Source organism: Enterococcus raffinosus, from assembly GCF_018917525.1.
Taxonomy (GTDB): domain Bacteria; phylum Bacillota; class Bacilli; order Lactobacillales; family Enterococcaceae; genus Enterococcus_A; species Enterococcus_A raffinosus_A.
Map to the genome: position 1 here is coordinate 115343 of NZ_JAHLOS010000004.1, position 57671 is coordinate 173013.

The following is a 57671-nucleotide window of genomic DNA, read 5'->3' on the forward strand; positions in this document are numbered from 1 at the left end:
GGCTAATCAGGAGTTAGTGAAAACTCAAAAAGATGAATTGGCGAAAGTCGATCAAACTTTGAAGGATAAAGAGAAAAAGGCTGCTGAAGAGAAGGCGGCAGCAGAAAAAGCTGCTCAGGAAAAAGCCGAGCAAGAAAAAGCGGCTCAAGAAGCTCAGAATAAAACTTCTTCTGACACTAGTCAGGCTGGAGATACAAGCAGTGATGCCTACGCATGGGCACCTGGAGTTAAGGAAAAGGTTATTCAAACCTGTATTTCGCGAGGCTACATCGTGGAAGGCGGATATAGCTTAGAGCCTGTGAAAGTTGAGAATGGCGAAGGATATTACAATTTGTACGCTACGTCCAATCGTGCTTCCTTAACAAAAGGTTACACAGACAGTGACCTACCAATGTATTTAGTAACAATTAACTGTAAAACAGGTTGGTTTAAAGGTAATGGTCCAAATTAAAAGAAAATAAAGGCTGGAAAGAAAGTTTTCTTTCCAGCCTTTATCATGAGCTGTGGTAAAATGTCAGAGATAGCCATAAAGCTTTTCAATAGCATGAGTGAAAAAAATAGACATTGTGAAATTAAAAGGAGCAACAATTATGAATGAATTATTAGGTCAAGTTTTTACAGGATTGATCATTGATGAAAACGATACGATGTATTTAGTGCAAAAAAATGGCGTGACTTTTCATCTGTTAAAAGATGAAGCGGAAGTGCACAAAATCGGTGAGTCAGTTGAAGGTTTTGGGTATGTGAATCAAAAGAAAGAGGCTATTTTTACTACAGCGATCCCTCAGGTCCGAATCGGACATTATGCTTTCGGAGAAGTGACGGATGTTCGTAGAGACTTAGGGGTTTTTGTGAACATCGGTTTACCAGACAAAGACATGGTGGTTTCTCTAGATGAAATGCCCAGTATGAAGGAATTATGGCCTAAAAAGGGCGACCGCCTGATGATCAGTATGCATGTCGATGAAAAAGATCGGATGTGGGGTGTTTTGGCTGACGAGGCGATTTTCCACTCGTTAAGTCGCGCTGGCAATGCAGACATGCAGAATGAAAACAAAAAGGGCACAATCTATCGTTTGAAGGTTGCTGGATCATATTTAATTACGGAAGATTTTTATATCGGCTTTATCCACCCTTCTGAACGCTATCAAGAACCACGTTTAGGCGAAGTTGTTGAAGCTCGTGTCATTGGCGCACGTCCAGACGGGGTGTTGAATATGTCCTTAAAACCACGCAGTTATGAAATGATCAACGATGATGCGGCAATGATTTTAACGTTGTTACAAAGAAATTCTGAACATTCTTTGCCTTATTGGGATAAATCGGCGCCCGAAGAGATCAAAGAAGCTTTTGGGATCAGTAAAGGTCAATTTAAACGGGCAATTGGTCACTTGCTAAAAGAGAAATTGATTGAACAAAGTGAAGGTCAAATCCGATTAAAAAGCTAATTGAGAATGTCCTTGCATAAATATAGGTGATAAACTATAATAATTCTAAGAAAAGCAGCAGTTGTACAGCTAGTTGTTTAGAATTATTCTAAATTAGATGAAGGAGGGTTCTCTTGAACGCAATCCTAGCCTTACAAAAAACCAAAAAGCAGCTCCACGATTCGGGATTCAAGTTGACACCTCAGCGGGAAGCAACTGTTCTTGTGTTATTGGAAAATGAAAAGGATCATTTATCAGCCGAGGAGATTTATTTTCTAGTAAAGAAAAAAAGTCCTGAAATCGGCTTAGCAACTGTCTATCGGACCTTAGAAATTTTGACTGAATTGCAGATCGTCAATAAAATCAGTTTTGACGATGGCTTAGCACGCTATGATCTTCGTAAAGAAGGGGCAGAGCATTTTCACCATCATTTACTATGTCTTGAATGTGGAAATATTGAAGAGATTGAAGAAGACCTTTTAGGCGAAGTAGAACGTGTGGTAGAATCTCGGTATCACTTTTTGGTGAAGGATCATCGTTTAACTTTTCACGGTATTTGTCAAAGCTGTCAAGCAAAAAAAGAAGCATAAAGCTTCTTGAAAAAATGGATTAAGTTATAATTAATTTATATAGTCCCTTGCAAAGATACGTGCTATCATTTCAAGGGACTTTTTGTTATGATAAAGCGAAAGTGGTGAGAACATGGATGAACAAATAACGGAATATTTGCATTTTTTAACGATTGAACGGGGCCTCTCAGAGAATACTCGCGTCAGTTATCAAAGGGATATTCATCAGTATTTGTCCTTTCTGACGGAGCAGGGTGTCAGCGAATGGCAGGCTGTCGATCGTTATATAGTCGTGGCTTTTTTGACGAATTTGACAGAAGCTGGGAAAGCATCAACTACGATCACGCGAATGATTTCCAGCTTACGTCGGTTTCATCAGTTTTTACGTCAGGAGCGTTACACGGATCATGATCCAATGCAGCATATAGATAGTCCGAAAAAAGCTCAAAAATTACCGCAGACCCTTTCATTAGCAGAAGTGGAACGTTTGATTGCTGCCCCGGATACGACGACAGACTTAGGCATTCGTGATCGTGCAATCCTAGAAGTAATGTACGCGACGGGGTTACGTGTTAGTGAACTGATTGGTTTGAAGCTTGGAGATATCCATTTAGAAATGGGACTATTGCAAACTGTCGGAAAAGGAGATAAAGAACGAATTGTTCCCCTTGGCGACTACGCGATCCATTGGCTGGAACGCTATTTAACTGAGGTTCGTCCTTTATTAACTAAGAAATCGCCAAACGAAACGTTTCTATTCGTGAACAACCATGGACACGGGATGAGCCGACAAGGGATATGGAAAAATCTAAAACAATATGTGATCAAAGCCGAAATTATGAAGGACGTTACTCCTCATACGCTGCGTCATAGTTTTGCGACGCATTTGCTAGAAAATGGCGCCGATTTGCGGACAGTACAGGAGCTTTTGGGGCATGCTGATATTTCTACGACTCAGATTTATACCCATATTACTAAACGAAGAATGACCGAAGTCTATAAAGAATTTTTTCCGCGGGCTTGACAGGAGGAGAAAGAATGCTTAGTCACTATCGAAAAAATCAACGAAAAATTGCAATGGGTCTTTTAAGTTTTCATGAAAGTTTGAAGGACCATCAGCACTTGCTAAAAGAAATTGATACCTATGAGGATGATGATCGCTATCAGCTTTACTGCTATTACGATGAAAAATCAGATAATGTCCAAGGCGTCGTTGGAGTCAGCCAACTAGAGGATCAAGAAATTGTTTTGCATGACATCAGCTTAAACCCTTCTTATCGAGGAGAAGGTGTGAGCCTAAAAATGATGGAAGAATTGCAGGCGATATATCCAGATCAAACAATAATTGGGACACCAGCAACATCTGCTTTCTTAGCAAAATGGCAAAAACATAAGCGAGGATAAAATGGAAACAATCAGTTTAAAATTAGATGTTTTTGAAGGGCCGTTGGATTTATTGCTGCACTTGATTCAGCAATTGGAAATCGATATTTATGATATTCCCATCGCGGAAGTGACGGAGCAATATATGAATTTTATTCATGCGATGAAAAAATTGGAGTTGGAAGTAGCTGGAGAATATTTGGTGATGGCAGCAACCTTAATGTCGATCAAAAGTCAAATGCTTTTGCCTAAACCCGAAGTAGAGTTTGAGTATGACGACGAAGAGGGAGAAGATCCACGAGACGCTCTAGTTCAGCAACTTTTAGAGTACCGGAAATATAAGTACGCAGCATCGGTATTATCTGAAAAGGAACAGGAACGCAGCTTGTTTTACACGAAGGCTCCCATGGATCTTTCTGAATATGAAGAAGAAATTTTACCTCTGCCTAAAAATCAATTGAATACCATTGATCTTTTTTTGGCTTTACATGATGTTCTGCAACGTAAGAAAAGAAATCAGCCTATGGAGACGACTGTGACCGCTGAGACGATCACGGTTGATCAAAAAGTGAATGAGATTGGTCGGCGGTTAGATAAACTATCTGAGAACGAAGGCTTGCCATTGGAGTCTTTTTTTGTGCAATATACTAAAGACGAGATGATCACAACTTTCATGGCGTTATTGGAATTGATGAAAAAAGGCGAGGCTACTGCCACTCAGGAGGAAACATACGCACCAATCTTAATTTTTAAAGGAGTCATTGTATGAATCAATTAAGCCAGATCGAAGCGATGCTTTTTGTGGTAGGTGAAGAAGGAATTAGTTTAGAAGAACTGGCCTTTACTTTGAAAAGACCAACCCCCGAAATCTATCAAAACATTATAGATCTGAAGGAATCATATGAAACGAATGCCGCTTCCGCGTTAACCCTGCTAGAGGTCGGTAATCATTTTGTTTTAAGTACAAAGAAGGAATTTGCTCCTTTGTTAAAAGAATTTGCACGTTCACCAATGGCCAATCGTTTAAGTCAGGCAGCTCTTGAAACGTTGTCTATCATTGCTTACAAACAGCCGGTGACCCGATCAGAAATTGATGAACTTCGGGGAGTACAATCAAGTGGGGCGGTTCAAACATTGGTAGCACGTCAACTCATTGAGGAAAAAGGTCGTGTCGATGGTCCGGGTCGTGCAATTCTATATGGAACCAGCGCTTATTTTATGGATTATTTTGGATTGAAAGATATGGAAGAATTACCGGATGTACAAAAGATGGAAGCAGATCTAGCCGACGATGATGAACCATTGGATTTGTTTTATGATCGTTTTAAAGAAGAGGATGGACAATAAATGGAGAGATTACAAAAAGTTATCGCCCACGCGGGGATTGCCTCGCGCCGTAAAGCCGAGGAGTATATTACTGGCGGACGGGTCAAAGTAAATGGCGAAGTGGTGAAGGAATTAGGAACAAAAGTAGGCAAGAAGGATATCGTCGAAGTCGATGGTGTGCCAATCTATCAAGAGGAACCTGTTTATTATTTATTTTACAAACCTCGTGGTGTGATCTCAGCTGTCAGTGATGACAAAAATCGAAAAGTCGTGACGGATTATTTTGCGGGTGTTCCGGAAAGAATTTATCCTGTGGGACGTTTGGATTATGATACTTCGGGTATTTTACTTTTGACGAATGATGGTGACTTTTCACAAAGATTAGCCCACCCGAAGCATCAAATTGACAAGGTTTATGTGGCTAAGGTGAAAGGGTTCGCGGAGAAAAGAACACTTATGCCATTGACCAAAGGGGTGCGCATTGAGGGGAAAAAAACAGCACCGGCTCGTTTTGAAATCCTTTCAGCCGATAAAAAGGCAGAAACAAGTATCGTCGAACTGACAATTCATGAAGGTCGTAATCATCAGGTCAAAAATATGTTAGCCGCAGTCGGTCTGCCTGTTCAGAAATTGAAACGAGAACGCTATGGCGACTTAACTTTGCAGGGATTACGACCAGGAGAATACCGTCGTTTGAATACAAGGGAAATCAATACTTTGCTGAACCAATCTAAATAGAAAATTATTTACTTGTTTTTTGATAGTAAACTTGTTATAGTTAATTCACAACAAAAAATAATTTAAGGTTCGTCTTCAGGGGCAGGGTGAAAATCCCGACCGGCGGTAATAGTCCGCGAACTGCGCAAGCAGCCGATTCGGTGTAATTCCGATACCGACAGTACAGTCTGGATAAAGAAGATAGAGCTTATTTGAGTGAGATCATATTCAAGTAACTCTATGCTTTTTTCTGAAGCATAGAGTTTTTTTGTGTCGAGGTCTGGCTCAAATGGTTCGATGAAGATGATTCCGAAACGGAGGATTTCACATGAAGAACTTACGGTTACAAAAAATGACAGCAGTAGCAGTGGCAGCAGCAATGGGATTGATTTTACAATTTATCGCTTTTCCTATTCTCCCGATGTTTCCTTTTCTAAAGTTAGACTTTAGCGATATTCCAGTTTTGATCAATATGTTTATTTTTGGACCATTGACGGGCGTTGCGACAGCTTTTATTCGTTCATTGCTGCATTTGACGATGACCGGTTTTTCGATCGACAATTTGATTGGAGACTTTGCCAGCTTTTTCGCATCAACCTTGTATACCTTACCGATCTTTTTAATGTTTAGAAAAAAAACAACCTCAAAACGCGTTATAGGTTTAGGCTTAGGTATTCTGGCGATGACGATCTTTATGAGTATCGCAAACTACTTTGTGATTACACCACTTTACTTGAAGGCATTTGGCCTTTCAGCTGGACAGATGCTGGGAATGGGCTTAGGTCGCTATATTTTAGTAGGGATTGTTCCATTCAATATTCTTAAGGGGGTATTCGTCAGCGTTGTTTTCCTAGCCTTACATGCTAAGCTACTTCCTTGGTTATCGAAAAAGACGATGACTTCGCAACATCATTCAGTATAAATAATAAAATCTCAGACGTTTTTAGTCTGAGAATTTTTTTTGCGAAAATTCGCTCGTATTCGTGAACTTTTTTTAAATATGTTATTATGAATTTTGATATAAGATAGCATGAGACGGGCAACGTTTAGCTGACTGAACGACTGCTGCTTGTTTGTCTTCAGGGATAAATTCATGGGTGGCTTCAGGCTCCCCAACAAAAAGAACGAGTCCGTCGTCGGTATAATCAAATATTTCTGGAGCGATCGTCTGGCATAAACCACAGGCGATACAGCGCTCAGGAATGATTTCGCATTTCATTTTTTCACCTTCCACAGGAGATTTTACTATGACTTTTTTTATTTTAACGTTATTTCAATCTGGCTACAAGATAAGGACCTCGACTTTGTATCATTTATTAGTTGGCAAAAGAACGAGTTCTGTTTTGCTGCACGGTTTTTTTTATCATAATTTAATTTATTTAGGAGCACTACCAAATTTAAAAGAGGTTGACTTTCAAAAAGAACTTCAGGAATTACTAGCTACTGGCTGGATTACTATTGATGAAGGTTTTGGAAAACTGACCTCTCGAGGCAAGGATCGATTGTCTGAGGAGAGTTTTGATCTTAATGGATTGGATAATTTACGCTATGGTCGAACACGTGAGAATTCTTGGCAACTGCTTCTATTTGCGGTGCAGGTCATTAGTCATTTATCTTATGGTGAAAAAGAATATATGCCAATTGAAAATCGTCCTTTCTATTTACAGCAGATCAAAAAATGGTTGGCAGGTTCTGGGCCGAATTTAGTCAAACACTTCCAGCAAGAATTACTGACGATTTTTCAACAATTGCCTTCTAAAGAAGCTGATTTTTTAGCTAATCAATTTTCTGGTTATGATTTTCAAGGGAGGACAGCTTTTCAATTATTACCTGAAAAATACCAAGTTGCGCCGTGGGATCAACTTTTTCGACAGCATGCAATTGATCTTTTTTTGGCTCAGGTTAAAAAGGGAGAGCTGGCTAGATTATTATCAGCGTTGGATCAGCAGAATCTTAATAAAAGTATGTTGAAAACCAGAGAATACTTTCTAGCTGGTAAAACAGAAGCCGAAATTTTACAACTTCGTCATTTAAAGCAAGGAACAATTAATGATCATTTTATTGAATGGGCTTTGTTAGAGAAAGCATTTCCCTTTAAACGTTTCGAGCTGATCGACTTTAACCAGTTAAGCAGTGAAGACGTACTAGATCAACGTTACCAAGAGTATGATGTACCGTATTTAAATTTTCGTTTGTCACAAATTTATTATTTGAGGGAAAAACAATGGATTTAACACAAGTATTAAGAGAAAAATTTCATCATGATCAGTTCAGACCTGGTCAGCAGGAAATTATTGAGACGATCCTAAATGGAGAATCAGTGTTAGGGATGTTGCCGACAGGAACTGGCAAATCATTGTGTTATCAATTGCCTGGTTATTTCATAGATGGGACAGTGATCATTATTTCACCACTGATTTCTTTAATGGAAGATCAGGTGGCTCAGTTGCAGCGGCTTGGAGAAAAAAGAGCTATGGCCCTCAATAGTCTGCTTTCCTCTTGGGAAAAACAGTGGATTCTAAATGAAATCCATCATTATAAATTTATTTTCATGAGTCCGGAAATGTTTTTGAGTGCGGATGTCCAAAAGGCTCTAAAAGCAGCAAGATTAGCATTTATCGTGGTGGATGAGGCTCATTGTATTTCTCAGTGGGGGATTGATTTTCGTCCGGAATATCTGAAGCTGGCCGATGGTATCAAATTCATCGGTGTCTCCTTAGTTTTGGCATTGACGGCGACGGCGACACCAGCAGTTCGAATGGATATCCAAAGGCTGCTGTTTCGAGAAAAATCGGCACAGGAATTTATTTTTTCTGTTGACCGTCCTAATATCAGTTACTTTGTCTACCAAGAGAACAAATTGGAAAAATTGCGTGAGTTAATAACGACCTTAGAAGGTTCGGGAATTATTTATTGTGCCACCCGAAAAAAAGTTGAAGAACTGTATCAAACGTTTAAACACCAGCACGCGATTGCCTACTATCATGGCGGACTCAGCGGTCAAGAACGACGAATGCTGCAACAACAATTTTTAGCGGATGATTTACGGATTTTGATAGCTACGAATGCATTCGGCATGGGGATCAATAAGGAAAATATTCGCTTTGTTATTCATTATGATTTACCAGATTCACCAGAGAATTATTTACAAGAGGTTGGTCGTGCTGGTAGAGATGGTCAACTAAGTCAAGCAATTTTGTTATATGAAGCAGGTGATGAGTATATTCATCATTTTCTTCAGGAGCAAACCGATCAATCAAAAAAATTATTTGAAATCAAGCAACGAATGACTGATTTGGTCTTTGAGGATCCGTTAATAAAAAAATGGGAACAATTTTTCCCTAACGAAAGCTCTCGCTTGATGGAGCTTTTAAGCCAGCGAGGTAAGACTAAAAAGGTTCAACTACAAAAAATGTTGGATTACATTTCTACTAAAGAGTGCCGCCGGGCATTTTTGATTGCCTATTTTGGGGAAACATTAACTGAGAATAATCAAAAATGCTGCGATAACGATGATGCTTTATTAAAGGTGAAAGCAGTAGAACAGATGAACAACGAGGTCCAGCTTTCTTGGGGAAAAATTATTCAAAAAATTTTTAAAAATGATGAGAAAGATTGAAAATTGGCGCCACATTTTCAAGAGCTATGGTATAATACATGGCGATAGCATTTAGGAGGTTAGAGAAATTGAGTAGAAAAGATCGCTATAACGATACGAACAACGAACCGTGGGATCAACATATTTACGAATCTGATAGTGAAGAAGAAACCTATTCACGCAGCCAGTCTCGTCGTAGTGGTGGTGGAAACAAAGGTGGCGGAAATACGAAATTCTTGACGATTCTAGTCGCATTATTATTAGCCCTTATTTTGATTCCAGCTGGTGCCTTTTTCTGGATTACTCGTGATAACGACAAACCAGCAGCCTCTCCTGAGAGTACAACTCAGGTATCTAAGGTTTCTTCAACAGAAAAGTCAAGCACGGAAGAAAGCAGCACCGAAGAAAGCACATCTTCAACAGATTCAGAAGCAAATCAACAAGAGCAACAACAAGCCGCTGATCAGCAAGCACAGCAACAAGCTGCAGCTGAATCTCAGGCAGCCGCAGAGGCACAAGCGCAAGCAGAAGCATCACGTTCTGCAGCAGCTGCGCAACAAACAACACCATCTTCAAGTACAACGAATGATGCAAACGCCCAATATGGTACAGTTCAATCAGGTGAAGGTCCACAACAAATTGCTGGACGCTATGGCTTGAGTGTCGATGAATTCTTAAGACTGAATGGGATGGATAGAAGCAATTTCTATTTTGATCCAGGTCAACAAGTGCGTATTAAATAATTTGAATACTTTGCCGTAATCGCTAGCGATTACGGCTTATTTATTGAAAAGAGGCAGAACATGGAAAAAATTTCAATTGCAATCGACGGTCCCGCATCGTCTGGTAAAAGCACCGTAGCGAAAATTTTGGCAAGTGACTTTCATTTTGTTTATGTTGACACGGGTGCGATGTATCGAGCTATAACATTTTTAGCAATCAAACACAATATCGCGTTTTCAGATGAAGATGGATTGGCTGAATTAACAAAAAAATACCCGATCAGCTTTAAGCAATCGGCTCATGGTCAGCTTGTTTTTGCTGATGATGAAGAGATTACACAAGCAATTCGACAACCAGATGTAACGGGGGCCGTTTCTGAGGTTTCCGCCCATGGAAAGGTTCGAGAAGAATTAGTCGAATCGCAAAGACAGCTAGCTCAAGCTGGCGGGATTGTCATGGATGGCCGTGATATTGGTACAACCGTACTGCCGCAAGCAGAAGTAAAAATCTTTCTAGTCGCAAGCGTTGAAGAACGAGCACAACGCCGCTATAAAGAAAATCAGGAAAAAGGAATCGAGATGGATTTTGAGGCGATTAAAGAAGCAATTGCCAAGCGAGATTATTTGGATTCGCATCGGGAAGTTTCACCTCTGGTTCAGGCAGCAGATGCTGAATTGGTCGATACGACTGGAATGTCAATTGAACAGGTAGTAACGAAGATTAAAGAGGTAATCCAGTCAAAAGGTTTCTAAATTTTGGATAAAAACGATAAATAAAGCGAATTTCTTTCAATTTTTTAGAAAAAAAGAAGAAATCGCTTTATTTTTCATGTGGATTCATCTAAAATAGGACATGTAGTGTATTTTACGCAGAATTGTTGGTAAGGAGGACAAACGACATGACAGATTTAGAACAAAATTCGATGGACAACGAGAATGTTTCCATGGAAGCAGCAATGGAAAGTGTGAATGAAGTTCAAGTTGGCGATATTGTTAAAGGCGAGGTGCTTGCCTTAGAAGATAAACAAGTTATCGTTGGTATTGAAGGTGCGGGAGTAGAAGGTGTTGTTCCTGCAAAAGAGCTTTCAACTTTACCTGTTGAAGATATCAATGAAGAAGTCAAGGTTGGCGATATTCTTGATTTAGTCGTTATCTCTTCTATCGGAAAAGACAAAGAAAATGGAAGTTATCTCCTTTCTAAACGCCGCTTAGACGCGAAGAAAGTTTGGGAAGATATTGAGAAAGAATTCCAAGATGGAAAAATTATCGAAGCACCAGTAACCAGCAGCGTTAAAGGTGGATTGGTTGTTGATGTAGGTGTGCGCGGCTTTGTGCCAGCGTCAATGATCGATGATCATTTCGTTGATGATTTTTCAGCGTATACTGGAAAAACTTTGAAATTCAAAATCATTGAAATCGAACCTTCTGAAAATCGTTTGATTTTATCTCATAAAGCAGTAGTTGAAGCAGAAAAAGCTGAGAAGAAAAAAGAAATCTTGGCAGAATTGTACGAAGGTCAAGTCATCAAAGGTCAAGTGGCTCGTTTGACAGACTTTGGAGCCTTTATCGATCTTGGCGGCATCGACGGATTGGTTCACGTGTCAGAGATTTCTCACAGTCATGTGGCTAAACCAGCTGATGTATTAAGTGTCGGTGATGAAGTAGAAGTTCAAGTGCTTTCTGTTGATCCAGAAAAAGAACGGATTTCATTATCTATCAAAGCGAATTTACCTGGACCTTGGACAGATATTGAAGAAAAAGCGGCTCCAGGTTCTGTACTTGAAGGAACGGTGAAACGTTTGACAAGCTTTGGAGCATTTGTTGAAATCTTCCCAGGTGTGGAAGGCTTAGTGCACATTTCTCAAATCTCTCACAAACATATTGCAACCCCTCATGAAGTATTACATGAAGGCGACCAAGTCCAAGTGAAGGTTTTAGAAGTACATCCTGAAGATCATCGTGTAGCTCTTTCAATCAAAGCGTTAGAAGAAAAGCCTGAAGAAGCAAAACCAGAGCCAGCTGAAGAAGAGACATACGAGATGCCAGAAGAAAATACTGGTTTCACTATGGGTGATATCTTAGGCGATGCTTTAAATGAAAGTTCAGAAGACCAAGAATAGAATTCATTGAAGGCGTGCTTTAGCACGTCTTTTTTGTCCGATTTGATTTCCATGATAAGCGAACAGCTGATATTTTAATGAAAATGGCTCCTTCTCTTGCAAGAAGGAGTTTTCTTAGTTAAACTAAGGAGAATTTGGAAAAAGTACCACTACTTTTAAAGTAGCTGGTATCTGCTGTCTATCAGACAGATTTTTTCTAGTAGAAAAGTATTTAATAGGAACGAGGAGTTAAATTATGTCAAATCCTACAATTGCTATTGTTGGTCGTCCGAACGTCGGAAAATCAACATTGTTTAATCGGATCGCTGGAGAGCGCATTTCAATCGTTGAAGATACCCCAGGTGTTACCCGTGACCGTATCTATGCAAAAGGCGAGTGGTTAGACCACGAATTTTCAATCATTGATACTGGTGGAATTGATATTGGCGATGAACCTTTTATGGAACAAATTAAACAACAAGCACAAATCGCCATTGATGAAGCAGATGTCATTTTACTTGTGGCAAGCGGTAAAGAAGGCGTTACTGATGCCGACGAAGCGGTCGCTAAAATTTTGTATCGCAGTAAAAAACCAATTATCTTAATGGTTAATAAGGTCGATAATCCTGAAATGCGAAACGATATCTACGAATTTTATTCATTAGGTCTAGGCGAACCGTATCCTGTATCAGGAAGTCACGGGCTAGGTTTAGGGGATGTATTAGATGAAGCAGTTAAGCATTTCCCGACAGACAATGAAGAGGATGAAGACGAGTCAATCAAGTTTAGTTTGATCGGTCGTCCCAATGTCGGTAAATCTTCTTTAATTAATGCTATTTTAGGCGAAGATCGTGTCATTGTTTCTGATATTGAAGGAACGACTCGTGACGCAATCGATACAAAGTTTGTCGGTGAAAATGGCCAAGAGTTTACGATGATTGATACCGCTGGAATGCGGAAACGCGGGAAAGTTTACGAAAATACAGAAAAATATTCTGTTATGCGGGCGATGCGCGCAATCGATCGTTCAGATGTTGTTCTGGTCGTTTTAAATGGGGAAGAAGGCATTCGGGAACAAGATAAGCGAATTGCAGGATATGCTCATGAAGCGGGTCGCGGAGTGATCATTGTGGTTAATAAATGGGATCTGGTGAAAAAAGATACCAATACCATGAAAGAGTTTGAAGAAGAGATTCGTGATGAATTTGCGTATTTAGATTATGCACCGATCGTTTTCGTTTCTGCTATGACGAAGCAACGGTTGAACAAGATTCCAACGATGATTGAAGAAGTCAGCATGAATCAAAACTTGCGGATTCCTTCATCAGTTTTAAATGATATCATCATGGATGCAGTAGCAATTAACCCGACACCAACAGATAAGGGCAAACGTTTGAAGATTTTTTATGCTACACAGGTGGCGGTAAAACCACCAACCTTTGTCGTATTTGTGAATGAAGAAGAGTTGATGCATTTCTCATATGCGCGCTTTTTAGAGAATCAAATTCGAAAAGCTTTCGAATTTGAAGGAACGCCGATAAAAATAATCGCTCGCAGAAGAAAATAAGGTATTTTATCATACTTTTATTTTGCTGACAACAGATTTCTCCGAATGATAAAACAACCATGAATTTTGTGCCATTAATCGCTAAAAACCTTGCTAACATAAGGTTCTTATGCTATCGTTATAACAGAATATTGACCAAATCAATATTTCTTTGCTGATGACTGGACCACTCAGTTCATCAGATGATGTTTTTAACATCAATACTCATTTCTCAGGAGGTGAATTCATTCATGGCAAACAAAGCAGAATTGATCGAAAAAGTTGCAGCAGCTACTGACTTAACTAAGAAAGACGCTACAGCTGCTGTCGATGCTGTATTTTCAACTATCCAAGACGCATTAGCTGAAGGTGAAAAAGTTCAGTTGATCGGCTTCGGTAACTTTGAAGTACGTGAACGTGCGGCCCGCAAAGGACGTAACCCACAAACTGGTGAAGAAATCGAAATTCCAGCAAGCAAAGTACCTGCATTTAAACCAGGTAAAGCGCTAAAAGATGCAGTTAAATAATTTTTGCTGCTAAAACCGTTGTGACTTTTGAGTCACAACGGTTTTTTTCTCTAAAAATAGAACCAAGATTATTTGAGACTTATTTCTACGAGGTGTCGTTATTTCACTCAATTTGTAACTTATTTTTTATTTTACGAAAGGCTTGGCTTAGGATAGAATAATAAAGAGGATTTAATGAAAAAGGAGAAGGTGGGTGAAGCGATGTCGAAGGAGAAATTGTATTATGTTCCAAAAAATGATTCTTGGCATTCATATGAATTTCTTGCACAAAGGCAAAATGATCCTAAGTGGCGACAAGCCTTTTTGGAAGCGGAAGCACAAATAGAAAGAGAAGATAGGAAAAGGAAGCGTCGCAACTTTATTATATTAATCGTATCTGTTCCGCTTTTGCTTATAGGTGTGATGGTTGGACTTTATTTCTATGGCTCATCTGAAGAAGAGGTAATTCCGAAACGGGAGATAAGTTTAAACGATTCCACAGGTGCATCAACAGAAGCAACTATCGAATCCTCAACGATCGACACATCAAGTATCGGACAAGTATTGATCACACCATGGGGAGAACAGGTAACAGTGCTTCGTATCTTGCCAAATGGTGAGCGGGTAATCAAAGAGGGTTATTCGCCATCGGATTTAAATAATGATGGTGTGTTAACCTTTGAAGAATTGTCTGAGGTGGAGGAGCGGGCAAATCAGCAACCGTATCAACAGACGCCGCAACAAGGGCAGAATTATCAGCAACAGACACCGCAGCAGGGTCAAAACAATCAGCAACAGCAGAACCCGCAACAGGAACAAAATCAACAGCAAACGCCGCAAGGAAATCAAGGCGTTCAATCAAATCAGTCAAACGGGGAACAAACCCCTTCTAGTCAAGAAACACCAGTTCAAAACCAACAGCAAACACCGTAAAATCAATAAGCTATTTGATTTGTGTGTAATAATTTTTCATTTTCTTCAAAAAGATAGAAACTTGAAAGATTTTTGAGGATTATTGTGGAAATGACTAACAGCCTTTCGCAGATTTGTTGCGGGAGGTTTTTTTGTAGTATAAAATGAAGTAAACGGGGTGAACGTGATGGAAGTAACATATCGAAATAAGCTTCATGAAACGCGAATCACGTATGGTGAAACTGTCGCTTCAATGATGCGCGAAAAGGATTTGGAAAATAAACAGATTCTATTTTGCGGCAACCAGCGCTACTATGATTTATATGCGGAAAAGCTAAGAAAATTTATTCCAAAATCAAGTACACATAATTGGTTCATTACGCCGAACAATCGTTATTGCAATACAATGAATAATTTTCAAGATCTGATTCACTTTTTGGATCGGTTTAGTCGGCAAAAAGAAACGATTTTTCTTGGTATTGGCAATGAAGGTGTGATTGAGTTGCTGGGCTTTACTCATCATGTTGCAAACTTTAAAGCCGAGCTGTGCTTCTTACCAGTTTCACTACGTTCCTTTGCTCAAAGTCTGTCTTTTGTTGATCAAATTCTTTCCGAAAAAAATTTGATGACAGTTATGGAGATTGAGGAGGTACCTCAAAGCATCTTGTTTGATCATACTTTGGCGGATCAGCAAACAACTGGGAAGATGGTGGATCTCTTGACATTGATTCGCTGTGGGCTTGTTTGTGATTATCCTTTTTTACAAAGTCTGTATGTAAATTTTCCTACCCGCGAGGCGCTTTTGCAGCAGTCATTCTCGGCATTCAGCGAAAGGCTGATCAATTATTATCAAACCAACAGCCAACAGCTCAATGATTTCGGTAAAACCTTTGAGAAAGCTTTTTTTCAAACGGAAAACGGTTCGCTGCTGTCAAATAGTATGAAAACAATGTTTGGATTATTGTTTGAACTAGCGTGGAATGTTTCTGCAAGTAATCTTCATTTCAATTTCAAAAATTTTATGATATGGTTGGTGCGATTAGGTTTTCCAATCATTGTACCAGAGGGAATCTCGTTGGCTGATTACGGTCAGCAGGTGATTGCACTAGCAAAAGAAAAACCACTGGCTGGATTAATTCAAGTCGGTGAAGTCGGAATGAAAAAAGTTCCGACACAAAAAGAATTACTTCAAACATTTGAAGTGTATCAAAAAATCGTTACAGAGATCAGGGGAGAATAGATGTCAAGTTATAGTAAAAAAATGCTCGCAGCACTAAAAGATGAAGATTTAGGCGAGGCCAATCTACTGTTCGAAGAGGCCCTAAAAAATGACGAACCAGAAATACTGGCAAGTTTAGCGGAAGAACTACAAGCATTGGGATTTCTTGAGGAAGCTAAACGTATTTTGGAGAATTTGTTAAAGGAGTTTCCAGAAGAGGATGTTTTTTATCTTTCATTAGCAGAGATTGCCATCGAAAATGATGACATTGATGGTGCCTTTGAATATTTAGAAAAAATTGAACCAGAAAGCGATAATTATTTAGAAAGCCTATTAGTAACAGCTGATTTGTATCAGGTCTTAGGCATTCCAGAAGTGAGTGAAGCAAAATTATTACAGGCAAAAACGATTGCGCCAGAGGAACCGTTGATTACCTTTGCTTTAGCTGAACTTCACTTTACAACCAATCAATTAGGAGAAGCCATCAATGAATATGGACAGCTTCAGAAACAGGGAGTAGACGAAATTGCCAACATCTCGATTGATGAGCGAATCGGTACAGCCTATAGTATGATGGGGGGCTTTGAAGAAGCCATTCCGTTTTTGGAAAGTGCTTTAGAGCAGGAGCATACCTCTGATCGTTTATTTCAATTAGGTTTTACTTACTATCAAATCCACGATCATCAAAAAGCGATCAACTATTTGCAGGAGCTGATTACGCTTGACCCACAATATCAAAGCGGCTATTACTATCTTGCTGACAGCTTGAAAGAAGAGGAACTGCTAGAAGAAGCGTTACTTGCCGCAGAGGAAGGAATCAAGGAAAACCCTTATCAGGTTGAACTTTTGCATTTGGCTTCAGAAATTGCTTATCGTTTACGTGACAGCAAGAAAGCTGAAGAGTTATTGCTGCAGGCGCTTGAAACGGGGGATAAAACGGATGAGACGCTGCTAACTTTAAGTAATCTTTATTTAAATGAAGAGCAGCCAGATAAAGCGATCGAAATGATCAGTAAAATGGATGAAGAGGGCAACCCTTATGCCGAATGGAATTTGGCTCAGGCCTATAACGAACTAGAGGACTTTGCCGCTGCTGGCACCTATTATAAGCAGGCTTATGAGGATTTGGCGCACGAACCGGATTTCTTAAAAGCTTACGGAATATTTTTACGCGAAGATGGACAATTAGAAACAGCCCGCGCTGTATTAACCAACTATTTAGAAATGGAACCAGGTGATTTAGAAGTACAATCATTACTTGAAGAGTAGAGAGGTGAGGAAAAATGATCGATGTAGGTGAAAAACGTGAATTTCTTGTCTGGTTGATCAATAATGTGAGTTTTCAACGACGAGAAGTGATCTGGATTTTGAACTATCTAATTAATCATGAAGCAATTTTGCGAAATGTCCATATTGTGGAGCAAGCTTTAGCAACAGAACGTGGATTGGTTTTTCGCGATATCACACAACGGGAAGAGCCGATGGTATTTTCAATTGAAGGACATCAGTTTTCTAATAGTGATCAAATTTTTCATGAGATTCGTCTGCATTGGCAACAGCCTTTATACTTGGAATGTGTGTTTCCGCATTCTTGGCAAAATGCACAATATTTATCGGTACTTGAAGACAATCCCGCTCTTTCCTGGAATGACAATGTCAGTGAGGAGATCGTCTCAGAGGTTGAGAATTTTTTAAAGCATCAAGAAAAAGAGGCTCAAATCAATTTACTTAAGAAGCAAATCGATATGGCGTTAGAAGATGGTGACAAAGAAGCCTTTCTAACATTATCAGATGAATTGAATCGCTTGAAACTTACGTTAAACAGTTAAAAGCATCGCACGCCTGGCAGTGAGTGTCAGTCCGTGCGATGCTTTTTAATTGGAGCGTTTTAAAGTAAATCTTCGTCGCTGAGGCCTTAAGTAAGTAAATCCTTCCCCCTCAACATCATGGACGTTGCTAATCAGGATAAAGGCCTTCTCATCAACGGAATGGATAATTTTTTTCACTTCATTAATTTCTTGTTGAGAAACCACAATATAAACAATGCGTTTTAATTCTGATGAGAAGCCGCCTTCACCATGAAGATAAGTGACTCCTCGTTCCAAATGCGCCATCAATAATTCGGCAATTACATTACTTTCGTTTGAGATGATCATCACACCCTTGGCTGCATACCCACCAGAAGATAGTACATCCACGACTTTACTAAAGACAAATGAGACGATTAATGTGTACATCATTCGTTTCAGGTCTAGGTAGGTTAAGGAACAGATCAACACAACGATATCAAAAATCAGTAATGATTTCCCCATCGTAAAGCCGATCTTCTGCTCTAATATCCGTGCGATAACATCGGCACCACCAGTAGTACCACCATTCCGATAAACCAAGCCACTTCCGAAACCGGCAAATAAACCTGCTAGGATAGAAACAATGAATAGGTCATGGTCTAAATTGATCTGCAGAGGAATTCTTTGCCAAATCCACAGAAAGACGGATAAACAAACGGTTCCTAAAATTGTGTAATAAAAAGAACGTTTTCCCAAAATTTTTCCACCGATTAAAATCAATGGAATATTGATGAGTAATGTTGTGTAGGCAGGATCGATGCCAAAAAGAGCGCGAATAATCAAAGTAATACCAGTGACGCCGCCTTCTGCTAAATGATTCGCAATATTTAAATAGACGAGACCAAATGCATAAATAGCTGTTCCTACCACAATAAATAGAATTTCTTTGATCCGTGTAGTCATAGTCGTTTCCATACGACACCTCCCGTTTTTATTTGCTGATTGGATAGTCAGTAAAACGTGCACAGACACTTATTCTGTGCAATTTCAGTCCTCAACCAACATAGCATGAAATTCAGATAGTTACAACAACATGATAGGAAACAAATCTGTTTTTTGATAAGATAGGTTTGAGGTGGTTTGATGAATGAAAAGACAATGAAAATCATGCAACAAGAAGTTGATGATTATATCCAACAATTTAAAACTGGTTATTTTTCCCCACTTGGCCAAATGGCTCGTTTAACAGAGGAAGTTGGAGAGCTAGCCCGAGAGATCAATCATTATTATGGAGAAAAAACAAAGAAAGAAACAGAGAAGCCAAAAACAGTTGAGGAAGAACTGGGGGATGTTCTGTTTGTGACCATTATCATGGCGAATTCTTTAGGGATCGATTTAACAGAAACCTTCAATCGCAATATGGAAAAGTTTAACCATCGCGATCGCTTTCGGTTCGAACGCAAAGATGGATTGACAGAAGGTGATGTTCAATGAGATTAGAAGCTTTTCCCTTAGAGTTTCAGGGGGCGATGCCCATCCTACGGAAATTACAGGAGGCCGGTTACGAGGCCTATTATGTTGGAGGCAGTGTCCGAGATATCCTACTGAACAAACCAATCCATGATGTAGATATTGCTACTAGCGCTTTTCCAGCAGAAGTAAAGGAATTGTTTCACCGTACAATTGATGTGGGCATTGATCACGGGACAGTGATGGTAATTACAAAAGAAGCTACTTATGAAGTGACGACATTTCGAACGGAGTCGACGTATCAGGATTATCGTCGTCCGGATCATGTGGAATTTGTTCGTTCGCTAAAGGAAGATTTAAAGCGACGTGATTTTACCATTAATGCGCTAGCCGTGGGAATCGACGGAACGGTGATTGATCTGTTTGATGGATTAGATGATCTGCGAAATAAAGTTTTACGGGCAGTGGGAAATCCCTACGAACGATTTCACGAGGATGCTCTAAGGATGATGCGGGCTCTACGCTTTGTAAGCCATTTGGGCTTTACATTAGAGCCTAATACCTTCGAGGCGATTCAAGAATATCATTCATTATTGGCTAAGATTTCTGTTGAACGAATTAACGTAGAATTTGTCAAGTTAATGATGGGTTCCTTCCGTGAAGCAGGTTTGCGTTCCTTTGTAGAATCCGAATGCTACATTTACTGTCCAGGGCTGCGTGATTATGGTGCTGCGCTATTAAGTTTTTCTGAGCTTCGCGGACCAGCAATTCCGACTGAGCGTCAAGCGTGGACGCTATTAATGGCCATGCTCGATATGAACATCACGGACATTCGTCATTTTATGAAGGAATGGAAATGCTCAAATCAATTGATTAGAGAAGTAACTCAGATGGTACCAGCTTTGCAATTCCGTTTGAAATTTGAGTGGGATAATTGGACATTGTATCAACTTGGCAGAGAATTGGCATTGTCTGTAGAATATTTACTTTATTATTTTGATCGCGAACCAAATTTAGCGAAAATTCGTTTGCTTTACCAATTTCTACCAATCTATTCGTTAAAAGATCTTGCAGTAAAGGGAAATGAAGTAAAGGATCATTTCGATTATCCTCGCGGACCTTGGATCAGTATGACACTCAACAAGTTAGAGCAGGAAGTCGTTGAGGGAAACTTAAAAAATGAAAAAGAAGAGTTATTAGCTTTTGCAAAAGAATTCTTAAAAAAGGAGATGCCATGAAAAAAATCGTCCAGCTTTATCAGGTGAAGGAAGAACAAACAGCGTTAAACATGGGTTCAGGTGATTTAGAAGTGTTGGCAACCCCAGCTTTAGTAGCGATGATGGAGAATTGTGCTAAGCAGCTCTTAGCATCCGAACTCTCTTCTGAGCAGACCAGTGTTGGCTTTAAAATGACGTTAAAGCATTTAGCACCGACTGCTGTGGGAGCAGAGGTAAAAGTTGAGGCAGAAATGCTTGAAAATGAAGGAAACAGAGTGTCATTTTCTATTAAAGCCTTTGACAAAGAGCAATTGATCGGGGAAGCTGATCATCAGCGAGTGATTGTAGAAACAGCAGCTTTCCTAAAAAAAGTGAAGTGAGAGCACAACATGTGACCGTTTACTCAAGGTATGCTAAACTTGTTTTAGATTAGTAGTGAGGAGAATGTAGAATGGCAAGAGAAATGACAGCGTTAAAATTCTATTTTCGTAATGGCGAAACATGGACGATCGATCGTCGTTACATTGGCGATTTGTGGATTAAACAAATTACCACTAGCTTCGGAAGAATTCATGGAAGTGAATTTGTAGAAATTCATCCATGTGCGGGATTCAAGATCGAAATTTATCAAGAGGGTGACCATGTTCAAACGACGGATATTAACTTGGGTGGATTAGAACTAGGTATGTTTGAACGCGCACGTAAATTTGAAGACATCGAACGGATGGATATTATTTATCGTGCAGGACATCCTGATTCTGTGTACTTCCCGTATAAGGACAAAGACACTGAAGGTCTTGACAATGTATATCAATCAACAAAAGTTTCTGAAAAAACAAAAAGCTTATATATCGTAATTGATCCAACGAAAAATGTGGATGATGTATACGGCGATCAATTTTAAAAGACATTTAAAACAAGCATTCAATTAAGGATGCTTGTTTTTTTGTCACTTTTTTTGTATTGGTGTGACCAGAAAAAGAATTCCCTGAAATTTGAGCTAACTTTACAATTAGTTTTTCATTTGAAGCAGATTTCTAAAGAAATTACTAAGGTACCGGAATAATTTTAGGTAATTCCTTGATATATTGTTCAGGTACCTGTATTATGTAAATGTAAGGTACCTGAACAATATAAGGAGAGATTATTATGGAAAATCAAATGAATGAACAATTTATGAAGCTACAACATGACTTACGACGTTATTACCATCGTCAAATGGCAAAAAATCAGGGTTACGGACCACATCGAGGTCAAGGAAGAGTACTAGCATTATTGAAGATGAATCCAGAGATTAGTCAAAAGGATTTGACGTTTGTCCTTGGCATGCGACCTCAATCAGTTGGAGAATTATTGCAAAAGTTAGAGGATAAAGAATTAATTACCCGCGAAGCTTCAGAACAAGATCGTCGTGTGATGATCATTCGTTTAACTGAACAAGGCCGCGAAGAAGCTGAAAAGATTTCCGATGCGCCAGATTTTGGCGAGGAGTTATTTGCCGATTTTAGCGATGAGGAGAAGGCAGAATGGACACGTTTAGTTGAGAAATTAAATGAAACGTTAAAAAATGAGTTAGGCGAAGAAGATTCAGAGGAATTCTTTGGTGGAGGTAGAGGCTTCGATGGTCCACGACCACCGCATGGACATGGTCCACATGGAAGAGGACCGGCTCATTCACATCACTTCTCGGATTTTGCCGATTTTAATTGGTAAGAATTAAGAAGTGCTTCGCGAACTCGCTCAGCTTTTGAGCACCAGGTAGGTACTGTTCCACATCAGCTCTGCAAGCAGTCGCTGTGTGTCTCAGCAATAAGGCCAAAATATTTCTAAATTGCCAAGAAACACAGTGATCGAAGAGAACTGATGTTGATTGGTACCTCCTCGGTGCTTCTCAAATTTCGAAATATTTTTGCTTATTGCCTATATGCTAGTTCTGCTTAATGAAGTTTAGCAGTAACTGTATGCGCAGCTTGCGTAGAAAAGCTAGTTTGTGAAGCCGGACATGGATATGCCTACTGTAAAGCGATATACTCATCTGAAAATTTTATTCTTTTTTTATAGTTGAGAAAGCCGTAAAGGAAAAATTTCCTTTACGGTCTTTTTTTGTTACAATAACGTAGAGAAATTTGAGGATGGTTTGAGATGAAAGAATTAAAAGTAACAGAGCTATACAAAACATTTGGAGATAAAACGTTATTTGATCGTATTTCCTTTTTAATTCACGAGAAAGATCGAATTGGATTGATCGGAGTCAACGGAACTGGTAAATCCAGTCTGCTAACAATTCTAGCCGGTAAAGATAGTGGAGATGGTGATGTTTCGGCAATCGAAAAAGCGAGCGATTATCGGATTGGCTACTTAGCGCAGGAACAGACTTTTTCTGAAGAATTATTGGTTTTGGATGTTGTCTTTCAGGGGAATAATCCGCTAATGCAGACAGTCCGCGACTATGAAAAGGCTTTACTACGCTTATCTCATGAGAATACTGCAGACTCTCAGCAACAATTCACTCTAGCTGAAGAAGCGATGAACAAGCAAGATGCTTGGACAGCTGATAGTGAAGCGAAAGCGATCTTGAACAAGTTAGGAATTAATACGCTAAATAAGCGAATTGGTGAGCTTTCAGGGGGGCAAATCAAGCGTGTCGCATTGGCTCAAGTTTTGATCGACGCACCAGATCTCTTATTACTGGACGAGCCGACCAACCATTTAGACTATGATGCGATTCAATGGCTGGAAGGTTATCTGAAAAGCTATACAGGCTCGCTGTTGATGGTTACCCATGATCGTTATTTCTTAGACCGTGTGACGAATCGCATTTTTGAACTTTCGTTTGGCAAGCTTTATGAGTATCAAGGAAATTATGAAGCTTATCTGATTGAAAAGGCTGAGCGTGACCGAGTCGCGGTTGAACAGGAAGGCAAAAGAAAGCAGCTCTATAAGCAAGAGTTAGCATGGATGCGTGCAGGTGCCAAAGCTCGAACAACCAAGCAACAGGCGCGAATCCATCGTTTTGAAGATCTAAAGGAGAATTTAAATCAAGTCAAAACCGATGGGCAGCTCGAGATGAACATTGCGACGACTCGTCTTGGTAAGAAGGTTTTGGAAGTAAAGCAAGCTTCGTATGCGATCGAAGGGAAAACAATTCTGGATCAGTTTGATTTACTGATTCAAACGAAGGAACGTTTAGGTATTACTGGAAAGAATGGGGCAGGGAAATCAACCTTGCTCAACCTTTTAGCTGGAAGATTACAATTAGATAGTGGTGTTATTGAAACTGGTGAAACCGTTCGTTTGGCTTATTATACCCAACAAAATGAAACGCTCGATCCCAATAAACGAATGATCGCCTATTTGCAAGAAGCAGCAGAAGAAGTCAAGCAGCGAGATGGTTCACAAATTAGTGTAGCGGAAATTCTAGAGCGTTTTTTATTTCCTCGATTTATGCATGGAACACTAATTGGTAAATTATCAGGCGGAGAAAAAAGACGACTTTATCTATTAAAATTGCTGATACAGCAACCGAATGTTTTATTATTAGATGAACCTACGAATGATTTGGATATCGCCACATTGACGGTACTAGAGGACTATCTACAGGAGTTCTCAGGTGCCGTGATCACCGTTTCTCATGATCGCTATTTCTTAGATAAAGTAGCTGAGAAATTATTGATCTTTGAAGGAGAAGGAAAGATTGTTTCTTATTTTGGCTCGATTATGGAGTATCTAGATCAGCAAATGCCGTTAAAAGAAGAGAAGGTTGTTAAGACAAAGCCTCAACAAAAAGAGCGCAAGAAGAAGCTTTCCTATAATGAACAGAAGGAATGGGAAACAATTGAAGATGATATCGCCTTGTTAGAAGGTAAGATCGAGGAATTAACGGAAGCGATGAATCATCAAGGCGATGATTTTACAAAATTACAGGATTTACAAAAAGAAATTGATCAGACTGAGCAGGCTCTGGATGAAAAAATGACTCGTTGGGAGTATCTGAGCGAAATTATTGAAGAAAATTAAAATTTTATTACATGGTAGGAGGAACGGTATGTTAATTGCGATTTGGGCGCAGGATAAAAATGGTTTGATTGGTAAAGAGAACCGTTTACCATGGCATTTGCCAAATGACCTGCGATTTTTTAAAGAAACAACGATCAATCACACCTTGGTTATGGGGCGGAAAACCTTTGAAGGGATGGGAGGGCGACCTCTGCCAAATCGTCAAACGATTGTATTAACACGAGATACGAGCTATCAGGCTAAAAATGTTGTAGTAATGCATTCCTTAGAAGAAGTTTTGGCTTTTGCTGATGAGAATGACGGAGAGACCTTTATCGCTGGCGGGTCTGCAATCTATACAGAATTCTTGCCCTACTGTGAGAAGATTTATCGGACGTTTATCGAAGAAAGTTTCGAGGGAGATGCTTATTTTCCAGAAATTGAATGGAACAAATGGCAGCTGACGGAGCGAAATCAAGGTCAAAAGGATGAAAAGAATCCTTATCGTTATTATTTCGAAACTTATCAAAGAGTCGAGTCTTAAAACTGCGGTTCTTTCAAGAATTTTAAAGAAGTAGTTTCAACAATGATTTATTTCATTAGTTTTGATATACTGAAATTAATTTGAAACTAGGTATGGAAAGAAGGATCAGAATGCCAAATGTTAAAATTGTAACCGACTCATCTTGTACGATTGAAAAATCGGTTCGTGATGAATTAAATATTACTGTTATCCCACTATCAGTGATGATCGATGATGTGGTTTATCCTGACGATGACGAACTAACAGGCGAGCGCTTTATGGAGATGATGGCACAGGCTAAAAATCTACCAAAAACCAGCCAACCACCGATTGGCTATTTTGCAGAATTATATGATGAACTAGGAAAAGATGGGAGTCCTATCGTTTCGATCCATATGTCACATACCTTAAGCGGGACTGCCGAAGCAGCGCGTCAAGCAACGTTTCTTAGCAGCAGTGATGTAACAGTCATTGATTGCGGATTTATCGATCAATCGCAAGCTTTTCAAGTCATCGAAGCAGCTAAGCTAGCGGAAGCGGGTGCTTCATTAGAGGAAGTTTTAGCTGGTGTCGAACGAGTGAAAGAGCACAGTAAGCTATTTATCGGTATATCCTCACTTGATAATTTAGTTAAAGGCGGCCGGATTAGTCGAGTAGCTGGAGTCATTTCCAGCGTGTTAAATATGCGAGTGGTTATGGAGCTGGAAGATGGTGAATTGTTGCCAATCACAAAAGGTCGCGGCAAAAAGACATTTAGCAAATGGTTTGCAGCTTTCAAAGATGAGCTAGCAAAGGTTAATGTGAAACAAATCGGAATTTCTTATGCTGGTAAACTTGATTTTATCGATGAGGCGAAACAGGCTTTACAAGAAATGTTCCCAGATATGCATATCCCCGTCCTGCACACGAACCCAATCGTGGCTACTCACACAGGACCTGGTGCCTTTGCCATCATGTACTATACAGATTAAACGTCCCTGCCTCTAGAGATAGAGGCGCTTTTTTTACCAGGCAGATACTTTTCTAATCAAGAGGAATCTATAGCGAGCTATGATTTAGAAGAAGGAGCAGATGAATGAAACGATTTTCAATACTACTGATTCCATTAGTAGCAGCAATTGCTACTTTACTCATTCTTTTTTTGACTATTCCTAAAGCTGAGTCGCGAATCCGTGTGGTTCGAGATGAAAGTCAGAACTATAAGAAATCTGTTCACTTTGTTGCAGTAGGCGATTCGCTGACTGAAGGAGTAGGCGATGAGACGAAACGCGGTGGTTATGTTCCTTTAGTAGCCGATGCGTTACAACAAAAATATGAGTTGACTTCAGTCGAAAAAGACAATTATGGTATTTCTGGTGAACGCAGTGATCAGATTTTAAAACGTGTGAAAAAGGATTCAGACTTGCGTAACAGTCTTGCCAGTGCGGACCTTATTACCATGACAGTTGGTGGAAATGACCTTTTCCAAGCTTTTCAAAAGAATCTTACCGCGAAATCAGCGAAACAGTTCAATCGACCAATCAAAAAATACGGCGAGTATGTGACCGATATCTTGGATGAAATGCGGGAACTGAATCCGAAAGCCCCCATTTATGTCGTAGGAATCTACAATCCCTATTACTTGAATTTTCCAGATATCAAGGCGATGCAAACAGTGGTAGATAACTGGAATGAGGAGACTGAGCGTTTGACTAAGGAAATGTCAAATTGCTTCTTTGTCCCAGTCAATGATCTGCTTTACAAAGGAATCGCCACGAAAGATAGTGACGAGACGACCAGTTCTAGTTCGGAAGTGAAGAACGATGCACTTTACGACGAAGATAACTTCCATCCGAATAACTTAGGCTATCAATTGATGGCAACAGCGATTCAAGAGAAAATAGTCGACACAAAGGATTTATGGTTAACAAAGGAGCGCAATTAATGGCAGAAAAGGAAGAAAATAAAGAACTCGAAAATCAGAAGGATGCTGATAAAAAGACAGAAACAAGAACAACGAAAGCCGTACAGAACAAAATTAACGGTTGGAAAATCGCGTTTCTCGTATTGGTGGGTATCCTATTAGGCGGGATTATTTTCTCTACTGTACGTATTTTTACGGCCAGAGAAACAAATTTGCCGCCTAGCAGCGAAACAACGGTGCCAAAGGGCTCACCAGTCTTAACGATGAATACGAATAAAAAGAAATTGAACACCGTAATGGAGTATTTTTTGAATGATCTGCAAAAGGGATCCGATGTGAAGTATGAATTCTACTTGGAAAATCAAGCGATGCTAAAGGGCGAATTCAAAATATTAGGGGCGAATGTCGATTTTTATCTTTACTTTGATCCGTTTGTTATGGATAATGGCAATGTTCAATTAAAAGCACGGGATCTATCGATCGGTTCTTTGAACTTGCCGGTTAGTCAGGTTATGGAAACAGTAAAACGCGGGTTTAAATTCCCTAAATGGGTAGCAATTGATCCTAAAGATCAAACAATCGTGTTGAAATTAAATGAATTCAAACTAGAAAATGGCATGTTTATCAAAGCGAACCACATTGATCTTGTTGGCGATGACATCCAATTTAGTTTGTATTTACCAAAAGAAAAGAAAGCGAATGATTGATCTATTAAATCAGCAGCAATCATCGAGGTGAATCAAATGAGAAGAAGCTTTTATCATTATATCTTGACCCAACGCGGCCACAATCCCCATGATCCTGTCGAAGCGTTTGCTGGAGCAGTTGCTAAGGACATCATGTTTCCGAAGCAATCGGAGGATTATCACGAGGTTGCCGATTACCTAGAATTGAGTGTCAATTATTTAGACTCGATGGATCTGTTTGATCAGGTTTGGGATAAATACTTAGAAAACAATAAATAATTCAAAAGGAAAAGTTGTTGAAGGCTTTTCCTTTTTTTTCTAGCATGCTATCATGAAAAAAAGGGTGAAAGGAAAATGCGCCTTGCAGAAAAAAACGTTACCAGTATCGATTTTTATCATATCGATCATATGTACTATCGTGATTACAGCGGTGGTGACTCATTTTATTGAACAAAAACAAGCAATGGATAACGATTCAGTCGTTAAAATAACTCGTAACGATCTGGATGATGTTCAAGATTTGTATGATTTAATCAGTACAAATTATGTTGAAAAAGTAGATAAGGAACAGCTGATTCAAGGGGCTTTAAACGGGATGACTGAGTCTTTGCAAGATCCTGAATCAGAATTTTTAACCGCAAAGGAAACCAAAGAGCTAAACGCGAAGGTGGCTGGAAGCTTTGAAGGTATCGGAGCGAATCTACAGTTAGAAAATCGACTGCCTGTGATTGATCGAGTACCAGTCAAAAATTCTCCCGCAGAAAAGGCAAAATTGAAAGCTAAAGATATTATTCTAGAAGTAAATGGCAAAACGACTAAGGATAAATCACTGGATCAAATCGTTAGCATGATCCGCGGTAAAAAAGGTACACAGGTAAAATTACTGATCCAACGAGGCAGTGAAGAGTTTGAAGTCTCACTGGAACGAGATGTTGTTCCTGAAGACACAGTGAAGGGCAGCATTGATAAAGACAATCCGGCCATTGGTTCAATTCAAATCGATAATTTTCGTGAAACAACAGCACTAGAATTTCGTACAATTATTGAACAGCTTCGTAAACAGGGCGCGAAATCGTTTGTGATTGATCTTCGTCAAAATTCTGGCGGACTAATCGCTGAAGCAGAACGGGTAGCCAGTTATTTTTTAGACAATGGTGATACAATCGCTCAGTTCTCAAACAATAAAAAGGTCATATCGATTGACAAGGCTGGCAAAGAAATTGATCAAGGCTTCAAAGTCAAAGAACCTACCGTTTTTCTAGTAGATCAAGAAAGTTCATATGGAGCAGAATTAGTGGCAGCAGCGGTCAAGAATAAAAATTATCCGATTATTGGTGTGAATACCTTTGGAAAAGGCAGTGTTCAAACGCTTAGCCCAATTGGTAAAGATAATTTTGTTCAGCTGACGATCATGAAATGGTTTGCCCCGGACGGTTCATCCGTTGAGGGAAAAGGTGTGGCACCGACCATCGAGGCAGACTACCCGGAGTATGCCAAACTCCCACCTATTTCCAAGCAATCAAATTGGCGTATTGGTGATACAGACGATACGATCAAAAATCTTAATACCATGCTAAAGGCTCTAGGCTATCCCACGGAGGGTGATTTATTTAACGAGGCCACAAAGGACGCAGTAATAGAAATCCAGACAGAAAACAATTTATCTGCAACGGGTGCATTGGATGATAAAACAGTGGATGCTATTCAGGAAAAAGTGTTTGCACTTGTCAAATCCAATGATGTTGCTTATGCTAAAGCTATAGAAACGTTAAAAAATAACTAACAGAATCGCTCTGTTGGTTTTGATTGCGAGGGGAAAAGCAATTGAAAAATTTAGTAACAAAGTCGCATCTATGGTTAGGTGTCAAATATCTCTTGATTTCCCTCTTTTTTGGTGTTGTGATTCGTGGATTTCTCTTGATTCCTGTTCCCGTGACCGGTAACTCAATGGATCAAACGCTATCGCAGGGTGACATGGTTCTGATGGAGAAATTTAGTAAGGTCAAACGGTTTGATGTGATAGTGTTTCAACAGACAGATGGAACGATCTATATTAAGCGAGTGATCGGACTGCCTGGAGATGATATCCGCTATGAAAAGGACCAGCTTTATATCAATGATGAAAAGGTTGCTGAGTCGTTTTTAACGAATAATCGCAGTCATGACCATCAGTTTTCTCCTTACACAACAGATTTCAAATTAGATGAATTGATTGGTGAGAAAAAATTACCTAAAGATGAGTATTTTGTTTTAGGAGACAATCGAAGGATTTCAAAGGACAGCCGTTCATTTGGAACGGTTCAAAGTAAAGATATTTTGGGCAAAGCCCAAGCAGTCTATTATCCGCTAACTCATATCAAAATTATTTCGTAAAAGATGGAGAAATCCATCTTTTTTTTGCGAGTTCTGCTTTTCGCAGTATATAAAAAATGTATTGAAGAAAAACAATTTTTAAGGAATACGGTAATAGAAAAATTTAGCAGAATCGTATGCGTGTCGAAAATAAAGTGTTTTTCGTTCTTTGAAAAACGTTACTACTAAAGGAGATAGCTGCGATTTCTGCTTTTCGCAGTATATAAAAAACAAATTGGAGAAAAAATTTTAAGGAATAATGACAATAGAAAAACTTAACAAAATCGTATGCGCGCCGACAATGGAATTAGTTCTATCGTTTTTTAAAGCTATTATCTTTCTCTGGAGATAGTTGTCAGTTTTTTTCACGCCTTAGCATGATTAGAAAAAATTAAGCATTGTGAGAATAAACTTTTTTTCAATCTTTGAAGAAATTTTCGCAAAATTTGATTTAAAAAATTGAGAAAAGTTCTCATTTTATTCAATTGAAGTTAAATTTTTATTGGGTTACTCTTGAGATAGGAAGTCGACTCCTAATTGAATATGAAGGAGAAAAAACGTATGTATCATGCACGATTCAACGGAACACATTATGCAATTGGCAAGAAATGGGGAACACTGCTCAGTAAAAATGGTAAGAATTTACTAGACAACATTCCCTTTGAAATTACGGAGGAAATCAAAGAGTTTGGACGTCAATGCTATCCTGTATACGCGGAATTCTTCCCAGAGATTATCGAGGAAATCAGGGGCATTGCTGATGGTCAAAAGATTAAAGCTGATTCGCTGTATGCTGTTCTTTTTTCAATGTATGCTCTTGTTAAAGTTACGAATTGTTCCAGCTTCGTCATTAAGAATGAAGAGTCCTTTTTATTAGGTCGGAATAGTGATTTTTTGACGGAGATCGAAAAATTATATATGAATTGCTTGTATTTCTTTAAAGAATCAGATTCTTATGCGTTTTCAGGGAACACGACAGCTTTTGTGGAGATGGAAGATGGCGTGAATCAAGCAGGACTTGCTATCGCGTTGACTTCCGTATTTCCAGATCAGCTAAAACCAGGTATTAATGTCGGGATGATTTTGCGTATGTTGTTGGAAAAATGCTGTACAGTCGAAGAAACGCTCGATCTGTTGAATAAAATTCCTCGTTGTTCAGCTGGAACGCTGGTGATCGCCGATTCTTCTGGAGGCGCCTGTTTAGTTGAATTTACAAATGATAAGTTGGTTTCTTCTACTTTAGAAAATAAAGGATATTTTTGTGCGACAAATAGCTTTCATCTACCAGAGATGCTCTCAAGAAAAATAGCAATTGACGATGATTGGTTCGCTGAAGAACGATTTCAGACATTGCAGGATTATCTAACAGGTAATTTTCAGCATATGAATCTGGCTGAGGCTAAGAAATTATTAGCAGGCAAGTTTGGCTTTTTATGTCAATACAATCGTAAGACAGGCAAGGATACTGTCTGGTCAGCAATCTATGATTTAAACAACAGAAAGGTTTATCGCTGCGAAGGTAACCCCGCTCGGAAAAAGTATCAAGAAGATGCGAGGTTTGGGTTTAAGTAACGATTATTCACCTTTTCATAGCAGTAAATCTACACTCTATCCGATATAAGATACATCAGTCAAGTTCATCAGAAGCAGATTACGGTTTAATAAAATAAGGATAAGTAAAAGAAAACGATTCTCTGTTAGAGTTGTTTTCTTTTATTTTTCATGCACGTTTATATGGATGAAATTGATAAAACGTTACTCTCTTTCAGGATTGCTTTTCCCTTTATCGAACCAATAAAGCATCTGATTAGATGAACGAAATAAAAAACCACTGAACAGAGTCAGTGGCGAGGAGGATGTACCCAACGAAGGTACTGGCTTTCATCGTTAAGAAAAGCTGTTAATAGAGATTCAATGGAATCATACATCCCCCACAGATTATTCTAACACATTGATAATTAAAAAATAGTATTTTAGGTCTTATTGAGGTCTTTATCCATTTCTTTTCGACTATATGTTGGTTATATACTTTGTGTTCTTTTAAAAAAATGCTTCAAATTGTTTATTTAATTCCTATTCAAACGATGCATGTCGGTTTATTGAAAAACTCTCTTCATGAAAAATACGCAAATTAAACAAAATAAGCAGAAAAATTGACTAATATAAACGGTTTAAAATGTACTTATTTTTAGTAAGCCAAAGGAGGGCTTTTGTATTGGATTATAAGGAGGCATATTCAGATTTAGCTAGAACTCACAGTGCTTTGCGAAGAAATACATCTGAAATGATGGGGAAATTTCATGAAGTAGCAGATGAGGCATTAAAAGAAAAGCACTTATCTACAAAAATTAAGGAATTAATGGCCGTGGGGATTGCTGTGTCTGTCCGTTGCGAGAGTTGTATAATGGGATATGTGCGAGACGCCATCAAGGCGGGAGCGACATTAGAGGAAATTGGCGAAACAGTTGAGGTAGCAATATTAATGGGTGGTGGACCTTCTACAGCTTATGGAGCAAAAGCACTATCTGTAGCTGAATATTTGACCAAGTAAGATACGAGCCATATATGAAAAAAGTAGGTTAGCGAAATGAATGCTAACTTGATTTTTTGATGTGTATTCATCATTCTATCCTTATAGCACACTTTGATCTGTTCAGGAGTGTATTCGGATATAAAACTGTTGTTAACTTTTTTTATTTTTGAGGATTGAAAAGCTAATTAATACTAAGTAAAACGAGCATTTTAAAGTTCATAGAATAACGATTTGGGTCTTTTGGAAGTCTAAAAGAAAGTGTTATATCGATTTTAAAATTCGACTTGAACATCATCTTTTAGAAAAATAGATATTAAAAAAACAACTGCGTGTTAGTTCTGCGGCTTATGAGGTTTATGTAGAAGAACTCTCGACTCTCAAAGAATTGAGGAAGTTGTACGTATTAGGGCAACAAAAGATATAGGCAGTACTTTACTGTTGAAACCTCATAATTATTGAGAAGCAATTAGAGGAACTAATAGTATTTATATGTGGTCGATGTTTTTTTACGTGGAATGAAAATAGCAGGAAATGAAAAATATAAAGTTATTGCGGTGAGGAAGGATTTGCATATATTAAGAAGTAACGTTCACAAATAAACTTGTTTCATTATTAAAAAATAATGCAGGATTTTTTACTTTCATTTTGATAAATCATAAATAAAAAATAGTTATCTAATTAGAGTAGAAAATCCCAAAAGCTGCTTTAGTCGGAACACCTGGAAAACTTTCCAATGTTAGTTTTGTTAGGATTTTTGGATTTATCTGTTTGAAGCGGATTTCATCTACTCTATTGCACTACTTTTTTCTATCGGAGAAGAAGATTTAGACAAGTTTGTTCGATTGAAGTTAATAAAGCGACATTATTTTATCGATATAATATGAAGAGAAAATAAGGAACTTTTGTTTAGTTAGGAACGCGTACCGGACATTTAAACAATGCATTGCTTTTAATCTTTAGTGGACTGAGGGAAACGAAACCCTTATAATATCAACGGATAGATATTAAGTAAGAGATACGCGATCAGGGAAGGCTTATAAAAATATAACCCTGTTAGCCTTATATCTAAAGGGTGCCTATCAACACCTGTATGGAGGGTTGGTAAGGTTAAGGAGGAAAAATAAACATGACGATTCAATGGTTCCCAGGACATATGGCGAAGGCACGCCGGGAAGTTTCTGAAAAATTAAAATTTGTCGATATTGTTTTTGAATTGATCGATGCAAGATTGCCTTTATCATCACGTAATCCAATGCTAGATCAAATCGTGCAGCAAAAACCACGTTTGATTTTATTGAATAAAGCAGATTTGGCTGATCCAGCACAAACCAATCTGTGGGTGAGCTACTTCCGCGAGCAAGGACATCATGTTCTAGCCTTAACAGCTAAGGATGATAAAAGTGTGAAGCAAATTGTTCCGGCCAGTAAAAAAGTGTTGGCAGAAAAAATGGCGCGCGATAAAGAAAGAGGATTGAAACCACGTGCGATTCGTGCAATGGTACTAGGAATTCCTAATGTGGGGAAATCAACATTACTGAACCATTTGGCAGGAAAAAAAATTGCCAGTACTGGTAACCGCCCCGGGGTCACCAAAGGGCAACAATGGCTGCGTTTTGGTTCGCAATTAGAATTATTGGATACTCCAGGGATCTTATGGCCTAAATTCGAAGATCCAGCGGTAGGCAAGAAGCTAGCACTGACTGGAGCGATCAAGGATAACCTTCTGCATCTAGATGATTTGGCACTTTATCTTTTAGAAGTTTTTTGTCGATTCTATCCAGAACAGTTAAAAGGACGTTACAAATTAACAGAAGATGATTTATTTATAGAGCTGCCTGAGTTATTATTATTAATTTCAGAAAAACGGGGCTTCAAAGATGATTACGAACGTGCCAGTGAAATGTTGATTCTTGAATTACGACAAGGCAAATTGGGTCGCTTCACCTTAGATCGTTACGAGGAGTTGAGTGACTAATGGAAAAATTATCAATTAGTGCGATTAAGGCAGAATTAAAGACAATCATTTCAGCAGATGATCCTCGTTTGGCAGAATTTCGTGAGGATACACGTAAAGGTGTCCAATTAGCAATAAGTCAATGGCAAAGACAGCAGGATAAGCAAGTCGCCTTAGTGGAAAAGTATCAAGAAATGTCTGTTTTCGAAAATGAGAAAACGGCTCAAGGATTCCAAGCAATTTGCGGAATAGATGAAGTTGGTCGTGGACCTCTGGCGGGGCCAGTTGTAGCAGCAGCCGTAATTTTGAATGATGAGCACGAAATTTTAGGATTAAATGATTCAAAACAGCTTTCGGCGCATAAGCGAGAAGAGCTAGTGACTGAAATCAAAAAGAATGCCAGAGCTATCGGTATCGGTGAAGCCACCGCTGAGGAGATCGACCAGTTAAATATCTATCAGGCAACAAAGGTAGCGATGCAGCGGGCCATTGATCAATTATCAATTGCACCAGATTGTTTATTAATCGATGCGATGGTTTTAGACAATGGTTTACCGCAGGAAAAAATCATCAAAGGTGATGCCAGGTCGGTTTCGATCGCAGCTGCCAGTATCATTGCGAAGGTTTATCGGGATGAGTGGATGGCTGAGTACGGCGAAAAATATCCTGCCTATGGTTTTGCTAAAAATGCTGGTTATGGAACTAAAGAACATTTACAAGCGATTGAAGAACAGGGCATTTTGCCGATTCATCGCAAAACATTTGCACCAATTAAAAATATATACTAAAGAAAATCCTTCCTTTTTTTGTATCTTTTTGATAAAGAAACTGAAAAGAGGGATTTTTTTGAAAAATGAATTTTTGTTGCGTTTGAGTTTAACTAAGGGAATAGGTGCTTTTGGAAAACAGCGCATCTATCAATTTGCGAAAAAGCACCAATGGTGGGAATTGAATAGTTTAGATGTTCGGCTAACAGCCCAAACAACCAAGAAAAACGATTGGGATGAATGGACGAAGGAACGACTTCAAGAAATTAAACGTACGCATCAGTACATCACAATCGAAGATCCGGCATATCCAGAAACATTGCGACAGGTTCCTACGCCGCCATTGGTCTTATTTTATAAAGGAAATTTGGCTTTATTGGAGCGAGAAATGTTGGCGGTCGTCGGTGCTAGAGAAGCGACAGACTACGGGTATCACGTCTTGCAGAAAATCATGCCGGAGCTTACCAAACGCGGATTTGTGATTGTCAGTGGTTTGGCTAAAGGAATCGATAGCTTTGCTCATCAATTTTGCATCAGTAATCAAGGAAAAACGATTGGTGTGGTTGGAACTGGGTTAGATATTTGTTATCCTAAATCTAGTGGGAATTTACAAATCGAAATGAGTCAGCATCATTTAGTTTTAAGTGAATATCCCAATGGTACGCGGCCTGCGAAGTTTCATTTTCCGATGCGCAATCGAATCATCGCCGGATTAAGCGGTGGTGTGCTGGTGGTAGAGGCCAAAAAGCGCAGTGGATCATTGATTACCGCTCAACAGGCGTTGGACTATGGCAAAGATGTTTTTGCAGTCCCAGGATCGATTTTGGATAAGCGCTCCAGTGGCTGTCATCAGCTAATTCAAGACGGTGCAATCTGTGTTGAAAAAACACAAGATATTTTTGATTCCTACGATTTATGGAATAAAATTCATTAGCCGCGACTTGACAAACAAAATTTGAATAGCGTATTATAGGCTACGATTTGTCAGTAGTTACCGATATATAATAGTAGAAAAAATTGAGGAGGCAAAAACATTTGGCCTATAAATACCTAGTTATCGTGGAATCACCAGCAAAAGCAAAGACGATCGAGAAATATTTAGGAAGAAATTACAAAGTAGTCGCAAGTGTTGGACATGTGCGTGACTTACCAAAAAGTAAAATGGGAATTGATGTTGAAAATAATTATGAACCCCATTATATCTCTATTCGCGGCAAGGGCGATGTTATCAAAAGTCTGAAGCAGGCGGCAAAAAAAGCACAAAAAGTTTATCTCGCAAGTGACCCGGATAGAGAAGGGGAAGCCATTGCTTGGCATCTCGCTTATTTATTAGGATTGGACTTAAAAGATAAAAACCGCGTAGTATTCAACGAAATTACCAAGGATGCAGTAAAGGCAGCCTTTAAGGAACCTCGTTCAATCGATGTTTCACTCGTCGATGCACAGCAAGCACGTCGGGCATTGGATCGCCTTGTTGGTTATTCCATTTCACCGATTTTATGGAAAAAAATCAAAAAAGGTTTGAGCGCTGGCCGTGTTCAGTCGATCGCCTTAAAAATGATTATTGATCGTGAACAAGAAATCCGCGACTTTGTGCCAGAAGAATACTGGAGCATCGATGGCAACTTCAAGAAGAAAACCAAAAAATTCAAAGCGAATTTCTGGGGTGTCGATGGCAAGAAGAAAAAATTGCCAAACGCCGAAGCAGTGAAAGAAGTTACGTCTAGAATTGATGGTAAGGATTATGAAGTCACCAAAGTGGAGAAAAAGGAACGGAAACGGAATCCAGCGTTGCCATTTACCACCAGTAATATGCAACAGGAATCTGCTCGTAAGTTGAACTTCCGTACGAGAAAAACCATGATGGTTGCCCAACAATTGTATGAAGGAATCGCACTTGGTAAACAAGGAACGGTTGGTTTGATTACTTACATGCGTACGGACTCAACTCGGATCTCGGATACAGCCAAAACCGAAGCAGCTGAGTTTATTGAAAAAACCTACGGAAAAGAATATTCGCAGCATCATGCCCGTAAAGCGAAAAATCCTCAGGGGGCACAAGATGCCCACGAAGCGATCCGTCCAACCAGTGTACAGCGGACACCGGATGAAATGAAGCAGTATTTGGACAAGGATCAATTAAAGCTTTATACCTTGATCTGGTCGCGTTTTGTTGCTAGTCAAATGACGGCGGCGATTCTTGATACGATGAAAGTAACCTTAGAACAAAATGGTGTGATCTTTATCGCAAATGGGTCGAAAATCAAGTTTAAAGGGTTCATGCAGGTCTACATTGAAGGACGCGATGACGGGAAAGAAGATAAAGAGAACATTCTGCCGGAGCTTGAAAAGGGCGAAATCGTTCAATCTGTCAATATTGAAAATAAACAACACTTCACTCAGCCGCCAGCACGATTTAGTGAAGCAACGCTGATCAAGACACTGGAAGAAAACGGAGTTGGCCGTCCATCGACCTACGCGCCAACATTGGATACGATTCAACGACGTTATTATGTGAAATTGACACAAAGGCGTTTTGAACCAACGGAGCTTGGAGAAATCGTCAATACCCTGATCGTAGATTTCTTCCCACAAATCGTGGATGTCAACTTTACGGCTGAGATGGAAAATGATTTGGATAAGGTCGAAGAGGGCAAGGAAGAATGGACGACGGTCGTTGATCGTTTCTATAAACCATTTGCAGTTGAATTGGAAAAAGCCGAAGAAGGCATTGAGAAAATTCAAATCAAAGACGAACCAGCAGGATTCGATTGTGATGTCTGTGGGCATCCGATGGTAATTAAATTAGGGCGTTATGGAAAGTTCTATGCCTGCAGCAATTTCCCTGATTGCCGCAATACAAAACCAATCATCAAAGAAATTGGTGTCGAATGCCCAGTCTGTCATAAGGGACAAGTGGTTGAACGGAAGTCGAAGAAGAATCGTTTGTTCTACGGCTGCTCACGTTATCCGGATTGTGACTTTACTTCTTGGGATAAACCAATTGGTCGGACATGTCCGAAGGATGGCGGTTATTTAGTTGAGAAGAAAGTCAAAGGCGGCAAACAAGTTGTCTGTGTTAATGGCGATTACGAGGAAGCTGTACAAAAATAACAGTATAAAAATAATTGGTATTAAGTGAGGATTAAATGGTAAAAACAGTAAACGTTATCGGAGCCGGTCTCGCCGGAAGCGAGGCTGCTTGGCAACTAGCCGAAGCAGGTGTTCCAGTGAATTTATATGAGATGCGTCCAGTTAAATCAACAGCGGCGCATCACACAGCTGATTTTGCGGAGCTTGTCTGCAGCAACTCCTTACGAGGTAACGGCTTGACAAATGCAGTAGGTGTGCTGAAGGAAGAAATGCGTCGCTTGAATTCTCTAGTTATCGCCTCGGCAGACAAAACAGCTGTACCAGCGGGCGGAGCGCTTGCGGTGGACCGAAATGATTTTTCTGCATTGATTACGCAAAAGCTGAAAGCTCATCCATTAGTGAACGTCATTTCAGAAGAAATCACGAAAATTCCTGAGGGGATCACCATTATCGCGACTGGTCCTTTAACTTCAGAAGCGCTAGCAGAAGAAATCGCGGAGTACAACGGTTCCCATGGTTTTTACTTTTACGATGCGGCAGCTCCGATTATTGATAGCTCGACCATTGATCGTGAAAAGGTTTATTTGAAGTCTCGGTACGATAAGGGTGAGGCCGCTTATCTGAATTGTCCGATGACTGAAGAAGAGTTTACGCGATTTTATGAAGCGTTAATCACGGCAGAAGTTGCCCCGCAAAAAGAATTTGAAAAAGAAAAATTCTTTGAGGGCTGTATGCCAATCGAGGTCATGGCGAAACGTGGAATCAAAACGATGTTATTTGGACCAATGAAACCGGTCGGATTGGAAGATCCTAAGACGGGGAAACGTCCTTATGCGGTGATTCAATTACGTCAAGACAATGCGGCGGCTTCGATGTACAATATGGTCGGTTTTCAAACACATTTGAAATGGGGCGAACAAAAGCGAGTCTTTCAAATGATTCCTGGGTTAGAAAATGCAGAATTCTTGCGTTACGGTGTGATGCATCGCAACAGCTTCATGAATTCGCCAGAGTTGTTAAGACCGACTTATCAAAGTAAAAAACGCGACGATTTATTCTTTGCTGGTCAAATGACGGGTGTAGAAGGCTATGTCGAAAGCGCAGGTAGTGGTTTAGTCGCTGGTCTGAATGCGGCTCGATTAGCAAAGGACGAGGAACTGATCGAATTTCCTCGCGAGACGGCGATCGGCTCAATGGCCTATTACATTACCCATGCAGAAGGCAAGCATTTCCAACCAATGAATGCAAACTTTGGGTTATTCCCAAGCCTGCCAGAACGTATCCGCGATAAAAAATTACGCTATGAAACACTTGCAGAACGTGCCTTGAACGCTCTTGCTGAGATGAATAGTTAGAAAAATTTCCGTTGCTTTGGCAATGGAAATTTTTTTATTTTGACAAAATAAATCGGATTCATGTTCGATTTGAAGGCAATTATGAAATATCTGTAAAGAATTGTTAGTATATTCGTGAAAAGTCAATAAATTCTGACAATTCAATTGTAATTAAAAAGCTCTTATGCTACATTTGTGTTATGTTTGTGAGGTGAGAAAAAGTTTGGAAAATGAAGCAGCAATGCAAGAGTTTATGGGTTATTTAATGACTGAACGAGGCTACTCTGAAAAGACCAAAGAGGCTTATCAACGCGACTTAAATGACTTTTGTCAGTTCTTAGAAAATTCGGGCAACTCCTCATTATTGGCAGTCGATCATTTAGACGTACGAGTCTATTTGGCCTACTTAAATGATCTAAAATATAGCCGCAATACCATCAGTCGAAAGATTGCCAGTCTGCGCTCTTTTTATCAATACCTTTTGAAGCATGAAAAGATCAAAGAAAATCCTTTTTCTTACGTTCATCTCAAGAAAAAGCAAGCTCGTTTACCGCGCTTTTTTTACGAAAAGGAAATCGAAGTTTTATTTGCTAGTGTGGAGGGTACCAAGCCATTAGACCAACGAAATCGTGCCTTGCTAGAGGTGCTTTACGGATCAGGTTTGCGGGTTAGCGAGTGTGCTAACCTGCAATTGTCGGTCATTGATTTTGATAATAGCGTCATGCTGATTCACGGTAAAGGGAATAAAGATCGTTATGTACCGCTGGGATCTTATGCGGCGGATGCGATCCAAGAATTTATTGCTGACGGCCGCAAGAAGTTGATGGCACGCTTTGGCAAGGAGCATGATTATCTATTCATCAATCATCGCGGAGAACAGATTACCTCGACTGGAATCGAATATGTATTAAATCAGATTATTAAGAAGAGCAGCTTGAGCAGTGATATTCATCCGCATATGCTGCGACACACGTTTGCGACGCACCTATTGAATAATGGTGCCGATTTGCGTACAGTCCAAGAACTATTGGGACATGCGAACCTATCGACCACGCAAATTTACACGCATGTGACCAAAGAAAGTCTACAAAAAAGTTATCGCTCGTTTCATCCAAGAGCTTAGAGGGCAGTTTAAAACAAAGGAGAGAACAAAATGTCAGAATCACAATTTCATTCAACCACGATTTGTGCGATTGAAAAAGATGGAAAATTAGCAATGGCTGGTGACGGTCAAGTGACCATGGGAGAGCAGGTCATCATGAAAGGAACGGCGCGAAAAGTTCGTCGGATCTATAATGGCAAAGTCGTTGTCGGATTTGCCGGCAGTGTGGCTGATGCATTTACCTTAGAGGAAAAATTCGAAGGAAAGCTGAATGAATACAACGGTAATTTGCAGCGGGCAGCCGTTGAGCTTGCGCAGGAATGGCGTACGCAACAGGCAATGAAAAACCTGGAGGCACTATTGATCGTCATGAATGACGAAGAAATGCTGTTAGTTTCTGGAAATGGCGAAGTCATCGCACCAGACGACGGTATTTTGGCAATCGGATCAGGCGGAAACTATGCGTTGGCCGCAGCTCGTGCCATGAAAAAACACAATACAGAAATGTCTGCTAAAGAAATCGCAGAAAGCGCATTGAATATTGCGGCAGATATTTGTGTCTTTACGAACCATAATATTATTGTTGAGGAAATGTAGGCTGATTTAATTTCAAAACAGCGTATGCTCTTCAAAAACAATCAAACTTAGAAGCAAGGAGAATCTAGATGACTGAAGTTAATAAAACACCAAAAGAAATCGTCAGTGAATTAGATCAATACATCATTGGGCAAGATGAAGCAAAACGCTCTGTAGCGATTGCTTTACGGAATCGTTACCGCCGGATGCAGCTAGAAGAATCGATGCAGCAGGAAGTGACACCAAAAAACATTTTGATGATCGGACCAACCGGTGTCGGGAAAACGGAGATTGCTCGACGTTTGGCGCGAATCGTCAAGGCGCCTTTCGTTAAAGTCGAAGCGACCAAATTCACCGAAGTTGGCTATGTAGGTCGCGATGTAGAATCAATGGTTCGTGATCTTGTCGAAAATGCGATCACGATCGTTGAAAAGGAACAATACTCAAAAGTCTATTCACAAGCACTAAAACGTGCAAATAAACGCTTAGTGAAGATTTTAGTTCCCGGAATCAAGAAGGAACAAAAGCAAAGCAATAACCCTTATGAGCAAATGATGAATATTTTCAACCAAGCGCAGACAGAACCAAAGGAAGAAGTCACAGAAGATATTAAGGTGAATCGCCAAACGGTTCTTGAGCAGTTGGAAAAAGGACTATTGGATCAACGCGAAGTAAGTATTGAAATAACCGAACCGAAAAAAGCGATGCCGATGAATAACGGGCTTGAGCAAATGGGCATTGACCTATCTGACACACTTGGCGCTTTGACACCAGAGAAAAAGGTTCAACGCACCGTGACCGTTAAGGAAGCACAAGAGCTCTTAGTCAAAGAGGAACAAGCAAAATTGGTTAACGAAGGCGATATTTCTACGGCGGCAATCAAGTTGGCGGAAAGCTCTGGGATTATTTTTATTGATGAAATCGATAAAATCACCTCTAAATCGCAACAAAATTCCGGTGAAGTCTCTCGCGAAGGTGTCCAACGGGATATTCTACCTATCGTTGAAGGGTCGCAGGTCAATACAAAATATGGGGCGATTCAAACAGATCATATCCTATTCATCGCCAGCGGTGCCTTTAGCTTATCGAAACCGAGTGACTTGATTCCAGAATTGCAGGGTCGTTTTCCTATTCGTGTCGAATTAAGCGATCTTTCTGCAGAGGATTTCGTGAGAATCTTGACTGAACCAAACAATGCGCTGATTAAGCAATACATTGCTTTAGTAGGTACCGAGAATGTCAAAATTATTTTCACACAAGAAGCCATCGAGCGAATTGCTCAAATTGCCTTTGATGTGAATCGGGAAACAGACAATATCGGAGCACGTCGTTTACACACGATCCTGGAAAAACTATTAGAGGATCTGTTATTTGAAGCACCAGATATGCAGATGGGTGAGATCAAGATTACAGAAGCCTACGTGGATGAAAAATTAGCTTCAATTGCACAAAATAAAGATTTAAGCCGATTTATTCTTTAAAAAATGGAGGGGAAAAAGTGGAAACATTATTAGAGAAAACACGTCAGATTAATAAGTTGATGCAGCAAAAAAATGCCTTCGAACCAGCTGCGGAACTACCTTACAACAATATGGCGCGAATTTTAGGGGACGTCTTAGGCTCCTTGACGTACATCATCGGAGCCGAAGGTGAATTGTTGGGATTAAATGAAAAGATCGATATCAATACTGATCGTGTCCGTTCGTTTCTGGTTGACCGTCAATTTCCAGATAGCTATGTTTCGGGCATGAAGGAAGTATTTAAAACAGAAGCCAATATTCCGGTAGCAAACGAATTAACGGCTTTTCCAACGGAACGTGCTGAGCTTTATCCCAATGGTTTGACGACGGTCATTCCGATTTTTGGCTCAGGCGAACGCTTAGGGACGATTATTTTAGCTCGAACAGAGGGCGCCTTTGATGATGATGATCTTGTGCTAGCGGAGTATGGTGCTACGGTTATCGGGATGGAAGTCCTCTATCAGCAGTTCTTGAATGTAGAGGAAAAAATCCGCAGTCAAACGGCGGTTCAAATGGCGATTAGCACACTTTCATACAGTGAGTTAAAAGCAGTTAAAGCAATTTTTGATGCATTGGAAGGTGATGAAGGTCGCTTGACCGCTTCAAATATAGCCGATAAAATCGGTATTACGCGTTCAGTGATCGTTAATGCGTTGCGAAAATTAGAGTCCGCCGGAATTATTGAATCTCGTTCTCTAGGCATGAAGGGAACGTATCTGAAGGTTTTAAATCCATTATTCAAGGATGAACTGGTTCGTCATAAATAGGTTTAATCTAATAATACGCAGATTCCTTTTTTATAAAAGGAGTCTGCGTTACACTATTGGAGATACATGACGTGGAAAGCAAGTCTTTTCTACAAGAAAACTATGCGTTAGCAGGGACAAGGAGTGGGGAATTATGTCAGTAACAATCAGCAATGGCTTTTTGGAAGCAACGATCAATGAAAAAGGGGCGGAGCTTGCTAGTTTGCGCGCCAATCAGATTGAGTACATTTGGCAGGCAGATCCAAAGTATTGGAATCGTCATGCGCCGTTCTTATTTCCGTTTGTCGGCCGTTTAAAGGATAATCAATATACCTATAAAGGTAAAACTTACCCGATGGGGCAGCATGGATTTGCTCGAGATAAGGAGTTTAAAGTACTTGACCAAGCAGAGGATAAGGTCTCTTTCTTACTTGAAAGTGATGAAGAAACGAAAACGGTTTATCCATTTGATTTTGCTTTAACAGTCAGTTATGAAATTTGGGGCGAAGGGATTCGTATTCGGTTCGAAGTCGAGAATACGGGTGCCGAAGAGATGATCTTTGCGCTAGGAGGACATCCGGCCTTCAATATTCCTTTAACAGAGGATTTAAGCTTTGAAGATTATTTTATTGCTTTTTCTCCACAAAAATCACGGGTTAAAATTCCATTGGAGGGACCATTTGCAAATTTGGATCAAAAGACCATTGGACAAACCAATACGAATATTCAGTTGAGTAGCGAATTATTCAAAGAGGATGCATTGATCTACGAAACAAGAGGGTTAAATGCGTATACTTTGGGCAGTGAGGAATCGCCTCATAGTGTTACTCTAGCATACAACAATATTCCGTATGTAGGTCTGTGGTCCCCTTATCCTGCTGATGCGCCGTTTGTTTGCATCGAACCATGGTGGGGCTTTGCAGACACTGTCGACAGCAATGGACGGCTGGAAGACAAAGAAGGGATGAATCGCTTAGCTGCGAAGGAAACCTTTAAAACCGAGTTTTCGATTACTGTTAGTTAGAAATGAGAAAAGTCGAGGAATTCTCTACTATCATTCTTGATAGTCTTAGAATCCCTCGACTTTTTTCTCAATTAATAATATGTTCGCGCTTAGTCGAACGGTACGTGCCAGTCCTCTGTATTATGGGCGGTGAAACACAGCTCAATTTGTTCTTTAGTATTTTTTTCCCCGGCAACAGGCGGCAATTGCTCAATCGAAAACCAGTCAGTCTGCAGGGTTTCGATATTCTCGATGAACTCTCCTCTAATCAACTGACACTCAACAAATACCTTGCACACACTATAAGCATAACGAGGAAGGTTATGTTTATTTCTGTCTTGGATAGCAATTACCTTCAGCGGTTTAACGGTCAGACCGGTTTCCTCGAATGTTTCCTTGACAGTATTTTCTTTGATGGATTGATCGAAATCGACCCATCCGCCAGGTAAGGACCAAAGCCCGTTTTTTTCCTGTACTAATAAGATTCGATTATCCTTGAAAATTGCTGCTCTTGTGTCTAACTTAGGCGTTGGATAGCCTACTTCTTCAGCGAACAGCTGTCTTAATTTTGGAACAGGGATTGGAGATTGTACAGATAGCATCTCCGTGGCTATGGTTCGAATCCGTTCAAATCGCTCTTGATCAAAGGGATCTTTTGTATAGGTTAGCCCTGCTTGAGCAAGGGCCTGCAATTCAATAGCCCAATCTAAGAATTGTTCCTCCATTTATTTCTCCTTTTTGTTCAAGCCGAAGGATACACGATTTTCATTTCCAGCTTTGATTCGCTGAATGTTTTCTCTGTGGCGATAAATAATGTAGCAGGTCAAGGCAAAACAAATGACCGTCAGCAAAAGGTTAAACGTCGGTAAGATTGTCGGCCAGATAAACGGCAATACGATCGATGAGAGAGTGACAAAAACTGCAGAGGCAATACTGGCGGCACTAACCATACTCGTAATATAGAGGACAATCAAAAAGAAAGCCAATGAATAGCAAAAGAATAAAGGAGCAAAGGCCAGCAGCATACCAGCACTCGTCGCTACGGCTTTTCCACCTTTAAAACCAGCGAAGACAGGTAAGGTATGTCCAACGACAGCGACCAAGCCAAACCATAACGGGTTGATGTCTACATGAAAGAGAGTGGGAAGAAGCGTTGCGAGTGAGCCCTTCAATAAATCCATCGCAAAGACGACAAATCCTGCTGGTTTTCCTAACACTCGAAATGTATTAGTAGTCCCAGAACTATGGCTGCCAAACTCACGTATGTCTTTTTTGAAGAAAAATTTTCCAATCCAGATACCGGAAGGAATTGAGCCCAAAAGATAAGCTAGGACAAAAATTATGGCGGTTTTCATATGAATCCTCATTTCTCTGTTAGTAAGGCTATTTTAGCAGATTTCAAAAGAGTGAACAAATCCTAATCTCGTGATATACTAAATAGCGTGAATAAGTAAAAATCAAGTTGAGCGAGGGAAATTAAATGAGTTTTAAAAATCCTAGTCAAGAAATAATTTTTCAGTATTTAGACGAAGCAAATGTTATTGCTGTAGTGGGTTTAAGTGACAAACCTGAAAAGACGAGCTATCAAATCGCTGACGTATTAAAAACTCATGGCTACAAGCTGTATGGTGTTAATCCGAAATTAGCTGGACAAACGATAAACGATATTCCAGTTGTTGAAAATTTATCGGCTGTTCCAGAAACGATTGACATCGTGGATATCTTTAGACGTAGCGAGTTTTTACCAGCAGTTGCAGAAGATTTTTTGAAAACCGATGCAAAAGTTTTTTGGGCACAGCTTGGCTTGAGCAGCGAAAAAGCAGCAGAAATGTTACTAGCACAAGGACGCAATGACATTGTAATGGATCGTTGTGTGAAGATCGAATTGAACAAAAAAATCTAATTATTGAGTTGATTTTCTTAAAAAAAAAGCATAAAATGCCTTTTCAGAAACAGGAGAGGCTTTTTTTTTGAGCTTTTTTAGCGTATCATACAAATGATGTACTTGAGATAGAGATAGCTATCCAGTTACAGTTCAATGATTTATGTGCTGGAGTAGGTATAGTATACGGTACAAACCACAAGAATTTTCATCAGAAAATGACTACGTAAATTGAAGTAAGGATGTCAGTTGCGAGTTCCACTTCGTATGTTTAATACTTTAGTGGCATCGTATGTGTACGAGAATCTTCTGAATTTTTATGTCAGAAAAGTTCGCACTTGTTAAAGAGTTCGCTCAATAATAGTAGGTATACGTTAGTTGAATGATATCCGGCATTCGAATCAAATTAATTTTTTCAAGAAATTAATACATTAAAACGAATAAGGAGCTGTAGGATTGGCTAAGATGAACAACGAATACAATGACGCTTCGATCCAGGTGTTAGAGGGACTAGAAGCAGTTAGAAAACGACCAGGAATGTACATCGGCTCAACAGATAGTCGTGGATTGCATCATTTGGTCTATGAAATTGTCGATAATGCGGTTGATGAAGCATTGTCTGGTTACGGAAATGAAATCGAAGTAACCCTTCATCCAGATAATAGTGTTGAAGTAAGTGATAAAGGACGCGGTATGCCGGTCGGGATGCACGCTTCAGGGATTCCAACAGTGGAAGTCATCTTCACGATTCTTCATGCTGGGGGGAAATTTGGTCAAGGTGGCTATAAAACCTCTGGTGGTCTGCATGGTGTAGGCGCCAGCGTGGTAAATGCTCTCTCAGAATGGTTGACGGTAACGATTGTCCGTGATGGCGTAGAATACCGTGAAGTATTCAAAGATGGAGGCAAGCCGCAAGGAACGTTGGAAAAAATTGGCAAGACCCGTAAACCAAACGGTACGACCGTTCATTTTTTACCTGATGCACAAATTTTCTCAACGCTACATTTCTCTTATGACACTTTATCTGAACGGTTAAGAGAGTCTGCTTTCTTGTTGCGGGGAGTTAAAATCACTTTAACGGACCTGCGAGGTGAAGAGAAGGTTTCAGAAGTCTTCCATTTTGAAGAAGGAATCAAAGAATTTGTTGAGTATTTGAATGAAGACAAAGACACATTGACGCCTGTGGTGTACTTTTCAGGTGAACGCGAAGGCATCGAAGTCGAGTTTTCATACCAGTATAACGACGGCTATTCTGAAAACCTACTTTCGTTTGTCAATAATGTGCGAACCAAAGATGGCGGAACGCATGAATCAGGTATGAAGACTTCAATGACCAAGGCCTTCAATGAGTATGCGCGAAAATCCGGTTTGCTGAAGGAAAAGGATAAAAACTTAGAAGGTTCTGATTTCCGTGAAGGACTATCTGCGGTATTGTCTGTTCGCATTCCCGAAAATTTGTTGCAATTTGAAGGACAAACCAAAGAAAAATTAGGAACTCCTGCTGCCCGTGGCGCAGTTGATAATGTTATCGGCGAACAAATGGGCTTCTATCTACAAGAAAATAGCGAAAATAGCCAGATGTTGGTGCGAAAAGCGATCAAAGCTCGCGAAGCACGAGAAGCAGCACGAAAGGCTCGTGAAGAAAGCCGGAACGGCAAGAAACGCAAAAAAGGTGAATCTCTGCTTTCTGGAAAACTAACACCTGCTCAATCTCGGAATGCCGCAAAAAATGAATTATTCTTAGTCGAAGGAGATTCAGCCGGTGGCTCAGCCAAACAAGGCCGTGATCGAAAATTCCAAGCAATCTTGCCTTTGCGCGGGAAAGTAATCAATACCGAGAAAGCTAAGATGCAGGATATTTTGAAAAACGAAGAAATCAATACCATGATTTACACCATTGGATCCGGTGTCGGACCAGAGTTCTCAATAGAAGATTGTAACTACGACAAAGTCATTATTATGACCGATGCGGATACGGACGGCGCTCACATCCAAGTATTATTGTTAACCTTTTTCTATCGTTATATGAAACCGCTGATTGAAGCCGGAAAAGTTTATATTGCTTTGCCACCTTTATATAAAGTTTCAAAAGGTGCTGGACGAAAACAAGTGATTGAATATGCGTGGACGGATGACGAGTTGCAGGATGCTATTAAAAAAATTGGTAAAGGCTATATGCTGCAGCGCTATAAAGGTCTTGGGGAAATGAACGCAGACCAACTGTGGGAAACGACCATGGATCCAGAATACCGGACACTGGTTCGTGTGCGAATTGACGATGCTGCTCAGGCAGAACGTCGCGTAACAACTCTAATGGGAGACAAAGTGGAGCCAAGACGTAAATGGATTGAAAGTCATGTTCAATTTACGTTAGAAGAAGACGGAAGCTTGCTGGATAACAAGGAAGAAATACCTACTGTGCCTGTAGCTGAACAAAATGAAATGGAAGAAACAACTGATGACGTTAAAATGATCAGTTTGTTTGATGAGTAGGAGGTGGTCAAAAGATGGAATCTAAGCATTCAATTCAAGAACTAACACTAGAAGAAGTAATGGGTGACCGTTTTGGCCGCTATTCAAAATATATTATTCAAGAACGGGCCTTGCCAGATATTCGTGATGGCTTGAAACCTGTTCAACGCCGAATTTTATATGCCATGAACAAGGATGGCAACACGTACGATAAAGGCTTCCGGAAATCAGCGAAATCAGTCGGAAACATCATGGGGAATTATCATCCTCACGGTGACAGTTCGATCTATGAAGCAATGGTCCGGATGAGTCAGGATTGGAAGCTTCGTCAAGTGCTGATCGAGATGCACGGAAATAATGGCTCGATGGATGGTGATCCGCCAGCTGCAATGCGTTATACAGAAGCGCGCTTGTCTCAATTAAGCGGCGAGATGTTGAAGGACATTGAAAAGGATACGGTTGATTTAGTCTGGAACTTTGATGATACCGAAAAGGAACCGACTGTTTTACCAGCTGCTTATCCAAACCTGTTAGTTAATGGGTCAACCGGTATTTCCGCAGGGTATGCGACTGAAATCCCAACACATAATCTAACTGAAGTGATCGATGGTACGATTTATTTAATCGATCATCCCAACGCTTCGTTAGAAAAAATTATGGATTATATTCCTGGGCCAGATTTCCCAACCGGAGGGATTTTGCAAGGAAAGGCCGAAATAAAAAAAGCCTATGAGACCGGTAAGGGCAAAGTCATTCTTCGTTCGAAAACCTCGATCGAACCACTAAAAGGCGGCAAGCAGCAGATTGTCATCCATGAGATACCTTATGAGGTGAATAAAGCTGTCTTAGTGAAGAAAATGGATGAGATCCGTTTGAGTAAAAAAATCGATGGGATCGCTGAAGTTCGTGATGAATCAGACCGCACAGGGTTACAGGTTGTCGTAGAATTGAAAAAAGATGCTAATGCAGAAGGAATCTTAAATTATTTATTTAAGAATACTGATTTGCAGATCAATTATAACTTCAATATGGTTGCCATTGATAATATGACTCCGCAACAGGTTGGCTTAAAGCACATTTTAGAGAGCTACATCGTTCACCGTAAAGATGTGATCACTAAACGAAGCCAGTATGAGCTGGCGAAGGCTCAAAAGCGTCAACATATTGTTGAAGGTCTAATCAAGGCATTGTCGATCCTTGACCAAGTAATTACGACGATCCGCGGAAGTAAGGATAAAAAGGATGCGAAACATAATTTAGTCGAAAAGTTTGATTTCAGTGAAGAACAGGCTGAAGCAATTGTAACTTTACAATTGTATCGTTTAACTAATACCGATATTACTCAATTGGAAAGTGAAGCGGATGAGTTAGCAGCTGAAATTAAAGAACTGCATCTGATTCTGAACAGCGAGAAGGAATTACACAAAGTCTTGAAGCAAGAGCTACGTCAAATCAAAAAGAACTACGGCAATGATCGCCTAACGAAGATTGAAGATGAAATCAGTGAAATCAAAATCGAAACTGAGGTATTGATCGCACAGGAAGATGTGATCGTAACACTAACAAAAGAGGGGTATTTGAAACGCAGCAGTTTGCGTTCCTATAATGCATCGCGCCCAGATGAACATGGGATGAAAGACGGCGATTCGATTATTTTTATTGATAAGCTGAACACTTTGGATCACCTGTTGATTTTGACAAATCATGGAAACATGATTTATCGCCCAGTTCATGAAATTACAGAGCTGAAATGGAAAGATGTCGGAGAGCATATTTCACAGACGATCACCAATCTCTCTATGAGTGAAGAAATCATCGCGGCATTCCCATACAAGGAAATTGACGCGAACAAACTCTTCATCTTCATGAGTCGAGAAGGAATGATCAAACAAACACGAATGACTGAGTTTTCGCCATGGCGTACGTATCGAAGCCGTCCTACGACAGCGATGAAGTTGAAAAATGATACAGATGAAATTGTCTCAGTCTTTTTAACGAATGAGACGCGCAATGTCGATGTCTTCATTGCATCACATCGTGCCTTTGGGCTACGCTATCCACTAGAAGAAGTGCCAGTAGTTGGTTCGAAAGCCGCTGGTGTTAAGGCGATTAATCTGAAGGATGGGGATTACGTAGTAGCAGGTGCGCTAGTTCCATCAGAGGGAGATTCACCTGTCTTATTGTTGAGCCAACGCGGGGCTGCTAAACGAATGTTAGCACAAGAGCTACCACAGCTCGGTCGGGCAAAACGTGGATTGATGATTTTCCGTGAGTTGAAGAAAAATCCACATCGGTTATCTTATATGACAGCCGAAACAGAAGGGAAACTTGTTTTAACAACAACAAAAGGCATTGAAAAGGAAATTGAAATTTCTAAAGTAGCGATCAGCGATCGCATTTCCAACGGAACCTTTGCAATTGATGAGAAACAAGAGGGCGAACTTTTCTCTGTCATGCAGTCGCAGGAACTCGATGAAGAATAGCTCCTGTATTATATAATTATATTACAGTTGGGTATCTGTTTTAATACAGATACCCGTTTTTTTGTTCACAATTCCATGTAAATAAGACTATGATGAGAAATTATTTCAATGAAATTAATATTGACAAAGTCTTTATTTTCAATGGTTTGCTAACGATTACAAAATATTTTTAACTTCTAATTAATCTTTCACAAGGAAAGGCTTGCATAAAAGATTTTATGTGTTATACTGTGTTCGTAAAGCTGTAGCAATAAAGTTTTTATATTCTAAGGAGGTCCTTTTGAAATGGGAACTGCAACAAATGAACTAGATCAAATGAAGAACACTGAAAAATCTGCTTGGGAAGGGTTTAACGGCCGTTTATGGAAAAGCGAAATCAACGTTCGCGATTTCATCCAAACGAACTATACACCTTATGAAGGCGCTGCCGAATTTTTGGCTGAGCCAACAGAAGCTACAAACAAATTATGGGGCAAATTACAAGAACTTCAAAAACAAGAACGTGAAAATGGCGGCGTATTAGACATGGAGGCAGATGTTGTATCTGCAGCAAATGCTTATGGTGCTGGCTATATTGACGAAAGCTTGAAAGACGAAGAAGCAATTGTTGGTATTCAAACAGACAAACCTCTGAAACGTGCGTTTATGCCTTATGGCGGTATCCGCATGGCTGAAGAATCACTTGAAAGATATGGCTATACTCCAAATCCTAAATTTACTGAAATTTTTAACGATTACCATAAAACACACAATCAAGCGGTATTTGATGTTTACACACCAGAAATTCGTGCAGCTCGTCGCGCTAAAATCATTACTGGACTTCCTGATACTTATGGTCGTGGACGTATCGTTGGTGACTATCGTCGAATCGCTTTATATGGTATTGACTACTTAATGCAAGAAAAATTGAAAGACCACGCGAATTGCGGTCATGGCCAATTTACTGAAGAAGATATTCGTCTTCGCGAAGAAATTAGCGATCAATACAAAGCGTTGAAACGCATTAAAGAAATGGCTGCTGCTTATGGATTTGATATTTCACGTCCAGCAGAAAATGCAAAAGAAGCCGTTCAATGGACTTACTTCGGTTACTTAGCAGCAATCAAAGAACAAAATGGTGCTGCAATGTCTATCGGCCGTGTGTCTACTTTCTTGGATATCTATATCCAACGTGATATCGAAAAAGGCCTTCTTACAGAAGAAAAAGCACAAGAATTGATTGACCACTTGGTAATGAAATTACGTATGGTGAAATTCGCGCGTATTCCTTCATACAATGAATTGTTCTCAGGTGATCCTGTTTGGGCAACCTTATCAATCGCTGGTATGGGTATGGACGGACGTACTTTAGTAACTAAGAACGACTTCCGTTTCTTGCACACATTGGAAAACATGGGACCATCACCAGAACCAAACTTGACTGTTTTGTATTCTTCTCGTTTACCAGAAGGATTTAAAGATTATGCAGCGAAAATTTCAATCGATACTTCATCAATCCAATACGAAAATGACGATGTAATGCGTCCAGTATGGTTAGATGATTATGCAATCTGCTGCTGTGTATCTGCTACACAAACAGGGAAAGAAATGCAATTCTTCGGCGCTCGCGCAAACTTGGCGAAAGCTTTGTTATATGCGATCAACGGTGGGGTTGATGAAAAATCTAAAGCACAAGTCGGACCTGATTTCCGTCCAATCGAATCAGACGATGCTCTAGACTTTGATGAAGTAATGGCTAAATACGATGAAGTGTTAGAATGGTTAGCTGGAATGTATGTTAATACATTGAATGCAATCCACTTCATGCATGACAAGTATTACTATGAAGCTGCTGAATTAGCATTGATGGATACAGACTTGAAGCGTACATTTGCAACAGGGATCGCTGGATTCTCACACGTTGTCGATTCATTAGCTGCCATCAAATATGCGAAAGTATTCCCAATTCGTGACGAAGACGGCATTGTTACTGACTTCAAGATCGATGGCGAATTCCCTAAATATGGAAATGACGATGCTCGTGCAGATGATTTAGCCGTTTGGGTATTGAAAACCTTTATGGAAAAATTAGAACATTACCATACTTATCGTAATTCAGAACCAACAACGTCAATCTTAACGATTACTTCAAACGTTGTTTATGGTAAAGCGACAGGTACAATGCCTGACGGACGTAAAGCTGGCGAACCATTGGCTCCAGGAGCAAACCCATCTTACGGTGCAGAACAAAATGGCTTATTAGCGTCACTGAACTCATTGACAAAATTACCTTACGAATATGCGTTGGACGGTATTTCAAATACACAAAGTATCAACCCAGATGCGTTAGGTCATGATGAAGACGAACGAATCGAAAACTTAACAAACGTTTTAGATGGTTACTTCGATCAAGGCGCTCATCACTTAAACGTGAATGTCTTCGGCAAAGAAAAATTAATTGATGCAATGGAACATCCAGAAAAAGAAGAATACGCAAACTTCACGATTCGCGTTTCTGGTTATGCCGTTAAATTCATTGATTTAACTCGCGAACAGCAAGAAGATGTTATCAGCCGTACATTCCACGCAAAAATGTAATTGCTGATTTCAACAATTGAATGTATAGTTAGGGCGGATGGACGGAAAGTCTATTCGCCTTTTTATTGAAAGACTTGCTTTATGTTGATACATGACTCAAATTTTCAAAAGGAAAATTTTTAATATATATTAGAGGGGGACTGTTTATGTCTACTGTGGCTGAACAACCTATTGTCGGAAATGTCCATTCAATTGAAAGCTTCGGATCAGTTGACGGACCTGGTGTACGCTTTATCGTCTTCATGCAGGGCTGCCGGATGCGTTGCCAATTTTGTCATAATCCAGACACATGGAAAATCAATGATCCAAAGGCTAAGAAAAGAACGGCGGATGATTTATTAAAGGAAGCCTTGAACTACCGCAGCTACTGGGGGAAAAAAGGCGGAATCACTGTGAGTGGCGGCGAACCGCTGCTGCAAATTGATTTTTTAATTGATCTGTTTAAAAAAGCGAAAGCAATGGGGATTAATACGACTTTAGATAGCTGTGGGAAACCCTTTACTTTTGAAGAACCGTTTTTCTCTAAATTTGAAGAATTGATGCAATATACTGATTTGATTTTATTTGATATCAAACAGATTGACAATCAAAAACATAAAGAATTAACCGGTCATAATAACGATAACATCCTAGAGATGGCAAAATACCTTTCAGATATCAATAAGCCTGTTTGGATTCGTCACGTACTTGTTCCTTTTAGAAGTGACTACGACGAATTTCTCATTCGATTAGATACCTTTATCAAAAGCTTGAACAACGTCGATAAAGTTGAGATTTTACCTTATCACACGATGGGAAAATATAAGTGGGAAGAAATGGGATTGAAGTATCCATTAGACGGTATTGAACCGCCAACGGATGACCGCGTGGAAAATGCAAAAAAATTGCTGCATACAGAAGATTATAAAGGCTATTTGAAACGTAAAAATTAAAAATCGAAAGATCAGGCCAAAAAAGGTCTGATCTTTTTTATAGAAAAATATGAAATAGCTGGTAAATATGAATGAAAATAAGCAGCAGGTTGTTGCTCTTTTGCTTTTTTTTGATATGATAAAGAAGAACTTATTTAAAGGAGCGATTCAACTATGGGAAAAGTTTTAATTTTTGGACATCAAAATCCAGATACAGATGCGATCGGAGCAGCGATTGCCTATGCGAACTTGCAAAAAGAACTAGGTGTGGATGCGGAAGCAGTTGCGCTAGGAACACCAAATGAAGAAACGCAATTTGCTTTGGACCACTTTGGTTTGACAGCTCCACGAGTGGTGGAAAAAGTCGCCGCTGAAACAAATGAGGTTATGCTAGTCGATCATAATGAATTCCAACAAAGCGTTAGTGATATTGAAGATTTAACTGTTTTGGCTGTGGTGGATCATCACCGGATTGCAAACTTCCAAACGGCTAATCCACTGTACTATCGCGCCGAACCAGTAGGCTGTACCTCAACTATCGTATTGAAGCTTTATAAAGAAAACAATATTGCAGTACCAGCGAAAATTGCAGGTATGATGCTTTCGGCAATCGTATCCGACACATTGTTATTCAAATCTCCAACATGTACGCAAGAAGATATCGATGCAGCAAATGAACTAGCTGAAATTGCTCGTGTAGACTTAAACAGCTACGGCTTAGATTTATTAAAAGCAGGAACGAATTTAAGCACGAAATCTGAAGCAGAATTATTGGATTTAGATGCGAAGTCATTCCCAATGGCTGATAAAACAGTCCGGATTGCTCAAGTCAATACGGTTGATTTAGATGAAGTATTTGCTCGTCAAGATGCATTACGCGACGCGATGTTAGATGAAAATGTTAAAAACGGCTATGATCTATTCTTATTACTGGTTACGAACGTCCTAAATTCTGATTCAGAATTATTAGTAGCTGGTGAACCACGAGAAATGGTCACAGAAGCATTTAAGGTAAAACTAGAAAATGACCGTGCCTTCTTGCCAGGAGTGGTTTCACGTAAGAAACAAATCGTGCCTCAATTAACAGAAGCATTTGAAAAATAATTTAAATTTATAAAAAAGTGGACTTTCAACGGTCCACTTTTTTGTGGAAATTTTTGATTAGGATTATAATGCGATTGGATCATGAGATCGTTAAGATTCAATTGAATGTAAACTTATTCCTTCCATTAAGAAAGAAGGCTATTATGGAACTATTTACTAGCGACAAAAAGAGTCAAATTAAACTGAATGGTCCTGAATTCCAAAAATTATTGAGCTATTTTCAAGGGGTGAAGGAACCAGTCATATTAAGGGAGGTTCGGAAAAATTTTCCGAATCAGAAACATCTAGATAAGAACTTAGATTTTTTGATTGGTCAAGGGTTTGTTTCTCGTCATGAGCGTCGTTACGAACTTAGTTTATCGGTTATGAAGGACTATCCTACAAGCGAGCTCGTGGCGCATTTTTTACAAAAGACAGGTAAAGAGTATTCAGCAGAAGATTTGCTGGTTTGGTTGAGTGAAGACCTGTGGGACCATGGATTAGAGAGAACGATAGCGGTTGATTTCCCGTTACCCACACGCTATTGTTTAGAAAGTGATCAGTTTCGTTTAGTCTCGATCAATCCAAGTCAAGAATTGCCGGAGACACTGCCAAATTATTTTGAGAATAGTGATAAGCCAGATTTGTTTCCTAACTTAGCTGGTTTGATCGGCGATGTTAATCCAGAGTTTTTTACGAATCAGATCAATCTTATTCTCGAACGAGTGATGTCAGGAAAAGCCCCTCGGCGAGAAACAATCTTCTTAAAAAGTTTGATAGATAGCGGAGTCATTGCGGAACGACCAGAATGGCATGTATCTATCTCATTATATGAAGAAGATTTTTCACTCGATCCGATTCAAGAGCTGGATCGTGATGCAGTATTCTTTTTCAGCCGACAATTGGCAGAGCGATTATTAGATAAACAAGAAAGTTTTACGTATTTAATGAAGAAGAAGGCATAAAAAATGCAAAGAATTATCAAGGCGATTATTCTGATTATCAGCTTCTTGCTGGTTTTTGCAGGTGTATATTACGCAAAAGTTCGCTATTTTGGACCTGGAACATTAGCAAAACAAAAATCAGTTCACTATTCGAACGTTCCCACAGTATTTATCCATGGTTATGAAGGAAATTCTTTTTCTTTCGGGCCCTTGCTTCGTCGCTTAGAAAGAGAAGATGTGGCTAAACGAGAAATGACCATTGTTGTTCAGGCAGATGGCAAGCTAACAGTCGAAGGTAAGTTAAAAAATACCAACGATAACCCAACGATTATGGTCCTTTTTGCTAAAGATGTGACAGATGAAATCACACAAAGTAAATGGATTGATAAGGTGATGCGCTATTTGTATAAACAAAAGGTTTATCGCGTTAATTTGGTCAGTCATTCAATGGGAGGCGTTTCATCGCTGCGCTATTTATTGGAATATGCCGGCGATCAAACACCGATAACAGAACGCTTCGTTACGATCGCAGCCCCCTTTAATGATCTGGAAATCGCCGAAGATACGGAAGAGATTTTTGCTTATGAGTTAACAGAAAAAGGTCCTAGTGGTGAAACCCCCATTTATCAATATTTTGATCAAGCGATGGGAAAACTGCCCAAAGAGTTGCGTGTTCTTGATGTTGCTGGAGATTTAAAAGATGGTACCGAAAGCGATGGGTCTGTTTCGA

At 39.7% G+C, this 57671-nt stretch carries 57 protein-coding genes and 1 riboswitch (2 of these 58 running past the window's edge); of the genes, 53 read left to right on the plus strand and 4 right to left on the minus strand.

All coding sequences use genetic code 11. The annotated features are described in order from the left end of the window. The 9 genes from KQI58_RS04650 to KQI58_RS04690 all read left to right on the plus strand — a co-directional run. Positions 1–451, plus strand: partial view of a cell division site-positioning protein MapZ family protein gene (locus KQI58_RS04650; RefSeq protein WP_216406898.1) — the 3' end only. 1289 nt of this gene lie to the left of the window's left edge; the window shows 451 of its 1740 coding nt (coding positions 1290–1740); its start codon lies off the left edge, out of view; it ends in the stop codon at positions 449–451. 139 nt (positions 452–590) lie between these two features. Beyond that, positions 591–1448, plus strand: coding sequence for a CvfB family protein (locus KQI58_RS04655; protein ID WP_216406900.1), 858 nt, complete (start codon positions 591–593; stop codon positions 1446–1448). 113 nt (positions 1449–1561) lie between these two features. Beyond that, complete coding sequence (gene fur, locus KQI58_RS04660) at positions 1562–2017, plus strand: ferric iron uptake transcriptional regulator (protein ID WP_216406902.1); 456 nt, start codon at positions 1562–1564, stop codon at positions 2015–2017. A 112-nt stretch (positions 2018–2129) separates the two neighbouring features. Next, complete coding sequence (xerD, locus tag KQI58_RS04665) at positions 2130–3020, plus strand: site-specific tyrosine recombinase XerD (protein ID WP_216406903.1); 891 nt, start codon at positions 2130–2132, stop codon at positions 3018–3020. A gap of 14 nt (positions 3021–3034) precedes the next feature. Further along, positions 3035–3400 carry a GNAT family N-acetyltransferase gene (locus tag KQI58_RS04670; RefSeq protein ID WP_216406905.1) on the plus strand — a complete coding sequence of 122 codons (366 nt, stop codon included), beginning with the start codon at positions 3035–3037 and terminating at the stop codon, positions 3398–3400. 1 nt (position 3401) lies between these two features. Next, positions 3402–4148 carry a segregation/condensation protein A gene (locus KQI58_RS04675; RefSeq protein ID WP_216406907.1) on the plus strand — a complete coding sequence of 249 codons (747 nt, stop codon included), beginning with the start codon at positions 3402–3404 and terminating at the stop codon, positions 4146–4148. Next, a complete protein-coding gene (scpB, locus tag KQI58_RS04680; protein ID WP_216406909.1) occupies positions 4145–4726 on the plus strand; it encodes an SMC-Scp complex subunit ScpB in 582 nt (193 codons plus the stop codon). The genes KQI58_RS04675 and scpB overlap by 4 nt, the downstream gene beginning before the upstream one ends. Then, a complete protein-coding gene (locus KQI58_RS04685; RefSeq protein ID WP_216406911.1) occupies positions 4727–5443 on the plus strand; it encodes a pseudouridine synthase in 717 nt (238 codons plus the stop codon). Between the two features lie 67 nt (positions 5444–5510). Further along, positions 5511–5629, plus strand: a riboswitch (FMN riboswitch). Positions 5630–5750: 121 nt separating this feature from the next. Beyond that, positions 5751–6344: an ECF transporter S component gene (locus KQI58_RS04690; protein WP_216406913.1), complete on the plus strand. Its 594-nt coding sequence runs from the start codon at positions 5751–5753 to the stop codon at positions 6342–6344. A gap of 84 nt (positions 6345–6428) precedes the next feature. Here KQI58_RS04690 and KQI58_RS04695 read toward each other — a convergent pair whose 3' ends face one another. Continuing rightward, a complete protein-coding gene (locus KQI58_RS04695) occupies positions 6429–6641 on the minus strand; it encodes a ferredoxin (RefSeq protein ID WP_216406915.1) in 213 nt (70 codons plus the stop codon). 28 nt (positions 6642–6669) lie between these two features. On the opposite strand from KQI58_RS04695, the gene KQI58_RS04700 reads away from it, so the two are divergent. The 11 genes from KQI58_RS04700 to KQI58_RS04750 all read left to right on the plus strand — a co-directional run bounded on the left by KQI58_RS04700 (position 6670) and on the right by KQI58_RS04750 (position 17853). Further along, positions 6670–7656: a helix-turn-helix domain-containing protein gene (locus KQI58_RS04700; RefSeq protein WP_216406917.1), complete on the plus strand. Its 987-nt coding sequence runs from the start codon at positions 6670–6672 to the stop codon at positions 7654–7656. After that, complete coding sequence (locus KQI58_RS04705; RefSeq protein WP_216406919.1) at positions 7647–9041, plus strand: RecQ family ATP-dependent DNA helicase; 1395 nt, start codon at positions 7647–7649, stop codon at positions 9039–9041. Before KQI58_RS04700 ends, KQI58_RS04705 begins: the two co-directional genes overlap by 10 nt. Before the next feature lie 68 nt (positions 9042–9109). After that, positions 9110–9763: a LysM peptidoglycan-binding domain-containing protein gene (locus KQI58_RS04710; protein WP_216406921.1), complete on the plus strand. Its 654-nt coding sequence runs from the start codon at positions 9110–9112 to the stop codon at positions 9761–9763. A 60-nt stretch (positions 9764–9823) separates the two neighbouring features. Continuing rightward, a complete protein-coding gene (cmk, locus tag KQI58_RS04715) occupies positions 9824–10495 on the plus strand; it encodes a (d)CMP kinase (protein ID WP_216406923.1) in 672 nt (223 codons plus the stop codon). Positions 10496–10641: 146 nt separating this feature from the next. After that, positions 10642–11862 (plus strand): 30S ribosomal protein S1, encoded by a 1221-nt coding sequence (gene rpsA / locus KQI58_RS04720; protein WP_216406925.1) that lies wholly within the window; start codon positions 10642–10644, stop codon positions 11860–11862. Positions 11863–12097: 235 nt separating this feature from the next. Next, positions 12098–13408: a ribosome biogenesis GTPase Der gene (gene der, locus KQI58_RS04725; RefSeq protein WP_216406927.1), complete on the plus strand. Its 1311-nt coding sequence runs from the start codon at positions 12098–12100 to the stop codon at positions 13406–13408. A 230-nt stretch (positions 13409–13638) separates the two neighbouring features. Continuing rightward, positions 13639–13914 (plus strand): HU family DNA-binding protein, encoded by a 276-nt coding sequence (locus KQI58_RS04730; protein ID WP_010744623.1) that lies wholly within the window; start codon positions 13639–13641, stop codon positions 13912–13914. 174 nt (positions 13915–14088) lie between these two features. After that, a complete protein-coding gene (locus tag KQI58_RS04735) occupies positions 14089–14826 on the plus strand; it encodes a hypothetical protein (RefSeq protein WP_216406930.1) in 738 nt (245 codons plus the stop codon). Positions 14827–14992: 166 nt separating this feature from the next. Then, positions 14993–16045, plus strand: coding sequence for a hypothetical protein (locus KQI58_RS04740; protein WP_216406931.1), 1053 nt, complete (start codon positions 14993–14995; stop codon positions 16043–16045). Continuing rightward, complete coding sequence (locus KQI58_RS04745; protein ID WP_216406933.1) at positions 16046–17293, plus strand: tetratricopeptide repeat protein; 1248 nt, start codon at positions 16046–16048, stop codon at positions 17291–17293. 14 nt (positions 17294–17307) lie between these two features. After that, entirely contained in the window at positions 17308–17853 is a 546-nt protein-coding gene (locus KQI58_RS04750; protein ID WP_216406935.1) for a YpiB family protein, read from the plus strand. 45 nt (positions 17854–17898) lie between these two features. Here the strand turns inward: KQI58_RS04750 and KQI58_RS04755 are convergent, their stop codons facing one another. Beyond that, a complete protein-coding gene (locus KQI58_RS04755; RefSeq protein WP_016179954.1) occupies positions 17899–18789 on the minus strand; it encodes a YitT family protein in 891 nt (296 codons plus the stop codon). 168 nt (positions 18790–18957) lie between these two features. Between KQI58_RS04755 and KQI58_RS04760 the strand changes: the two genes are divergently transcribed. The 25 genes from KQI58_RS04760 (at position 18958) to KQI58_RS04880 (ending at position 44610) form a co-directional block, all read left to right on the plus strand. Then, positions 18958–19308, plus strand: coding sequence for a nucleotide pyrophosphohydrolase (locus KQI58_RS04760; protein ID WP_216406937.1), 351 nt, complete (start codon positions 18958–18960; stop codon positions 19306–19308). Further along, complete coding sequence (locus tag KQI58_RS04765) at positions 19305–20522, plus strand: CCA tRNA nucleotidyltransferase (RefSeq protein ID WP_216406939.1); 1218 nt, start codon at positions 19305–19307, stop codon at positions 20520–20522. Before KQI58_RS04760 ends, KQI58_RS04765 begins: the two co-directional genes overlap by 4 nt. Beyond that, positions 20519–20881 (plus strand): thioesterase family protein, encoded by a 363-nt coding sequence (locus tag KQI58_RS04770; RefSeq protein ID WP_216406941.1) that lies wholly within the window; start codon positions 20519–20521, stop codon positions 20879–20881. Before KQI58_RS04765 ends, KQI58_RS04770 begins: the two co-directional genes overlap by 4 nt. 71 nt (positions 20882–20952) lie before the next feature. Further along, positions 20953–21405 carry a hypothetical protein gene (locus KQI58_RS04775; protein WP_048718266.1) on the plus strand — a complete coding sequence of 151 codons (453 nt, stop codon included), beginning with the start codon at positions 20953–20955 and terminating at the stop codon, positions 21403–21405. A 245-nt stretch (positions 21406–21650) separates the two neighbouring features. Then, positions 21651–22214 carry a MarR family winged helix-turn-helix transcriptional regulator gene (locus KQI58_RS04780; RefSeq protein WP_216406943.1) on the plus strand — a complete coding sequence of 188 codons (564 nt, stop codon included), beginning with the start codon at positions 21651–21653 and terminating at the stop codon, positions 22212–22214. A gap of 429 nt (positions 22215–22643) precedes the next feature. Then, positions 22644–24518 (plus strand): ABC-F family ATP-binding cassette domain-containing protein, encoded by a 1875-nt coding sequence (locus KQI58_RS04785; protein ID WP_216406945.1) that lies wholly within the window; start codon positions 22644–22646, stop codon positions 24516–24518. A 28-nt stretch (positions 24519–24546) separates the two neighbouring features. Further along, positions 24547–25041, plus strand: coding sequence for a dihydrofolate reductase (locus KQI58_RS04790; protein WP_216406946.1), 495 nt, complete (start codon positions 24547–24549; stop codon positions 25039–25041). Positions 25042–25151: 110 nt separating this feature from the next. Further along, the gene (locus tag KQI58_RS04795; RefSeq protein ID WP_216406948.1) at positions 25152–25991 is read left to right on the plus strand and encodes a DegV family protein; all 840 of its coding nucleotides are present in this window, start codon (positions 25152–25154) and stop codon (positions 25989–25991) included. Between the two features lie 104 nt (positions 25992–26095). Beyond that, complete coding sequence (locus tag KQI58_RS04800; protein WP_216406950.1) at positions 26096–26944, plus strand: SGNH/GDSL hydrolase family protein; 849 nt, start codon at positions 26096–26098, stop codon at positions 26942–26944. Then, positions 26944–27630, plus strand: a complete 687-nt coding sequence (locus tag KQI58_RS04805; RefSeq protein ID WP_216406952.1) for a YpmS family protein — start codon at positions 26944–26946, stop codon at positions 27628–27630. Before KQI58_RS04800 ends, KQI58_RS04805 begins: the two co-directional genes overlap by 1 nt. A gap of 36 nt (positions 27631–27666) precedes the next feature. Next, positions 27667–27888 (plus strand): YozE family protein, encoded by a 222-nt coding sequence (locus tag KQI58_RS04810; protein ID WP_216406954.1) that lies wholly within the window; start codon positions 27667–27669, stop codon positions 27886–27888. Between the two features lie 82 nt (positions 27889–27970). Beyond that, positions 27971–29392 (plus strand): S41 family peptidase, encoded by a 1422-nt coding sequence (locus KQI58_RS04815; RefSeq protein ID WP_216406956.1) that lies wholly within the window; start codon positions 27971–27973, stop codon positions 29390–29392. 41 nt (positions 29393–29433) lie between these two features. Beyond that, complete coding sequence (gene lepB / locus KQI58_RS04820; protein ID WP_216406958.1) at positions 29434–29982, plus strand: signal peptidase I; 549 nt, start codon at positions 29434–29436, stop codon at positions 29980–29982. A 540-nt stretch (positions 29983–30522) separates the two neighbouring features. After that, the gene (locus KQI58_RS04825; RefSeq protein WP_216406959.1) at positions 30523–31533 is read left to right on the plus strand and encodes a C45 family autoproteolytic acyltransferase/hydolase; all 1011 of its coding nucleotides are present in this window, start codon (positions 30523–30525) and stop codon (positions 31531–31533) included. A 643-nt stretch (positions 31534–32176) separates the two neighbouring features. Next, the gene (locus tag KQI58_RS04830; protein ID WP_253295786.1) at positions 32177–32512 is read left to right on the plus strand and encodes a carboxymuconolactone decarboxylase family protein; all 336 of its coding nucleotides are present in this window, start codon (positions 32177–32179) and stop codon (positions 32510–32512) included. A gap of 1108 nt (positions 32513–33620) precedes the next feature. Further along, on the plus strand, positions 33621–34469 hold the full coding sequence (gene ylqF, locus KQI58_RS04835) for a ribosome biogenesis GTPase YlqF (protein WP_216406964.1): 849 nt from the start codon (positions 33621–33623) through the stop codon (positions 34467–34469). After that, positions 34469–35236 (plus strand): ribonuclease HII, encoded by a 768-nt coding sequence (locus tag KQI58_RS04840; protein ID WP_216406966.1) that lies wholly within the window; start codon positions 34469–34471, stop codon positions 35234–35236. Before ylqF ends, KQI58_RS04840 begins: the two co-directional genes overlap by 1 nt. Before the next feature lie 58 nt (positions 35237–35294). Continuing rightward, positions 35295–36149, plus strand: a complete 855-nt coding sequence (gene dprA / locus KQI58_RS04845; protein ID WP_216406968.1) for a DNA-processing protein DprA — start codon at positions 35295–35297, stop codon at positions 36147–36149. 101 nt (positions 36150–36250) lie between these two features. Beyond that, positions 36251–38329, plus strand: a complete 2079-nt coding sequence (gene topA / locus KQI58_RS04850) for a type I DNA topoisomerase (RefSeq protein WP_216406970.1) — start codon at positions 36251–36253, stop codon at positions 38327–38329. Between the two features lie 35 nt (positions 38330–38364). Further along, positions 38365–39663, plus strand: a complete 1299-nt coding sequence (gene trmFO, locus KQI58_RS04855) for an FADH(2)-oxidizing methylenetetrahydrofolate--tRNA-(uracil(54)-C(5))-methyltransferase TrmFO (protein WP_216406972.1) — start codon at positions 38365–38367, stop codon at positions 39661–39663. 202 nt (positions 39664–39865) lie between these two features. Then, entirely contained in the window at positions 39866–40765 is a 900-nt protein-coding gene (gene xerC / locus KQI58_RS04860; protein ID WP_437177492.1) for a tyrosine recombinase XerC, read from the plus strand. 30 nt (positions 40766–40795) lie between these two features. Next, positions 40796–41341 carry an ATP-dependent protease subunit HslV gene (gene hslV / locus KQI58_RS04865; protein ID WP_016179977.1) on the plus strand — a complete coding sequence of 182 codons (546 nt, stop codon included), beginning with the start codon at positions 40796–40798 and terminating at the stop codon, positions 41339–41341. A gap of 68 nt (positions 41342–41409) precedes the next feature. Continuing rightward, positions 41410–42801 carry an ATP-dependent protease ATPase subunit HslU gene (hslU, locus tag KQI58_RS04870; RefSeq protein ID WP_216406976.1) on the plus strand — a complete coding sequence of 464 codons (1392 nt, stop codon included), beginning with the start codon at positions 41410–41412 and terminating at the stop codon, positions 42799–42801. Between the two features lie 17 nt (positions 42802–42818). Then, the gene (gene codY / locus KQI58_RS04875; RefSeq protein WP_016179979.1) at positions 42819–43607 is read left to right on the plus strand and encodes a GTP-sensing pleiotropic transcriptional regulator CodY; all 789 of its coding nucleotides are present in this window, start codon (positions 42819–42821) and stop codon (positions 43605–43607) included. 133 nt (positions 43608–43740) lie between these two features. Beyond that, positions 43741–44610 (plus strand): aldose 1-epimerase family protein, encoded by an 870-nt coding sequence (locus KQI58_RS04880; RefSeq protein ID WP_216406978.1) that lies wholly within the window; start codon positions 43741–43743, stop codon positions 44608–44610. A gap of 89 nt (positions 44611–44699) precedes the next feature. Here KQI58_RS04880 and KQI58_RS04885 read toward each other — a convergent pair whose 3' ends face one another. Further along, positions 44700–45314 carry an NUDIX hydrolase N-terminal domain-containing protein gene (locus KQI58_RS04885; RefSeq protein WP_216406980.1) on the minus strand — a complete coding sequence of 205 codons (615 nt, stop codon included), beginning with the start codon at positions 45312–45314 and terminating at the stop codon, positions 44700–44702. Next, on the minus strand, positions 45315–45944 hold the full coding sequence (plsY, locus tag KQI58_RS04890) for a glycerol-3-phosphate 1-O-acyltransferase PlsY (RefSeq protein ID WP_216406983.1): 630 nt from the start codon (positions 45942–45944) through the stop codon (positions 45315–45317). Positions 45945–46069: 125 nt separating this feature from the next. Between plsY and KQI58_RS04895 the strand changes: the two genes are divergently transcribed. From KQI58_RS04895 to KQI58_RS04930, 8 genes are all read left to right on the plus strand, one after another. Further along, a complete protein-coding gene (locus tag KQI58_RS04895) occupies positions 46070–46492 on the plus strand; it encodes a CoA-binding protein (RefSeq protein ID WP_216406985.1) in 423 nt (140 codons plus the stop codon). A gap of 444 nt (positions 46493–46936) precedes the next feature. Then, entirely contained in the window at positions 46937–48964 is a 2028-nt protein-coding gene (gene parE, locus KQI58_RS04900) for a DNA topoisomerase IV subunit B (RefSeq protein ID WP_216407065.1), read from the plus strand. Positions 48965–48978: 14 nt separating this feature from the next. After that, complete coding sequence (gene parC, locus KQI58_RS04905) at positions 48979–51426, plus strand: DNA topoisomerase IV subunit A (protein WP_216406987.1); 2448 nt, start codon at positions 48979–48981, stop codon at positions 51424–51426. A 285-nt stretch (positions 51427–51711) separates the two neighbouring features. After that, positions 51712–54003, plus strand: coding sequence for a formate C-acetyltransferase (pflB, locus tag KQI58_RS04910; RefSeq protein ID WP_216406989.1), 2292 nt, complete (start codon positions 51712–51714; stop codon positions 54001–54003). A 146-nt stretch (positions 54004–54149) separates the two neighbouring features. After that, on the plus strand, positions 54150–54935 hold the full coding sequence (gene pflA, locus KQI58_RS04915; RefSeq protein ID WP_216406991.1) for a pyruvate formate-lyase-activating protein: 786 nt from the start codon (positions 54150–54152) through the stop codon (positions 54933–54935). A 153-nt stretch (positions 54936–55088) separates the two neighbouring features. Then, positions 55089–56018, plus strand: a complete 930-nt coding sequence (locus KQI58_RS04920; RefSeq protein ID WP_216406993.1) for a manganese-dependent inorganic pyrophosphatase — start codon at positions 55089–55091, stop codon at positions 56016–56018. Positions 56019–56161: 143 nt separating this feature from the next. Continuing rightward, positions 56162–56962, plus strand: a complete 801-nt coding sequence (locus KQI58_RS04925) for a DUF1803 domain-containing protein (RefSeq protein WP_253295787.1) — start codon at positions 56162–56164, stop codon at positions 56960–56962. Positions 56963–56965: 3 nt separating this feature from the next. Next, positions 56966–57671, plus strand: the 5' portion of a protein-coding gene (locus KQI58_RS04930; protein WP_216406997.1) for an alpha/beta hydrolase. The gene runs 158 nt beyond the window's last position; only the first 706 of its 864 coding nucleotides appear in the window; it begins with the start codon at positions 56966–56968; the stop codon falls past the right edge of the window.

Excerpts from the sequence above, each read along its gene's own strand:
- KQI58_RS04655 (WP_216406900.1), top strand. The coding sequence starts at position 591 with ATGAATGAATTATTAGGTCAAGTTTTTACAGGATTGATCATTGATGAA.
- xerD (WP_216406903.1), top strand. The coding sequence starts at position 2,130 with ATGGATGAACAAATAACGGAATATTTGCATTTTTTAACGATTGAACGG.
- KQI58_RS04670 (WP_216406905.1), top strand. The coding sequence starts at position 3,035 with ATGCTTAGTCACTATCGAAAAAATCAACGAAAAATTGCAATGGGTCTT.
- KQI58_RS04675 (WP_216406907.1), top strand. The coding sequence starts at position 3,402 with ATGGAAACAATCAGTTTAAAATTAGATGTTTTTGAAGGGCCGTTGGAT.
- scpB (WP_216406909.1), top strand. The coding sequence starts at position 4,145 with ATGAATCAATTAAGCCAGATCGAAGCGATGCTTTTTGTGGTAGGTGAA.
- KQI58_RS04685 (WP_216406911.1), top strand. The coding sequence starts at position 4,727 with ATGGAGAGATTACAAAAAGTTATCGCCCACGCGGGGATTGCCTCGCGC.
- KQI58_RS04690 (WP_216406913.1), top strand. The coding sequence starts at position 5,751 with ATGAAGAACTTACGGTTACAAAAAATGACAGCAGTAGCAGTGGCAGCA.
- KQI58_RS04695 (WP_216406915.1), bottom strand. The coding sequence starts at position 6,641 with ATGAAATGCGAAATCATTCCTGAGCGCTGTATCGCCTGTGGTTTATGC.
- KQI58_RS04700 (WP_216406917.1), top strand. The coding sequence starts at position 6,670 with ATGACTTTTTTTATTTTAACGTTATTTCAATCTGGCTACAAGATAAGG.
- KQI58_RS04705 (WP_216406919.1), top strand. The coding sequence starts at position 7,647 with ATGGATTTAACACAAGTATTAAGAGAAAAATTTCATCATGATCAGTTC.
- cmk (WP_216406923.1), top strand. The coding sequence starts at position 9,824 with ATGGAAAAAATTTCAATTGCAATCGACGGTCCCGCATCGTCTGGTAAA.
- rpsA (WP_216406925.1), top strand. The coding sequence starts at position 10,642 with ATGACAGATTTAGAACAAAATTCGATGGACAACGAGAATGTTTCCATG.
- der (WP_216406927.1), top strand. The coding sequence starts at position 12,098 with ATGTCAAATCCTACAATTGCTATTGTTGGTCGTCCGAACGTCGGAAAA.
- KQI58_RS04730 (WP_010744623.1), top strand. The coding sequence starts at position 13,639 with ATGGCAAACAAAGCAGAATTGATCGAAAAAGTTGCAGCAGCTACTGAC.
- KQI58_RS04735 (WP_216406930.1), top strand. The coding sequence starts at position 14,089 with ATGAAAAAGGAGAAGGTGGGTGAAGCGATGTCGAAGGAGAAATTGTAT.
- KQI58_RS04740 (WP_216406931.1), top strand. The coding sequence starts at position 14,993 with ATGGAAGTAACATATCGAAATAAGCTTCATGAAACGCGAATCACGTAT.
- KQI58_RS04745 (WP_216406933.1), top strand. The coding sequence starts at position 16,046 with ATGTCAAGTTATAGTAAAAAAATGCTCGCAGCACTAAAAGATGAAGAT.
- KQI58_RS04750 (WP_216406935.1), top strand. The coding sequence starts at position 17,308 with ATGATCGATGTAGGTGAAAAACGTGAATTTCTTGTCTGGTTGATCAAT.
- KQI58_RS04755 (WP_016179954.1), bottom strand. The coding sequence starts at position 18,789 with ATGGAAACGACTATGACTACACGGATCAAAGAAATTCTATTTATTGTG.
- KQI58_RS04760 (WP_216406937.1), top strand. The coding sequence starts at position 18,958 with ATGAATGAAAAGACAATGAAAATCATGCAACAAGAAGTTGATGATTAT.
- KQI58_RS04765 (WP_216406939.1), top strand. The coding sequence starts at position 19,305 with ATGAGATTAGAAGCTTTTCCCTTAGAGTTTCAGGGGGCGATGCCCATC.
- KQI58_RS04770 (WP_216406941.1), top strand. The coding sequence starts at position 20,519 with ATGAAAAAAATCGTCCAGCTTTATCAGGTGAAGGAAGAACAAACAGCG.
- KQI58_RS04775 (WP_048718266.1), top strand. The coding sequence starts at position 20,953 with ATGGCAAGAGAAATGACAGCGTTAAAATTCTATTTTCGTAATGGCGAA.
- KQI58_RS04780 (WP_216406943.1), top strand. The coding sequence starts at position 21,651 with ATGGAAAATCAAATGAATGAACAATTTATGAAGCTACAACATGACTTA.
- KQI58_RS04785 (WP_216406945.1), top strand. The coding sequence starts at position 22,644 with ATGAAAGAATTAAAAGTAACAGAGCTATACAAAACATTTGGAGATAAA.
- KQI58_RS04790 (WP_216406946.1), top strand. The coding sequence starts at position 24,547 with ATGTTAATTGCGATTTGGGCGCAGGATAAAAATGGTTTGATTGGTAAA.
- KQI58_RS04795 (WP_216406948.1), top strand. The coding sequence starts at position 25,152 with ATGCCAAATGTTAAAATTGTAACCGACTCATCTTGTACGATTGAAAAA.
- KQI58_RS04800 (WP_216406950.1), top strand. The coding sequence starts at position 26,096 with ATGAAACGATTTTCAATACTACTGATTCCATTAGTAGCAGCAATTGCT.
- KQI58_RS04805 (WP_216406952.1), top strand. The coding sequence starts at position 26,944 with ATGGCAGAAAAGGAAGAAAATAAAGAACTCGAAAATCAGAAGGATGCT.
- KQI58_RS04810 (WP_216406954.1), top strand. The coding sequence starts at position 27,667 with ATGAGAAGAAGCTTTTATCATTATATCTTGACCCAACGCGGCCACAAT.
- KQI58_RS04825 (WP_216406959.1), top strand. The coding sequence starts at position 30,523 with ATGTATCATGCACGATTCAACGGAACACATTATGCAATTGGCAAGAAA.
- ylqF (WP_216406964.1), top strand. The coding sequence starts at position 33,621 with ATGACGATTCAATGGTTCCCAGGACATATGGCGAAGGCACGCCGGGAA.
- KQI58_RS04840 (WP_216406966.1), top strand. The coding sequence starts at position 34,469 with ATGGAAAAATTATCAATTAGTGCGATTAAGGCAGAATTAAAGACAATC.
- trmFO (WP_216406972.1), top strand. The coding sequence starts at position 38,365 with ATGGTAAAAACAGTAAACGTTATCGGAGCCGGTCTCGCCGGAAGCGAG.
- hslV (WP_016179977.1), top strand. The coding sequence starts at position 40,796 with ATGTCAGAATCACAATTTCATTCAACCACGATTTGTGCGATTGAAAAA.
- hslU (WP_216406976.1), top strand. The coding sequence starts at position 41,410 with ATGACTGAAGTTAATAAAACACCAAAAGAAATCGTCAGTGAATTAGAT.
- KQI58_RS04880 (WP_216406978.1), top strand. The coding sequence starts at position 43,741 with ATGTCAGTAACAATCAGCAATGGCTTTTTGGAAGCAACGATCAATGAA.
- KQI58_RS04885 (WP_216406980.1), bottom strand. The coding sequence starts at position 45,314 with ATGGAGGAACAATTCTTAGATTGGGCTATTGAATTGCAGGCCCTTGCT.
- plsY (WP_216406983.1), bottom strand. The coding sequence starts at position 45,944 with ATGAAAACCGCCATAATTTTTGTCCTAGCTTATCTTTTGGGCTCAATT.
- KQI58_RS04895 (WP_216406985.1), top strand. The coding sequence starts at position 46,070 with ATGAGTTTTAAAAATCCTAGTCAAGAAATAATTTTTCAGTATTTAGAC.
- parE (WP_216407065.1), top strand. The coding sequence starts at position 46,937 with ATGAACAACGAATACAATGACGCTTCGATCCAGGTGTTAGAGGGACTA.
- parC (WP_216406987.1), top strand. The coding sequence starts at position 48,979 with ATGGAATCTAAGCATTCAATTCAAGAACTAACACTAGAAGAAGTAATG.
- pflB (WP_216406989.1), top strand. The coding sequence starts at position 51,712 with ATGGGAACTGCAACAAATGAACTAGATCAAATGAAGAACACTGAAAAA.
- pflA (WP_216406991.1), top strand. The coding sequence starts at position 54,150 with ATGTCTACTGTGGCTGAACAACCTATTGTCGGAAATGTCCATTCAATT.
- KQI58_RS04920 (WP_216406993.1), top strand. The coding sequence starts at position 55,089 with ATGGGAAAAGTTTTAATTTTTGGACATCAAAATCCAGATACAGATGCG.
- KQI58_RS04925 (WP_253295787.1), top strand. The coding sequence starts at position 56,162 with ATGGAACTATTTACTAGCGACAAAAAGAGTCAAATTAAACTGAATGGT.